At 69.0% G+C, this 44,926-nt stretch carries 42 protein-coding genes and 1 tRNA gene (1 of these 43 cut by a window edge); 41 read left to right on the top strand and 2 right to left on the bottom strand.

Features of this window, described 5'->3' with window-relative positions:
- Window positions 1–316: 316 nt before the first annotated feature.
- The 17 genes from B5F73_RS02310 (at window position 317) to B5F73_RS02230 (ending at window position 15,514) form a co-directional block, all read left to right on the top strand.
- Window positions 317–391 (top strand) — tRNA-Asn (locus B5F73_RS02310).
- A gap of 131 nt (window positions 392–522) precedes the next feature.
- Window positions 523–1,347, top strand: coding sequence for an ABC transporter permease (locus B5F73_RS02305; protein WP_239379763.1), 825 nt, complete (start codon window positions 523–525; stop codon window positions 1,345–1,347).
- A 12-nt stretch (window positions 1,348–1,359) separates the two neighbouring features.
- A complete protein-coding gene (locus B5F73_RS02300; RefSeq protein ID WP_087225766.1) occupies window positions 1,360–2,112 on the top strand; it encodes an ABC transporter ATP-binding protein in 753 nt (250 codons plus the stop codon).
- 183 nt (window positions 2,113–2,295) lie between these two features.
- Window positions 2,296–2,847 carry a bifunctional pyr operon transcriptional regulator/uracil phosphoribosyltransferase PyrR gene (gene pyrR, locus B5F73_RS02295; protein WP_087225764.1) on the top strand — a complete coding sequence of 184 codons (552 nt, stop codon included), beginning with the start codon at window positions 2,296–2,298 and terminating at the stop codon, window positions 2,845–2,847.
- A gap of 19 nt (window positions 2,848–2,866) precedes the next feature.
- Window positions 2,867–3,802: an aspartate carbamoyltransferase catalytic subunit gene (locus B5F73_RS02290; protein ID WP_087225761.1), complete on the top strand. Its 936-nt coding sequence runs from the start codon at window positions 2,867–2,869 to the stop codon at window positions 3,800–3,802.
- Window positions 3,786–5,099, top strand: coding sequence for a dihydroorotase (locus B5F73_RS02285; protein WP_087225758.1), 1,314 nt, complete (start codon window positions 3,786–3,788; stop codon window positions 5,097–5,099). Before B5F73_RS02290 ends, B5F73_RS02285 begins: the two co-directional genes overlap by 17 nt.
- Window positions 5,096–5,887 (top strand): dihydroorotate dehydrogenase electron transfer subunit, encoded by a 792-nt coding sequence (locus tag B5F73_RS02280; protein WP_087225755.1) that lies wholly within the window; start codon window positions 5,096–5,098, stop codon window positions 5,885–5,887. Before B5F73_RS02285 ends, B5F73_RS02280 begins: the two co-directional genes overlap by 4 nt.
- Window positions 5,887–6,816, top strand: coding sequence for a dihydroorotate dehydrogenase (locus tag B5F73_RS02275; protein WP_087225752.1), 930 nt, complete (start codon window positions 5,887–5,889; stop codon window positions 6,814–6,816). Before B5F73_RS02280 ends, B5F73_RS02275 begins: the two co-directional genes overlap by 1 nt.
- Window positions 6,810–7,532 (top strand): orotidine-5'-phosphate decarboxylase, encoded by a 723-nt coding sequence (gene pyrF, locus B5F73_RS02270; protein ID WP_204206239.1) that lies wholly within the window; start codon window positions 6,810–6,812, stop codon window positions 7,530–7,532. The genes B5F73_RS02275 and pyrF overlap by 7 nt, the downstream gene beginning before the upstream one ends.
- A gap of 161 nt (window positions 7,533–7,693) precedes the next feature.
- Window positions 7,694–8,002 carry an integration host factor, actinobacterial type gene (gene mihF, locus B5F73_RS02265; RefSeq protein WP_075576522.1) on the top strand — a complete coding sequence of 103 codons (309 nt, stop codon included), beginning with the start codon at window positions 7,694–7,696 and terminating at the stop codon, window positions 8,000–8,002.
- A gap of 2 nt (window positions 8,003–8,004) precedes the next feature.
- Window positions 8,005–8,610, top strand: coding sequence for a guanylate kinase (gene gmk, locus B5F73_RS02260; RefSeq protein WP_087225749.1), 606 nt, complete (start codon window positions 8,005–8,007; stop codon window positions 8,608–8,610).
- Window positions 8,585–8,869, top strand: coding sequence for a DNA-directed RNA polymerase subunit omega (locus B5F73_RS02255; RefSeq protein WP_087225746.1), 285 nt, complete (start codon window positions 8,585–8,587; stop codon window positions 8,867–8,869). Before gmk ends, B5F73_RS02255 begins: the two co-directional genes overlap by 26 nt.
- Window positions 8,870–8,877: 8 nt before the next feature.
- Complete coding sequence (gene thiI, locus B5F73_RS02250) at window positions 8,878–10,125, top strand: tRNA uracil 4-sulfurtransferase ThiI (protein ID WP_087225743.1); 1,248 nt, start codon at window positions 8,878–8,880, stop codon at window positions 10,123–10,125.
- 182 nt (window positions 10,126–10,307) lie between these two features.
- Window positions 10,308–10,946, top strand: a complete 639-nt coding sequence (locus B5F73_RS02245) for a ComEA family DNA-binding protein (RefSeq protein WP_087225740.1) — start codon at window positions 10,308–10,310, stop codon at window positions 10,944–10,946.
- A complete protein-coding gene (locus B5F73_RS02240; RefSeq protein ID WP_087225737.1) occupies window positions 10,939–13,272 on the top strand; it encodes a ComEC/Rec2 family competence protein in 2,334 nt (777 codons plus the stop codon). The genes B5F73_RS02245 and B5F73_RS02240 overlap by 8 nt, the downstream gene beginning before the upstream one ends.
- A 28-nt stretch (window positions 13,273–13,300) precedes the next feature.
- On the top strand, window positions 13,301–14,263 hold the full coding sequence (holA, locus tag B5F73_RS02235; RefSeq protein WP_087225734.1) for a DNA polymerase III subunit delta: 963 nt from the start codon (window positions 13,301–13,303) through the stop codon (window positions 14,261–14,263).
- Window positions 14,264–14,578: 315 nt separating this feature from the next.
- A complete protein-coding gene (locus B5F73_RS02230) occupies window positions 14,579–15,514 on the top strand; it encodes a hypothetical protein (RefSeq protein ID WP_143803107.1) in 936 nt (311 codons plus the stop codon).
- A 158-nt stretch (window positions 15,515–15,672) separates the two neighbouring features.
- Here the strand turns inward: B5F73_RS02230 and rpsT are convergent, their stop codons facing one another.
- Window positions 15,673–15,936, bottom strand: coding sequence for a 30S ribosomal protein S20 (rpsT, locus tag B5F73_RS02225; protein ID WP_087225727.1), 264 nt, complete (start codon window positions 15,934–15,936; stop codon window positions 15,673–15,675).
- 107 nt (window positions 15,937–16,043) lie between these two features.
- On the opposite strand from rpsT, the gene lepA reads away from it, so the two are divergent.
- The 14 genes from lepA to B5F73_RS02155 all read left to right on the top strand — a co-directional run bounded on the left by lepA (window position 16,044) and on the right by B5F73_RS02155 (window position 31,094).
- On the top strand, window positions 16,044–17,855 hold the full coding sequence (gene lepA, locus B5F73_RS02220) for a translation elongation factor 4 (RefSeq protein WP_087225724.1): 1,812 nt from the start codon (window positions 16,044–16,046) through the stop codon (window positions 17,853–17,855).
- Window positions 17,852–18,841 carry a tRNA-dihydrouridine synthase gene (locus B5F73_RS02215; RefSeq protein WP_239379762.1) on the top strand — a complete coding sequence of 330 codons (990 nt, stop codon included), beginning with the start codon at window positions 17,852–17,854 and terminating at the stop codon, window positions 18,839–18,841. The genes lepA and B5F73_RS02215 overlap by 4 nt, the downstream gene beginning before the upstream one ends.
- A gap of 137 nt (window positions 18,842–18,978) precedes the next feature.
- Window positions 18,979–20,199, top strand: coding sequence for a radical SAM family heme chaperone HemW (gene hemW / locus B5F73_RS02210; protein ID WP_087225722.1), 1,221 nt, complete (start codon window positions 18,979–18,981; stop codon window positions 20,197–20,199).
- Between the two features lie 86 nt (window positions 20,200–20,285).
- On the top strand, window positions 20,286–20,756 hold the full coding sequence (locus B5F73_RS02205) for a dCMP deaminase family protein (protein ID WP_087225719.1): 471 nt from the start codon (window positions 20,286–20,288) through the stop codon (window positions 20,754–20,756).
- Between the two features lie 63 nt (window positions 20,757–20,819).
- Window positions 20,820–21,920 (top strand): DnaJ domain-containing protein, encoded by a 1,101-nt coding sequence (locus tag B5F73_RS02200; protein ID WP_087225715.1) that lies wholly within the window; start codon window positions 20,820–20,822, stop codon window positions 21,918–21,920.
- Between the two features lie 84 nt (window positions 21,921–22,004).
- Window positions 22,005–23,219, top strand: coding sequence for a molecular chaperone DnaJ (dnaJ, locus tag B5F73_RS02195; protein WP_087225712.1), 1,215 nt, complete (start codon window positions 22,005–22,007; stop codon window positions 23,217–23,219).
- Window positions 23,216–24,484: a MiaB/RimO family radical SAM methylthiotransferase gene (locus B5F73_RS02190; protein ID WP_087225709.1), complete on the top strand. Its 1,269-nt coding sequence runs from the start codon at window positions 23,216–23,218 to the stop codon at window positions 24,482–24,484. The genes dnaJ and B5F73_RS02190 overlap by 4 nt, the downstream gene beginning before the upstream one ends.
- A 279-nt stretch (window positions 24,485–24,763) precedes the next feature.
- On the top strand, window positions 24,764–25,723 hold the full coding sequence (locus B5F73_RS02185; protein ID WP_087225706.1) for a PhoH family protein: 960 nt from the start codon (window positions 24,764–24,766) through the stop codon (window positions 25,721–25,723).
- Window positions 25,720–26,232: an rRNA maturation RNase YbeY gene (gene ybeY, locus B5F73_RS02180; RefSeq protein ID WP_087225703.1), complete on the top strand. Its 513-nt coding sequence runs from the start codon at window positions 25,720–25,722 to the stop codon at window positions 26,230–26,232. The genes B5F73_RS02185 and ybeY overlap by 4 nt, the downstream gene beginning before the upstream one ends.
- Window positions 26,229–26,609, top strand: coding sequence for a diacylglycerol kinase family protein (locus tag B5F73_RS02175; protein WP_087225700.1), 381 nt, complete (start codon window positions 26,229–26,231; stop codon window positions 26,607–26,609). Before ybeY ends, B5F73_RS02175 begins: the two co-directional genes overlap by 4 nt.
- Window positions 26,610–26,627: 18 nt before the next feature.
- On the top strand, window positions 26,628–27,539 hold the full coding sequence (era, locus tag B5F73_RS02170) for a GTPase Era (RefSeq protein WP_087225697.1): 912 nt from the start codon (window positions 26,628–26,630) through the stop codon (window positions 27,537–27,539).
- A gap of 3 nt (window positions 27,540–27,542) precedes the next feature.
- Entirely contained in the window at window positions 27,543–28,292 is a 750-nt protein-coding gene (recO, locus tag B5F73_RS02165; RefSeq protein WP_087225695.1) for a DNA repair protein RecO, read from the top strand.
- Between the two features lie 159 nt (window positions 28,293–28,451).
- Entirely contained in the window at window positions 28,452–28,730 is a 279-nt protein-coding gene (gene rpsO / locus B5F73_RS02160) for a 30S ribosomal protein S15 (protein ID WP_087225692.1), read from the top strand.
- A gap of 129 nt (window positions 28,731–28,859) precedes the next feature.
- Window positions 28,860–31,094: a polyribonucleotide nucleotidyltransferase gene (locus tag B5F73_RS02155; RefSeq protein ID WP_087225689.1), complete on the top strand. Its 2,235-nt coding sequence runs from the start codon at window positions 28,860–28,862 to the stop codon at window positions 31,092–31,094.
- A gap of 246 nt (window positions 31,095–31,340) precedes the next feature.
- On the opposite strand, the gene B5F73_RS02150 is transcribed toward B5F73_RS02155, so the two are convergent.
- The gene (locus tag B5F73_RS02150) at window positions 31,341–32,486 is read right to left on the bottom strand and encodes a hypothetical protein (protein WP_087225686.1); all 1,146 of its coding nucleotides are present in this window, start codon (window positions 32,484–32,486) and stop codon (window positions 31,341–31,343) included.
- A gap of 314 nt (window positions 32,487–32,800) precedes the next feature.
- Between B5F73_RS02150 and B5F73_RS02145 the strand changes: the two genes are divergently transcribed.
- The 10 genes from B5F73_RS02145 to rny form a co-directional block, all read left to right on the top strand.
- Entirely contained in the window at window positions 32,801–34,468 is a 1,668-nt protein-coding gene (locus B5F73_RS02145; RefSeq protein WP_087225683.1) for a ribonuclease J, read from the top strand.
- A 3-nt stretch (window positions 34,469–34,471) separates the two neighbouring features.
- Window positions 34,472–36,955, top strand: a complete 2,484-nt coding sequence (locus B5F73_RS02140) for a DNA translocase FtsK (protein WP_087225680.1) — start codon at window positions 34,472–34,474, stop codon at window positions 36,953–36,955.
- A 2-nt stretch (window positions 36,956–36,957) separates the two neighbouring features.
- Window positions 36,958–38,523, top strand: coding sequence for a helix-turn-helix transcriptional regulator (locus tag B5F73_RS02135; RefSeq protein ID WP_143803106.1), 1,566 nt, complete (start codon window positions 36,958–36,960; stop codon window positions 38,521–38,523).
- Window positions 38,524–38,560: 37 nt separating this feature from the next.
- Window positions 38,561–39,058: a YajQ family cyclic di-GMP-binding protein gene (locus B5F73_RS02130; RefSeq protein WP_087225674.1), complete on the top strand. Its 498-nt coding sequence runs from the start codon at window positions 38,561–38,563 to the stop codon at window positions 39,056–39,058.
- Between the two features lie 69 nt (window positions 39,059–39,127).
- A complete protein-coding gene (rimO, locus tag B5F73_RS02125; protein ID WP_239379771.1) occupies window positions 39,128–40,393 on the top strand; it encodes a 30S ribosomal protein S12 methylthiotransferase RimO in 1,266 nt (421 codons plus the stop codon).
- Between the two features lies 1 nt (window position 40,394).
- Window positions 40,395–40,985, top strand: a complete 591-nt coding sequence (pgsA, locus tag B5F73_RS02120; RefSeq protein ID WP_087225667.1) for a CDP-diacylglycerol--glycerol-3-phosphate 3-phosphatidyltransferase — start codon at window positions 40,395–40,397, stop codon at window positions 40,983–40,985.
- 2 nt (window positions 40,986–40,987) lie between these two features.
- Window positions 40,988–41,509 (top strand): CinA family protein, encoded by a 522-nt coding sequence (locus tag B5F73_RS02115; protein WP_087225664.1) that lies wholly within the window; start codon window positions 40,988–40,990, stop codon window positions 41,507–41,509.
- A 215-nt stretch (window positions 41,510–41,724) separates the two neighbouring features.
- Window positions 41,725–42,825, top strand: coding sequence for a recombinase RecA (recA, locus tag B5F73_RS02110; RefSeq protein WP_087225661.1), 1,101 nt, complete (start codon window positions 41,725–41,727; stop codon window positions 42,823–42,825).
- On the top strand, window positions 42,822–43,490 hold the full coding sequence (locus B5F73_RS02105) for a regulatory protein RecX (RefSeq protein WP_087225658.1): 669 nt from the start codon (window positions 42,822–42,824) through the stop codon (window positions 43,488–43,490). Before recA ends, B5F73_RS02105 begins: the two co-directional genes overlap by 4 nt.
- 273 nt (window positions 43,491–43,763) lie before the next feature.
- Window positions 43,764–44,926, top strand: partial view of a ribonuclease Y gene (rny, locus tag B5F73_RS02100; RefSeq protein WP_204206238.1) — the 5' portion only. 400 nt of this gene lie beyond the right edge of the window; 1,163 of the gene's 1,563 nt are visible here — the first part of the coding sequence; it begins with the start codon at window positions 43,764–43,766; its stop codon lies off the right edge, out of view.

Here is a 44,926-nt window from a genome sequence, read left to right as displayed (position 1 = left end):
CCGTGACTGTGGCAAGCCGGACGATGACGCGACCGAGCCTAACCCACGACGCCCAGGGGGCCAACTTCACGCGAGGGGTCTCAGCCGCTTCCCCTCATATCGTCTAGACGCCGTCATGACAAGGCCAGCGTTTTCTAGAAGCGGGCGGTACAACGTCGCCGATTCCTAGAATCGCTCCGGACAACCGGCCGGATTCCTAGAAGCACCCGGTACAACGTCGGCGATTTCTAGATCCGCACGCGTCCTCGCGGCATTCGAAAAAAGAGGGTTGCGCATCTCCGTCACTTCTGTATACTTTCTCCTTGCGCGAGCACATTCCCCGGTGGCGCAGTGGTAGCGCAGCTGACTGTTAATCAGCGTGTCGTAGGTTCGAATCCTACCCGGGGAGCCAGGAACTCTCGAGGCCGGAGGATTACCTCCGGCCTCTTTTCGTCTCGCGCCGCACTTGGCGATTCTATGGCCTCCGAGCCGCTGTGATAGGATTTCAGCGACGGATGAGCCAACTACCGGAGGAAGACGATCTTGAGTCACGCCGCATCCACAGCCGAGAAGATCGTGCACGTCTCGAGCGCCTACGCCAAGGACCGCTTCATCCTCCAGCAGCTCGTGAACAAGGACTTCAAGCTCCGCTACCGCCGCTCGGTGCTCGGCGTGGTCTGGAGCGTGCTCAACCCGCTTCTCATGATGATCATCATGAGCTTCGTCTTCTCGTACTTCCTGCGTGGCTCCAGCGTCGAGAACTACCCGCTCTACCTCATCGTGGGCAACATCACGTTCTCCCTCATGAACGAGTCGACCAGCTCCGGCCTCCGCTCGATCATCGACGCGGCGCCGCTGCTCAAGAAGGTCAAGGTGGACCGCTGGGTCTTCCCCGTGCAGAAGGTCTTCTCGGCCGCCTTCAACTTCTCCTTCTCGCTCATCGCCGTGGCCGTGGTCATGCTGTTCTTCCGCGTGGTCCCCACGTGGCACATCCTCTGGATGTTCCCCGCGCTCGCGCTGCTCATGGTCTTCTGCATGGGCATCAGCCTGCTCATCGGTTCCCTCGCCGTCTTCTTCCGCGACATGATCCACCTCTGGAGCGTCGTCATCACCGCGTGGACCTACCTCACGCCCATCTTCTGGGACCTGTCGCTGCTCACCAACTCGAGCGCCCCGTGGTTCGTCATCGCCGTGGTGAAGCTCAACCCCATGTACAACTACCTCGAGATGATGCGCTGCGCCATCGTCTACCAGACGAGCCCGTCCGCGACGGTCATCCTGCTGTGCGCGGCGTGGGCGCTCGCCCTGCTCGCCCTCGGCTACCTCGTGTTCCGCAAGACCGAGCACAAGTTCATCCTCTACATCTAGGCGGTTCATACCATGGCACCCTCCAACGACGACTACGCCATCGAGGTCGACGACGTCACGATGATCTTCAACATCGCGAGCGAGCAGCTCAACAACCTCAAGGAGTACTTCATCAAGCTCATGAGGCACGAGCTGTTCTTCAAGGAGTTCCGCGCGCTCGACCACGTGAGCTTCAAGGTCCGCCGCGGCGAGGTCGTGGGCCTCGTCGGCACCAACGGCTCGGGCAAGTCGACGATGCTCAAGTGCATCGCCGGCGTGCTGGAGCCCTCGGAGGGCAGCGTCACCGTGCGCGGCAACATCGCGCCGCTCATCGAGCTGGGCGCCGGCTTTGACCCGGAGCTCACGGCCCGCGAGAACATCTACCTCAACGGCGCGCTGCTCGGCTACACCCGCCAGTTCATCGACGAGCACCTCCAGGAGATCATCGACTTCGCCGAGCTCCAGAACTTCATGGACATGCCGCTCAAGAACTACTCCTCGGGCATGGTCGCGCGCATCGCCTTCGCGATCGCCACGGTCACCGAGCCCGACGTCCTCATCGTCGACGAGACGCTCTCGGTGGGCGACGTCTTCTTCCAGCAGAAGTGCGAGGAGCGCATCCAGCACTTCATCAAGTCGGGGAACGTCACGGTGCTCTTCGTCTCGCACTCCATGGAGCAGGTCGAGCGCATCTGCCAGCGGGCCGTGTGGATCGAGAAGGGCGTCCAGCGCATGGACGGCCCCGTCGAGGAGGTCTGCGCCGCCTACCGCGCGCAGTTCGCCTAGGCGAGAAGGACGCTCGTCCGCCGCGTGACCCTTGCGAACGGGCGCACTCTGACGTACAGTGAGGGGGATTCTTTAAGCCGGTGCGAGACGCCAGCAAGGTCAGGTCCCTCGGGACGCTCCCATACACCCTTCTTGACGCTCGCGCCGCACGGCAGGGCGTCTTTTTCTTGCGAAGGGAGTCCCATGGAGCAGCCACAGCTCAAAGCCCAGATCATGGATGGGCAGGCCATGACTCGCGCGCTCACCCGCATCGCGCACGAGATCATCGAGAAGAACGAGGGGGCCGAGGGCGTCGCGCTCGTCGGCATCGTTCGCCGCGGCGCCGCGCTCGCGCCGCTGCTGGCCGACGAGATCGCCAAGATCGAGGACACGCGCCCGCCCGTGGGCTCCCTCGACGTCAGCTTCTACCGCGACGACGTCCGCCGCAAGATCGCGCCGGTTGAGTTTGGGACCGACATCCCCTTCGACGTCGACGACCGCGACATCGTCCTCGTCGACGACGTCCTCTACACCGGGCGCACGATCCGCGCCGCGCTCGACGCCCTCATCGACCTCGGTCGCCCCAACACCGTGCAGCTCGCGGTCATGGTCGACCGCGGCCACCGCGAGCTCCCCATCCGCGCCGACTACGTGGGCAAGAACGTCCCCTCGTCGCGCGAGGAGGACGTCCGCGTGACCATCGCGCCCTACGACGAGACCAACGCGGTCGAGATCTGGACCAAGCCCACCGAGTAGAACCAGGAGGTGCCAACCCATGCTGTCCGTCAAACACCTGATCGACACGACGAGCCTGACCGCTGACGACATCACGCAGATCCTCGACACGGCCCGCTCGTTCTCCGAGGTCAACAAGCGCGCGATCAAGAAGGTCCCGGCGCTGAGGGGCCGCACGATCGTCAATCTCTTCCTCGAGCCGTCGACGCGCACCAAGAGCTCCTTCGAGCTCGCCGAGAAGCGCCTCTCGGCCGACTCCCTCTCGATGGGCGGAGCCACGAGCTCGGTCGTCAAGGGCGAGAGCCTCGCCGACACCATCGAGACGATCGACGCCATGAACGTCGACATGTTCATCTGCCGCGCCAAGCTCGCCGGCACGCCGCAGAAGATCACCGAGCACACCGACGCCATCGTCATCAACGCCGGCGACGGCAAGCACCAGCACCCCACGCAGGCGATGCTGGACCTCTACACCATCCGCGAGAACTTCGGCCACCTCGACGGACTCAAGGTCGCCATCGTGGGCGACCTCAGCCACAGCCGCGTCTGCGGCAGCCTGGTGCCCGCGCTCAAGACCATGGGCGCCGACGTCACCCTCGTGGGCCCGCCCACGTTCCAGGTCGACGACCCCGACTACTACGGCGTGCCCCAGACCGCCGACCTCGACGCCGTGATCCCCGAGATGGACGTCGTCTACATGCTCCGCGTCCAGCTCGAGCGCATGGAGGGCGCGGCCATCCCGTCCCGTCGCGAGTACAACCGCCTCTGGGGCCTGGACATGGAGCGCGTGGGCAAGATGAAGCCCGAGGCCATCATCTGCCACCCCGGCCCCATGAACCGCGGCATGGAGATCAACGCCGACGTGGCCGACTGCGCGCGCTCGCGCATCCTCGACCAGGTCAACGCCGGCGTCCTCACGCGTATGGCCGAGATGTACCTGCTTCTGGGAGGAGAGAACAATGGCGTATCTGCTTAAGGGTGCCCACGTCGTCGACCCCCAGGTGGGCCTCGACGACGTCCGTGACGTTCTTATCGACGGCGAGAAGATCGCGGCGGTGGGGGAGGACCTCGCCGCCCCCGACGGGGCCGTGGTCATCGACGCCGCCGGCAAGTACCTCGTGCCCGGCCTCGTGGACATGCACGTGCACTTCCGCGATCCCGGCTTCGAGTACAAGGAGACCATCGAGTCCGGCGCGCGCGCCGCGACCCACGGCGGCTTCACCGACGTCGCCACGATGCCCAACACCGACCCCGTGACCGACACCGGCGCCGAGGTCCGCTACCAGATCGACCGCGCCCGCCACGCCGGCTTCTGCCACGTGCGTCCCATCGGCGCGCTCACGGCGGGCGAGAAGGGCCAGACGCTCGCCGAGATCGGTGACATGGTCATGGAGGGCGCCGTCGCGTTCTCCGACGACGGCCACGGCGTCCAGAGCGCCGGCATGATGCGCACCTGCATGGAGTACGTGAGCCAGTTCGACAAGGTCGTCTCCGCGCACTGCGAGATCGAGTCGCTCACCACGCACGGCGTCATCAACGAGGGCTGCGCCTCCACGCGCCTCGGCATGTTCGGCTGGCCGGCGCTGGGCGAGGAGCTGGAGATCTACCGCGACATCGAGCTCTGCCGCATGACCGGCTGCAGCCTCCACATCGCCCACATCTCCACCGAGAAGGGCCTCGAGCTCGTGCGCGCCGCCAAGGCCGAGGGCCTGCCGGTCACCTGCGAGGTCACGCCGCACCACCTGTTCCTCTGCGAGGACGACATCACCGACGCCTACGACACCAACCTCAAGATGAACCCGCCGCTGCGCACCGCCTCCGATGCGGCGGCACTCCGCGAGGGCATCCTCGACGGCTCGATCGACTGCGTCGTCACCGACCACGCGCCGCACGCCCCGCACGAGAAGGACTGCGAGTGGGAGATCGCCTTCTTCGGCATCGTGGGCCTCGAGACGTCGCTGCCGCTCATGCTCACCAACCTCGTGCTGCCGGGCAAGATGAGCTGGTCGCGCCTCGTCGAGGTCATGGCCGTGAACCCGCGCCGCTGCCTGCGCCTCCCGGAGATCCGCGTCGAGGAGGGCAGCACCGCCGACCTCACGCTGATCGACCCCTCCGCCGAGGTCACGGTCACCGAGGACTGGCTCCAGAGCCGCTCCAAGAACTCCGCGTGGCTGGGCCAGACCCTCACTGGGTGCGCCTCCGACGTCTTCGTCGCCGGCCGTCGCACCCTCACCGACGGCGAGCTCACCCCGGTCAGGAGGGGCTTCCGATGAGCGCGTCCGGCCTGGGCGTCCACGAGTTCGAGGTCGTCTCGAACGAGCCGGCCGCCGACGGTCTCATGCGCATCGTCCTCTCCGCGCCCGAGCTCGCTTCCGCGATCAAGCCCGGCCAGTTCGTGAACGTCTCCGTCCCCGGCGACGCGAGCCAGATCCTGCGCGTCCCGCTGTCCTTCAGCTGCGCCGACGCCGCGGCCGGCACCGTCGAGATCGTGTACGCGGTCGTCGGTGACGGCACGCGCCGCCTCGCCGCCATGGCGGCGAGGGAGACCTCGACCGCCGTTGGCCCCTGCGGCAACCCCTGGCCCCTCGTCGACGGTGCCCGCCGCGCCTGCGTCGTGGCCGGCGGCGTGGGCATCACCCCCATCGTCGCGTGCGCCCGCATGCTGGCGGGCGCGGGCGTGGCCTTCGACGCCGTCGTGGGCGCGCAGACCGCCGGCAGGCTCTGGGGCACGGACGTGCTCGAGGGCCTCGGCGCCGGCGTCGTGTCCGTGACCACCGACGACGGGACCGCCGGGCGTGCCGGCTTCACCACCGACGCCCTCGCCGACCTTCTCGCCGCCAACAACTACGACGTCGTCTACACCTGCGGCCCCGAGGTCATGATGGCCGGCGTCGCCCGCCTCTGCCACGAGGTCGGCGTCGCCTGCATGGTCTCCATGGAGCGCATGATGTGCTGCGGCTTTGGCGCGTGCGGCACCTGCAACGTGGCCATGGTCGACGGCACCTACAAGTCCTGCTGCAAGGACGGCCCCGTCTTCGACGCGGAGGAGGTGGCCTGGTGATGGGCGAGAAGAACGTGAGCATGGCCGTCGACCTCGGCGGCGTGAGAATGCAGAACCCCGTCAACACCGCTTCGGGCACCTTCGCCTTTGGCTCGGTCTTCGAGGACTTCTTCGACGTCTCGCGCCTGGGTGCGATCACGCTCAAGGGATGTTCGGCCGAGCCCTGGGACGGCAACCCCGCGCCGCGCATGTGCGAGGTGCCGAGCGGCATGATGAACACCGTGGGTCTGGCCAACCCGGGCGTGCGCGGGATGGTCGAGAGCTACGGTGAGTACCTTGCCGGGCTCGAGGGGCGCGGCTGCCGCGTGATCGTGCAGGCGGCCGGGCACTCCGTCGAGGAGTACGTGGCCGCCGTCGAGCTCATCGAGGAGCTCTGCCCGTGGGCCAGCGGCGTCGAGATGAACATCTCCTGCCCCAACATCGCCCGCGGCGGCGCGCTGGTGGGCGGCACGCCCGAGAGCGCCTCCGAGGTCGTCCGCGCGGTGCGCCCGCGCGTCCACCGTCCGCTCCTCGTGAAGATGGCCCCCGTCCGCGTGCCCGAGATCGCGCGCGCCTGCGAGGCCGAGGGGGCCGACGCCCTCTCGCTCATCAACACGATCAACGGCATGTCCATCGACGTGCGCACTCGCAAAAGCCGCCTCTCCAAGCCTACGGGCGGCGTGTCCGGCCCCGCCATCCACGCCATCGCCGTGCGCATGGTCTGGGAGGCGGCCCAGGCCGTCAAGATCCCCATCAACGGCATGGGCGGCATCGCGAGCTGGCGCGACGCCGCCGAGATGATCCTCGCCGGCGCCACCTCGGTCACGGTGGGGACCGCGAGCTTCTATGACCCGACCTGCGCGTCTGACATCGTGGACGGCCTCGCCTCCTGGGCGGCCGAGCAGGGCGTCGCAGACATCAACGAGCTGATTGGAGCCTTCGAATGCTGACGTACGAAGAGGCAAGCGACAAGATCATCATCGCGCTGGACTGCTCCAGGGAGCGAGCCTTCGAGCTGGCGGACATGCTCGCCGGCAAGGCCACGTGGGTGAAGGTGGGCATGACCCTCTTCTACGCCGAGGGCCCCGCCATCGTCGACGCCATGCGCGAGCGCGGCCTGCGCGTCTTTCTCGACCTCAAGGTCCACGACATCCCGTTCCAGGTGCAGGGTGCCGTCCGCGCGGCGTCGCTCACCGGCGCCGACATCCTCTCCATCCACGGACTGGGCTCCTCGGCGATGATCGCCGCGGCGCGCAAGGGCGCCGAGGAGGCCGCCGAGCAGCGCGGCGGCGACCGCACGCGCCTCGTGGCCATCTCGGTCCTCACGAGCATGGACCAGGCCGCCCTCGCCGAGATCGGTGTGGAGTCGCCGGTCGCCGAGGAGGTCGCCCGACTCGCGAGCCTCGCGTACGGCTCCGGCGCCGACGGCATCGTCTGCTCGCCGCAGGAGGCCGCCGAGATGCGCGCCCTTCTCGGCCCTGACGCCCTGATCGTCACCCCGGGCGTGCGCCCCGCGGGCGCCGAGGTGGGCGACCAGAAGCGCATCGCCACGCCCGCCGCCGCCATCGCCGCCGGCGCTTCCAAGCTGGTCGTCGGCCGTCCCATCACGGGCGCGGACGACCCTCTCGCCGCATTCGACGCCATCTGTGGCGAGCTCATGGCGTAGACTTTCTTATGTCTACCTGCGCGTTTTGTATGCGGGTCGCCTCCGACCTGCACCTTTGGTGAAGAGGTATTGCAAAACCGCCGCTCAACGCGCAAACTAGGTTAGCGAGCCGACGGGGAAGCCCCCCGGCTCATGGGATTTAACGATGTTTGGAGGATCACATGGCTCTACCTCAGCTTACCGACGAGCAGCGCAAGGCCGCCCTCGAGAAGGCCGCCAAGGCCCGTCACGAGCGCGCCGAGCTGCGCGAGAAGATCAAGAGCGGCAAGGTCTCCCTCGAGTCCGTCCTCGAGTCCGACGACCCCATCGCCAGCCGCATGAAGGTCTCCACCCTCATCGAGTCCCTTCCCGGCTATGGCAAGGCCAAGGCCGCCAAGATCATGGACGAGCTGGGCATCTCCGCATCCCGTCGCGTCAAGGGCCTGGGCGCCCGTCAGCGCGAGCAGCTCGTCGAGGCCCTCACCAAGTAGAGTTGGCCAGAAGAGCTCGAGTCTTCGTAGTCTCCGGACCGTCAGGCGTAGGCAAGGGCACGCTCGTCTCGCTTCTGCGCGAGCGGGTGTCCTGCCTGGGGCTGACGGTCTCTGCGACGACGAGGGAGCCTCGCGAAGGTGAGAAGGACGGCGTCTCCTACCACTTCATGGACGACGCCGAGTTCGACCGTCGCCTCGCGGCGGGGGAGTTCCTGGAGTGGGCGTGGGTCCACGCCCATCGCTACGGGACCCTTCGCAGCGAGGTCGAGCGCGTCCTCGCGGGCGGGGAGTCCGTCGTCCTGGAGATCGACGTCCAGGGCGGCCTCGCCGTCCGCTCCGTCATGCCCGACGCGGTCCTCGTGTTCGTCGAGCCCCCCAGCATGGCCGAGCTCGAGCGGAGGCTGCGCGGCCGCGGCACCGAGAGCGAGGAGCAGGTGAGCCTGCGCCTCGAGAACGCCCGGTCCGAGATGGAGCGCGCCGCGGAGTACGACGTGCGCATCGTCAACGACGACCTCGAGCGCGCCTGCTCCGAGCTGCAAGAAGTGATACACACGTACGAGATGGACGGAGGTCCCTCACAAGATGTCCGTGATCAAGCCCGAGATTGACAACCTGCTCGACAAGACCGAGAACAACCCGTTCCTGCTCTGCTCGATCGCCTCGAAGCGCGCCTGCGACATCAACAACATGGTTCGCGGCCAGCACCTGCGCGTGACCGCCATCCAGGACTTTGACGACATCACCACCGTCGTCTCCGGCAAGGACCCGGTCTCGGTTGCCATGCAGGAGATCGAGGAGGGCACCCTCGGCTTCGTCAAGGAGGACTTCGACGAGGACATCAAGGGCGCCAACGTCATCTCCCTGTAGGTCGCTGCATGACCGAGAGACTCTGCCTCGTCCACTACCACGAGATCGGCCTCAAGGGGAAGAATCGCTCGACCTTTGAGAACCAGCTCGTCACCAACCTGCATCGCGCCCTCCGGGACTTCCCGGTCTCGGCCATCTCCCGCATCTCCGGCTACATCGTCGTGGAGACCGAGGACAGGCTCGCGAGCGACGAGCTCGCCGCTGCGATCAGGCGCGTGCCCGGCGTGGCGCGCGTCTCGCTCGCCTACAAGTGCGGGCTCGACGAGGGCGAGTACTGCTCCGCCGCCGTGCGCGCGCTCGGCGAGGCGGGCGACTTCGCGAGCTTCAAGGTGCACGCCCGTCGCTCGTCGACCACCTACGCCGTCCACACGCTGGACATGAACAGGATCGTCGGGTCGGTGCTCTGCGAGTCCTTCCCCGACAAGAAGGTCGACGTCCACCACCCTGACGTCACCGTCGTCGTCCACGTGGTGCAGGGGTCCACCTACGTCTACGCCTCCTCGGCCCCGGGCGTGGGCGGCCTGCCCGTCGGCACGGCCGGCAAGGTCGTCACGCTGCTCTCGAGCGGCTTCGACTCGCCGGTCTCCACCTGGATGGTGGGACGTCGCGGCGCCATCTGCGTCCCGGTGCACTTCTCGGGACGCCCCATGACCGCCGACACCAGCGAGTGGCTCTGCCAGGACATCGTCGGGGCGCTCGCCCCCTCGGGCACGATCGGCCGCCTCTACGTCGTCCCGTTCGGGGAGCGGCAGCGCGAGATCTCCCTCGCCGTGCCCCAGAGCCTGCGCATCATCATGTACCGCCGCATCATGCTCCAGGTCTCCGAGCGGATCGCCCGGCTCGAGGGCGCCAAGGCGCTCGTGACCGGCGAGTCCCTCGGCCAGGTTGCCTCCCAGACACTCGAGAACATCGCCGCGGTCAACGAGGCCGTGACGATGCCCGTCCTGCGCCCGCTCATCGGCTCGGACAAGCAGGAGATCATCGCGCGCGCCCACGAGATCGGGACCTATGACATCTCGTGCCAGACGGCGCCCGACTGCTGCACCCTCTTCATGCCCCGCAGGCCCGAGACGCACGCCCGCATGGACGACGTGCTCGCCGCCTGGGAGAGCTTCGACCACGCCGGCATGGTCGACGACCTCGTCGAGCACGTCGAGTGGAGGGACTTCCCGCAGTGCCCCTCCTACCACGCGCCGCGCGGCGCCCTCAGGGACCACCACCGCGAGCTCGCCCCGGCGAGCGTCGGCGAGCGGTAGGTGCCGCGACCGCCCGCGGGCGGCACGAACAACCTCAGAGCGACGATGGCGCCCTCGGAATCGAGGGCGCTTCTCGTCTCGCGACAGCCTCGTGACAGCCAGCGTCAGTCTCGTGCGCGACTTTTTCGCGGCGGGGGACGCGGAGCCGTCGCGCAGAGCGATGCTTGTGCGGGGGTGGTCTCATGGCACAGGCTCGATTTGGGCCCGGCGGGCAGGCGAGAAGGACGGCACGGAGGTTCGGGCTGCTCGGATGGGGCGTCGCGGCGACCGTCGTCGTGGGCGTCGCGGTGCTCGCGGCCCTTCTCGGCCCCGCGCTGACGGGCGGCGGCGTGAGCGTGGAGCGCGCCGACCCCGCGGCGCGGCAGGAGGAGCCGGCCGGGGAGGAGACCCCTGTCGCGAAGACGCTCGTCGTCCATGTTGACGGGGCGGTGACGAGCCCGGGCGTCTACGGGCTCCCGGAGGGTGCCCGCGTCGGCGACGCCGTCGACGCCGCGGGCGGGCTGGCCGAGGGTGCGGACACGACCGCCCTCAACCTCGCGGCGCCGCTCTCCGACGGGCAGAAGGTCCTCGTCCCCATCGAGGGCGAGGCCGGCGGCGCCGGGGCGCAGGAGGGGTCGGGGACGGGGGCTGGCCTCGTCAACCTGAACACCGCGGGCGTCGAGGATCTCGACGAGCTGCCGGGCGTCGGCGAGGCGACGGCCCGTGCCATCGTCGAGGACCGCGAGCTGAACGGGCCCTTCTCCGCCCCCGAGGACCTCATGAGGGTGTCGGGGATCGGGGAGAAGAAGTTCGCGCGCCTCGAGGGGATGGTCTGTGTCTAGGGCGCCCGAGCGGCCCGAGCGCCCGCTGCTGCCGCCCTCCCTCTGGGCGCTCGTCGCCGTCGTCGCGGCGTCGCGCGCCCTTCTCGGCGCCGGAGTCGGCCCCGAGGGGCGCGCGACTCTACTTGCAGCCTCGCCTCTCGTCACCCTCGCGGCCTGCGCGCTGCTGGCGGGGGTGGGGGCGAGGGGCGCCGTCGCCACGGTCGCGGCCGTCGGCCTCTCGCTCTCCTGTGCGGTCGCGTCCTGCGGCCTCGAGCTCGGCCGCCAGGAGTCGCTTGCGGACCTGCTCTCGAGCAGCCCGGTGTCCGGCTGGGAGATGGTCGTCGAGGGGGACATGAGCGAGGGCGCGTCCGGCTGGCGCGGCCGTGCGCGACTGGCGGCGGGCGGGGGCTCGTTCTGGCTGCTCTGTGACGAGCCCCTGTCGATGGGCGACTCCGTGACCTGCGTCGGGCGCTTCTCGCCCAACGAGGAGGACGAGTGGGGCGCGAGCTCGCGGGCCCAGGGCCTCGCCGGGACGGTCCGCGTGGTGAGGGTGCTGGAGCGCCATGGGGCGACGGGCGCATGGGGCATGGTGCTCGGGCTGCGGGAGCGTGTGCTCGCGAGCCTCGACGCCGGCTCGTCCGACGCGCGCGCCCTCGTCGCGGGGACCGTGTGCGGGCACGTCGGCGCGATGGGGGAGCGGGGGCTCGACGAGCTCTTCGCTCGCTGCGGGATCTCGCACCTCGTCGCGGTGTCGGGCGGTCATCTCGTCCTCGTCACGGGGATGGTTGGGGTCGCCCTCGGACGCACGCGCCTTCGTCCCCTCCCGCGCCTGTCGATGACGCTGTTCCTGACTGGCCTTTTCGTCGCGTTCTGCGGCGCCCCGGCGTCCGCCGTGAGGTCCTGGGCGATGACGCTGGTGGCCGCGGCGTCGCATCTCGCCGGTCGCCGGGCGCACCCGCTCTCCTCCGCGAGCCTCGTCGCACTCGTCATGGCGCTCGCGGACCCCGGAGTGACCGGGCAGCTGGGCTACCTGCTCTCGGTCATGTGCGTGTGCGGAATCTGCGCCCTGGGCCCGTACGTCGGCTACGTCGCCGGCGTCGTCCTCGCACGACGGGGCTCGCGCGCGGCGCGGGGGAGGGTGGGCGCCGCCCTGCGCGCGGCGGGGTCGGACGCGCGCCAGGCACTCGCGATGACCCTCGTCTCGCAGGTCGTGACCGCTCCGCTCACGTGCGTCACGTTCGGGACGCTCTCGCTCGTGGCGCCGCTCGCCAACGTCCTTCTCGCCCCGCTGTTCTCCGTTCTGCTCGCGCTCGGCCTCGCCTCCGCCCTGCTCGCCTGGCTGCCCCCGGCGCAGGAGCTCGCCCTGCTCGGCTGCGAGGTCGTGGGGGCGCCGCTCATGGGGGTCGCGCGTGCGCTGGCGTCTGCGCCCGGCGCCTGCGTCGCCGTGAGCGTCGACGAGGGGACAGCCCTCGTCGCCCTGGCCCTCGCCCTGGCCGCCATGCTCCTTGCGTGGCCGCGCGTCTCGAGGCGCGCGGTTCTCGCCGCGGTCGCGCTGATCGCGGTCGCCGGGCTTTCCTGGCATCTCAGGTGGCGCCTCTTCGCGCCCGCCTGCGTCAGGGTGCTCGACGTCGGCCAGGGTGACGCGATCCTCGTGACCGACGGCGCCTCCTCAGCCCTCGTGGACACGGGGCCGGGCGAGGCGGTGGTGGGCGCCCTGGCGCGAAGCAACGTCGCCCATCTCGACGCCGTTGTCCTCACGCACCTCCACGCCGACCACGCGGGCGGCCTCGACGACCTTCTCGCCGTCATCGGCGTCGACGTGCTCGTCGTGCCGGAGGGAACGGACGCCACGGGCCTCGCCGAGGGAGTCGAGGTGTGCGAGGTGGGATACGGCGACGTCCTGCGCGTGGGAGGGTTTAGCATGCGGGCCGTCTCGCCCGTCGAGCCGGCGGCGGGGGAGGGCAACGAGGGATCGCTCGAGCTGCTGGTCAGCTATGCGGAGGATGGCCGGTCGCTCACCGCCCTTCTCGCCGCCGACGCCGAGCGCGAGGAGACGGGTGCGGCGGTCGAGCGCGGTGACGTCGGCGACGTGGACCTCCTCAAGGTCGGGCACCACGGCTCCGAGGCCTCGCTCACGCCAGAGATCGCTGCTGCGCTCTCCCCGGAGGTGAGCGTCGCGAGTGCGGGCGAGGGCAACGGCTACGGGCATCCCGACCCAGCTTGCGTTGACATCCTCGAGGAGGCGGGCTCGGTCTTCCTGTGCACCATGGACGTGGGCGACGTGTGCGTGGAGCCCGGCGCGGAGGGCCCCGTCGTGAGCTGCCAGAGGGATTGGGTGCTACCCTAGGGGGACCAACCACAGGGAGGAGGGCCCCATGGCCGAGAAGGGCGAGCTGCTGCCGGCGTATCTGATCGTGGGGCCGGACGAGCTCAAGCGAAACCAGGCGGTCGCGCGGCTGCGCGCCCGCGTCGACGGACCCTTCGCTATGTTCAACCTGGAGGAGGTCGTCGCCTCCGCCGACCTCGAGCCCGTCGAGCTCCTCTCGTCGCTCAACACGCTGCCCATGGGCGGCGAGCGGCGCGTGGTCGTCGTCGAGGCCGCCGAGAAGCTCCCCAAGGCCACCTCGGAGGCCGTCATCGACTACCTCGAGAGTCCCAACGAGAGCTGCACGCTCGCGCTCGTCGCCACGACCCTGGCCAAGTCGACGCGCCTCTACAAGGCAGTCGCCAAGGTCGGAGCGCGATCCGTCATCGAGTGCGCCGCCAAGAAGGGCCGGGACCTCCCGCCCTACGTGCAGAAGCTCGCCGCCTCGCACGGGGTCACGATCGGCGTCGACGCCGCGCGCGAGCTCGTCGCGCGCGTGGGGGACTCCACCACGATGCTCGACAGGCAGATCCGCTCGCTCGCCGCGCTCCTCGGCGGCTCGGGTGCCATCACGACCGACTTCGTCGAGGCCAACGTCGCGCGTGTCGCCGAGGTCAAGCCCTGGGAGTTCCTCGACCGTCTCGCCGCGCGCGACGCGCACCGCGCGCTCGCCCTCTACCGGTTGCTCGACGGCTCCGCCCTGGGGCTGCTCTCGCTCGTCGTGACACGGCTCAGGGAGCTCGTCTGCGCCCGCTCGCTCGACGCCCGAGGTTCCGCCTCGGCGCTGGCCTCCGAGCTCGGAAAGCAGGACTGGCAGGTCAAGAACTACGTCAGGTGGTCCCGCGCCTTCGGCGACGGTGAGCTCGAGTCCCTGCTCGACGCCTGCGCCGGCGCGGAGCGCGCCCTCAAGAGCGGCGCCGACGAGCAGGCCGAGATGGTCCGTCTCATCACCCGCGTCTGCGGCGTGCGCTGAGCCCCTTCTCCCTCTCTCAGGCGAATAACGCACAAAATCGTACATGTGCGTTAAATTCACCTGCGAATATAAAAAGTGGTGCTTGATTTTGTGCGTTGTTGCGGGAGGTGCGCCATGCCCCTTACGTTCGATCGACTCACGGCGCTTCGTGCGCTTCGCGTGTACCGTGCTTCCGGGCGGCCCCTGCCCAGCGTCCGCTGCGATCTGGCCTTGCCTGATCCGAGCCCGCGTCGGCGCTGGACGTCAGGCCTGATTCCGCTCGAGCCCCTTGCGCTCGAACATCCGCCGAGCTCCTCGGAGCCGATCGAGGTGGTCGTGCCCCGACAGGAGGATCGCCTGCGGGGGAGCTTCGTCTCCTGCCGCATGCGCGCGAGCAGCCTGCCTGAGGAATCGTTCGTCGACCTCGGCGACGGCATTTCCATTCCCTGTCCGGAACTGCTCTTCCTTGAGCTCGTGGAGGTCATGGAGCCAGCCGTGCACGCGCTTCTCGGCTATGAGCTGTGCGGGACGTACGTGCGCTCGGCATCCGACCCGCGCCTCGGTGCTGTGACCTATGACGTTGCTCCTGTGACCTCCGTGGAGCGCATCGGTGAGTATCTCGACAGGGTGGGCCGTAGGAAGAGCGTTCTTCTCGCCCGGCGAAACCTCACGTATGTTGCAGACAACGCCTGGTCACCCATGGAGGCGGTGGTTGCCCTCATGGCTCGTCTGCCCCCGGAGGAGCTGGGCTATGGCTTTGGGGAGATCGACCTCAACGTACGACATGGCGCGACTCCCGAGCTGGTCGCGCTGGGATGCAGGGACTCGCGTGTCCCTGACATCGAGCTCAGGGGTCTGCGCGTGGGCTTCAACTACGATAGTCACGATCATCTTGACCTCGACTCGATTGCCGGGGCGCAGACGGAGGAGGACTCCGTGCGTGCAGCGGCCAAGGTTCGCGAGAAGTACGTCGACGACCTCAGGAGAAATCGCGAGCTTGTAGCGTCTGGCTGGGTGATACTCCCCGTCACCTCGGAGGACCTGTTTGCTCCCAGGGGTCTTGACGCCGTCATGCTCCAGGCGGCGATGGCGGCGCAGGAGCTGGTTGGGGGAACCGTGTTGCAGGACGTTCGCGCAGTCGTGTCTGCGGGGTCTCAGAGCGAGCGGCGCCAGGAGCTCGTCTGGTCGCTCCTGCCGTGGAGGCCCGGGTCGTGGCATGCTCGTAAGTTTGCTGCCTGGAGGCCGTGGGGGCATCTTGTCACCGGGCAATAACGCACAAAGTCGTACATGTGAGTTAAATTGACCTGCGGATATAAAATGCGGTGCTTGATTTTGTGCGTAAATCCTTAGGTCGCAGGTGGGAGCGCAACAAAAAAGGGACCCGGGCAGCACCCCGGGTCCCTTTCACAAGACGTGCGAGAAGAACGAAGCTACTTGATGGTGTTGACGAGCTTCTGGACACCGCTCTTGCGCTGAGCGGCCTGGTTCTTGTGGATGATGCCCTTGGAAGCGGCCTTGTCGAGCAGACGGCCGGCCTTGTTGGCGGCAGCCTGGGCGGCCTCGACGTCCTTGGCCTCGACGGCGGAGCGGACGGCCTTGACGGCGGTCTTGAGCTCGGAGCGGACAGCGCGGTTGCGCTGGCGGGCCTTCTCGGCGGTGATGATGCGCTTCTTCTGAGACTTGATGTTAGCCACGTGCGGTTCCTTTCGAATACTTCTGTTCTGAGGCCTCTGCTTGAGACACGGTGAGGTCAGCTTGCTGAGTATAGCATGCGCGCGACCACTTCGCTATCATTCACCTCATGTCTATGACCGATACCTCACATATCCGCAACTTCTCGATCGTTGCGCACATCGACCACGGCAAGTCGACCATCTCGGACCGCATCCTCGAGCTCACCCACACGGTGGAGGAGCGCGACATGGAGGCCCAGCTGCTCGACACGATGGACATCGAGCGGGAGCGCGGCATCACCATCAAGTCCAACGCCGTCCGCGTGACCTATGATGCCGACGACGGCGAGACCTACCAGTTCAACCTCATCGACACGCCGGGCCACGTCGACTTCACCTACGAGGTCAGCCGCAGCCTCGCGGCCTGCGAGGGCGCCGTCCTGGTGGTTGACGCCACACAGGGCGTGGAGGCGCAGACCGTCTCCAACGCCAACCTGGCCATGAACGCCAACCTCGACATCGTGCCGGCGATCAACAAGATCGACCTCCCGAGCGCGCATCCCGACGAGGTCAAGGAGGAGATCGAGGAGGACCTCGCCATCCCGGCGGACGACGCCGTGTGCGTCTCCGGCAAGACCGGCGAGGGCATCCACGACCTGCTCGAGGCCATCGTCCTTCTCGTCTCCCCGCCAAAGGGGGACTACGACGCGCCGCTCAAGGCCCTCATCCTGGACTCCTACTTCGACGAGTACCGCGGCGTCGTGGCCACGGTGCGCGTCTTTGACGGCCACATCGCCAAGGGCGACCAGCTCACTATGATGCAGGCGGGGGTGGGCTTCCTCGTGGACGGCGTGGGCGTCAAGCGCCCGGCCGAGCAGCTCGTGGACGAGCTGGGCGTCGGCGAGGTGGGCTTTGTCGTCACGGGCCTCAAGAACCCCGAGGCCGTGCGCGTGGGCGACACGCTCACGTCGGCGTCCCGCCCCTGCGCCGAGGCACTGCCTGGCTACCGCGAGGCCAAGCCGATGGTCTACACCGGCATCTTCCCGGTGGACAACAAGGACTACGAGAACCTGCGCGACGCCCTCGAGAAGCTGCGCGTGAACGACCCCTCGCTCACGTGGAGCCCCGAGACGAGCGTGGCGCTGGGCTTTGGCTTCCGCGTGGGATTTCTGGGGCTCCTCCACATGGAGGTCGTGAAGGAGCGCCTGGAGCGCGAGTTCGCGCTGTCCCTGATTGCCACGAGCCCGTCGGTCGACTACCACGTCTACAAGACCGACGGCACGATGCTCGAGGTCCGCAGCCCGCAGGACCTGCCCGACGTCACCCGCATCGAGCGCATCGAGGAGCCGTTCCTCAAGGCCAAGGTCATCGTGCCGCCCGAGTACACGGGGGCCGTCATGCAGCTCGCCATCGAGCACCGCGGCATCACGCAGGACATGATCTACCTCACCGAGAAGTCCGTGGAGATGCACTTCGACATCCCGCTGGCCGAGCTGATCCTCGACTTCTTCGACCAGCTCAAGAGCCGTACCAAGGGCTACGCGAGCCTCGACTACGAGTTCTCGGACTACCGCCCGAGCGACCTCGTGAAGCTCGACATCCTGCTCTCCGGCGACGAGGTGGATGCCCTCAGCTTCATCGTGCACCGCGACAAGGCGTACGCCCTCGCGCGCGGCCTGTGCGACAAGCTCAAGGAGATCATCCCGCGCCAGCAGTTCGAGGTGCCCATCCAGGGCGCGATTGGCAACAAGATCATCGCGAGAAGCACCGTCAAGGCCGTGCGCAAGGACGTCTTGGCCAAGTGCTACGGCGGCGACATCTCGCGTAAGCGCAAGCTCCTCGAGAAGCAGAAGGAGGGCAAGAAGCGCATGAAGCAGATCGGCTCCGTGGAGGTGCCGCAGGAGGCGTTTCTCGCCGTCCTCAAGGTGGACGACCAGTGACGGCCGCCGAGGTCCTGGCCGCCCACGCTCCCGCCGCCAACCTTGCCCCCGAGCTGTCTGCCTGGGACGGCGAGCTCGCCGGCAAGCTGCTCATGGCTCCGATGGCGGGCGTCTCCGACGCGGCGTACCGCCTCATGGCGCGCGCCGGCGGCGCGGCGCTGGCCTACTCCGAGATGGTCTCGTGCGCGGGGCTCCACTACGGCGAGAAGAGCTGGGAGCTCGTTGACCCCGACCCGGCGGAGCCCGACATCGCGGTGCAGCTCTTTGGCTCCAAGCCGGAGCTCTTCCGCGAGTCCGCGGAGCGCGTCGCTGCGCGCCTGGGCGAGAAGCTCGCGCTCATCGACATCAACATGGCTTGCCCCGTGCCTAAGGTGACCAAGAAGGGCGAGGGGTCGGCGCTGCTGGAGAAACCCGCGCTCGCCGCGAATATCGTGCGCGCGTGCCGCGAGGGGGCGCCCGGTGTGCCCGTGACGGTGAAGATCCGCCGCGGCCGCTACATGGGGCAGGAGGTCGCCCCGGAGTTCGCGCGCGCGATGGAGGACGCCGGCGCCGCCGCGGTGGCCGTGCACGGCCGCTTTGCCACGCAGATGTACCACGGCGAGGCCGACTGGGGCGCCGTGAGCCGCGTCGCGGACGCCGTCAGCGTCCCCGTCATCGCCTCCGGCGACGTCCTCTCCCACGACGCCGCGCTCCGCGCGCTCTCCGAGACCGGTGCGTCGGCCGTCATGGTGGCGCGCGGCACCTACGGCAACCCGTGGGTCTTCTCAGGCCACGAGCCGAGCGCCGCCGAGAAGGTCGCCGCGTTCGAGTGCCACGTGCGCCTGCTCGAGGCCACGGGCGCCCACCTCAAGCGCGCCCGCAGCCTTGCGGGCTGGTACTTCAAGGGCATGCCCGACGCGGCACGCTGGCGAAACGCCGCCATGAGCTGCGTCACCGCGGAGGAGTTCCTCTCCGTTGCCGCCGAGGTCCGCGCCCACGTGCTGTAGAGTGTGTGCCAGCGGCTCGCGTGACTTTTGCGGCCGCAAAACTGGGCTAAGTTTTTTGCTCAACTGGGAAAACGTGATTTCTCACGCGACTTTTGCGGCCGCAAAAGTCGCGGTTTGACGCCGGTGAGGAAAGGCACATGGTCGGAGCCCTCTACCTTCACATACCGTTCTGCGCGCGGAAGTGTGCGTACTGCGACTTTGCGTCGTGGGCCACGCCTGCGGGCGACGCGCTCATGGGCGCTTACGCGTGCGCGCTCGGGGAGCAGCTCGAGGAGGCCGCGTCGCTTGGTCTGCTCGAGGGCTGCGAGACGGCCTACGTGGGCGGCGGAACGCCCACGCTCCTGGGCGAGAAGGACCTCGGACGGCTTGTCGAGAAGATCGTGGCCGTGGCCGCCCCCTCCGAGCTCACCTGCGAGGCCAATCCAGACTCGCTTTCCGACGAGGTGCTTCTCGCCGTACGCGAGGCGGGGGCGACGCGGCTCTCCATCGGCGTCCAGAGCCTGGACGACGGGGAGCTCCGCGAGCTCGAGCGCCTGCACGACGCGGCGTGCGCCCGCGAGCGCGTCGAGGCGGCCGTGGCGACGGGGCTCGAAGTCTCGGTCGACCTCATGTGCGCGACGCCGGGGCAGACGCCGGCAAGCTGGGACCGGTCGCTCAAGGGGGCGGTTGCCCTCGGTGTGGGTCATGTGAGCGTCTACCCGCTCCAGATCGAGGAGGGGACGCCCCTTGACTGTCGCTTCGCCGACGACCCCTGCGCCTGGAACGACCCGGAGGTCCAGGCCGAGAGAATGACGGAGGCTCAGGTGGCGCTCGAGGCTCGCGGCTACCACCGCTACGAGGTCGCAAGCTATGCGCGCGCAGGTAAGGAGTGTCGTCACAACAAAGCCTACTGGACGGGTTCACCCTACCTGGGACTTGGCACGGGCGCCTCGAGCATGCTCGACCTCGAGGGCTACCTGAGGCTTCGGCTCCGTTGTCCGCGGCTTCCGCGGCCGCCTGAGGACGCCGTGCGCGCGCGTCTCACGGTGGAGACGGGTCGCCGGGAGCTTGCCGCCGATCCGCGCCTCTCCGCGCTGTCCCTCTCGCTCGAGTTCCTGAACGAGGACCAGGCCGTCGCCGAGGACCTTATGCTCGGGGCCCGTCTCGTGGAGGGCCTGCGCCCCGAGCTCGTGGTACGTGCCCGTGAGCTCTTCGGCGCGCGGCTCGACGATACTGTCGATGCCCTTCTCGCCCGTGGCCTCCTGGCCGAGAGGGACGGTCGGCTCGTACCCACCGAGCAGGGCTGGCTCCTCGGCAACGAGCTCTACGGCGCCCTCTGGGGCCTCGCCCCCGGCGAGGTCGCCTCCGCCCGCTGCTAGCCGCGCGGCTGCCCTTCTCGCCGACTCTTGCGCCGCACCCGCAAATGCGGCATGCTAGCAGCACAAACGTCGAGGAGGGGAGTGCTATGCCGGGAAAGCGCACCGACGTCATCAGCTGGGACGAGTTCTTCATGCGGGTCGCCATAGCTGCCCAGCTGCGCAGCAAGGACCCCAACACGCAGGTCGGCGCCTGCATCGCCGATACCAACCACCGCATCCTCTCGGTGGGCTACAACGGCACGCCCTCCGCGCTCAACGACGACGAGTTCCCCTGGGGCACCGACGAGGACCCGCTCCACGACAAGCACAACTACGTCATCCACGCCGAGGCCAACGCCATCCTCAACTACCGCGGCTCGCTCAAGGACATGACCGACGCCACGGTCTACGTCACGCTCTTCCCCTGCCACGAGTGCGCCAAGACGCTCGTGCAGGCCGGCATCGGCGAGGTCGTCTACCTCGACGACAAGTACGACGGCACCGAGGACAACCTGATCTCCAAGAACATCCTTCAGCGATGTGGGATCGCGTACCGCCAGATTGCGCTTTCTGAATAGAGGCTGTCGGGCGCGGTTATACTGATAGGGTTCTGAGCACCGCGCATACGGGAGACCCGCCACATGGCTTCTATGAACGACAAGGACTACTACGCCATCCTGGGCGTCGAGAAGGACGCCTCGACCGACGAGATCCGCAAGGCCTTCCAGCAGAAGGCGCGCAAGCTCCACCCCGACGTCAACAAGGCCCCCGACGCTGAGGAGCGCTTCAAGGAGGTGTCGGAGGCCTACGCCGTGCTCTCCGACCCCGACAAGCGCAAGCGCTACGACGCCATGCGCTCCGGATCCCCGTTCGCCGGCTACGGCGGCGGCGCGTCGCCCCAGGGCGGCGGCTACTCCGACCCGTTCGGCTTTGGCGGGCCCTTCGGCTGGGGGCCGTTCGGCGGAGGCACGACCTCGCGCCGCCGCTCGCGCGCGTACCGCCCCCGGGCCGGCGCGGACGTAGTCTACGAGCTCACCGTCGACGCGGAGACCGCGTCCAAGGGGACCCGTCGCGGCGTCACCTACCAGCGCTACGCCGCCTGCGGCGTCTGCCACGGGTCGGGGTCGGTGCAGTCCGACCACCCCGAGACCTGCCCGACCTGCGGGGGCCGCGGCCACATCACCGTTGACACCGGGCTCTTTGGCGTCATGGCGATGACCTGCCCCGAGTGCGAGGGCACCGGGCGCGTGGTCGCCGACCCGTGCTCCGCCTGCGGCGGCTCCGGCCGCACCCTCACGGCGAGCGAGGTCGTCGTCGACGTCCCGGCCGGCAGCCATGACGGAGACGAGGTCCGAGTGGCCGGCATGGGCAACGCCGGCACCAACGGCTCCGAGGCCGGCGACTTCGTCTGCCGCGTCTGCGTGCCCGAGGAGCGCCTGACGCAGCGTCAGGCCAACGGCTGCAACCTCATCGGCTTTGCGCTGCCGTTCCTCGTCCTCGGGCTCGTCACGGGGGTGCTCTCCTCCTTCGCCCTCTTCGTCACGCTCATGATCGTCTTCGGGGTCTACCTCGTCGCCCGCGACGGCTTCCGACGCGCCCCCCGCTGGTGGAGGAGCGCGGGCCTCGCGGTGCTGAACGGCGTCTCCAACGGCTTCTTCATCGCGCTCTTCCTCGCGATGATGTTCTCGTGCAGCGCAGGCCTCGGCACGAGGGGCTACATGGGGGGCATGTACGTCATCTAGCACAAGCTCACGGTCATTCTCGGCGGTGCCCCGCGTGGGAACCGCCTCGCACACTGTCACGCACGTCTGGGGAGATAAGGGAACGTGGAACCAAAGAGGGACTACTACGAGGTGCTCGAGGTGCCTCGCGATGCCGACGCAAAGACCATCAAGCGCGCCTTTCTCAAGAAGGCGCGAACGCTGCACCCGGACGTGAACGACGCCCCCGACGCCGAGGAGCGCTTCAAGGAGGTCAACGAAGCCTACACCGTGCTCTCCGACGACCAGAAGCGCGCCAACTACGACCGCTACGGCGACCCCAACGGCCCGGCGGGCTTTGGCTCCGACTACGTCGACGTCTCCGACATCTTCGGGGGCGGTGGCTTTGGCTTCGGCGACATCTTCGACTCGTTCTTCGGCGGCATGGGCGGCCGGGGCTCGGGCGGCCAGGCGCAGCGCACGCGCGGGCGTGACATGGGCATCCGCCTCACGGTCACGCTCGAGGAGGCGGCCGCCGGGTGCACCAAGACCGTCGCCTACACGCGCCTCGCCCCGTGCGAGGACTGCGGCGGCTCGGGCGCGGCCGAGGGCGGGCAGCTCCGCACCTGCGAGCGCTGTCACGGCACGGGCCGCGTCGTGGAGGTCCAGCGCACCATCTTCGGCCAGATGCAGACCCAGGGGCCCTGCCCCGCCTGCAACGGCCAGGGCCAGGTCATCGACCATCCCTGCGAGACCTGCGGCGGGCAGGGGCGCACGCCCTCGCGCGAGAAGGTCGAGGTCGAGGTGCCCGCGGGCGTCCACTCCGGCCAGACCCTCACCATCGAGGGCAAGGGCGAGGCGGGCCTGCGCGGCGACGCCTGCGGCAGCCTCGTCGTGAGCGTTGAGGTTGCCGAGAGCGAGCGCTTCGAGCGCCAGGGTGACGACCTCTACTGCACCGTGACCGTTGACGCGCTGCAGGCCATCGTCGGCACCACGGTGACCGTCGACGGCATCCTCGAGGGCGAGCGCGTCACCGTCCGCGTGCCCGCCGGGTGCCAGTTCGGCCAGCGTGTCGTCGTGGAGGGCTGCGGCATGCCCCGCATGGGCATGGTCGCGCGCGGCAGCCTCGTCGCGGTGGTCCAGATCGAGACCCCGCGGGACCTCACCGCCTCCCAGCTCGACGCCGTCTCCGCCATCGTTTCCGCGCGAGGAGGGGAGGGCACGGCCGAGAAGGACCTCGAGCCCGAGGGCTTCTCCGCCGCGGCCGAGAACGCCGCGGAGCACTTCGCCCACGAGCGCTGGCACGCCCCCAAGAACCCCTTCAAGGGGGACCGGAGGTGAGCGAGTCCCACGGCGTGGCGCTCATCAATCTCGGGTGCCGCGTCAACCGCGTCGAGCTCGACCACATGGCGCTCGACCTGGAGCGCGCGGGTGCCGTCCTCACGCCGGAGCGCGAGGCGCGCGTCGTGATCGTCAACACGTGCGCCGTGACCGGCGAGGCGGAGGCCAAGACGAGGAAGGCCGTCCGCCGCGCGGCGTCGCTGCCGTCGACGCCGCTCGTGATCGCGACCGGCTGCGTGGCCAACCTCTTCGCCGACGAGCTCGCCGCGCTCGCTCCCAACGTGCGGGTCGAGAAGGACAAGGCCGCCGTCGCCGCCATCGCGGCCGAGGCGCTCGGGCTCGCCGGGGACGCGCGCGAGCCAAGCCCCTCCTGCGACGCCCCCACGCCGACGGGTCGCACCAGGCCCGGCATCAAGATCCAGGACGGCTGCGACAACCGCTGCACCTACTGCATCGTGTGGCGCGCCCGCGGCGCCGCCCGCTCGATGGCGCCCGAGGACGTCCTCGACGCCGTGCGCGCGGCCCGGGCGAGAGGCGCCCGCGAGGTCGTGCTCACGGGTATCAACCTGGGAAGCTATCGCGCCGAGGACCGCGCGGGCCGCGAGCTCGCCCTGCCCGCCCTTCTCGACCTCGTCCTCGGGGAGACCGACGTGGAGCGCGTCCGGCTCTCCTCGATCGAGCCGCCCGACGTCACCGACGAGCTCTGCCGCACGATGGCGCTCGCTGACGGGCGCATCGCGCCGTTTCTGCACGTCTGCCTCCAGGCGGGCTGCGACGAGACGCTCAGGCGCATGGCGCGCGTCTACCGCACGGACGACTTCAGGCGCGTGGTGGAGACCGCCCGCGAGCACCTCCCGGGCGTCGCGCTCGGCACCGACCTCATCGTAGGCTTCCCCGGCGAGACCGACGACGACTTCGAGCGCTCCCTCGAGTTCTGCCGCGAGATGCGCTTCGCCAAGATGCACGTGTTCCGCTACTCGCGGCGTCCCGGCACGCCCGCCGCGACGATGGAGGGCCAGGTCGATCCCCACGTCATGGCCCGGCGCGGCGAGCGGTCCCGCGAGCTCGCCGACGAGATGCGCCTCGCCGAGGCGCGGCGGCTGGTGGGCGCCCGGGACCTCGCCGTGGTGCAGTACCCGGGCCGCGGCGTCACGGGAGGGCTCTTCGATGTCCTTCTCGACCCCTCGATTCCCGTTGACAGCCTCGTCCCGGTGCGTCTGACCGATGTCCGCGACGACGCGACCCTCCTCGCCGAGCCGCTGTAGCGCCCGCTCCACGCACCCGCTGGCACCCGTCCCGTCGCCCGATACCTCTCCTCCTTGGGATAACACGCAGAATCGACTTTTTTCTCAAAACCCATCTGCGGATATAGAAAGCTGTGCTTGATTCTGCGTGTTATCGGATTTGAGCGACGGGGCGAGAAGCGCGACGGGGCGAGAAGCGCGACGGGGCGAGAAGCGCGAGCGCCCGCGCCGCCGAGGGCCACGGGCGAGACGGGGCCGCGGTTGGTCTATCATCAGAGCCGTAGCCGTCCCAGGAGGAACATGGAGCCAACGCAGGTTCGTCTCACCATCCCAGACTCAGTCGACCCGACCGCGCTCATGGGCCCGGCCGACTCCCTGCTCCGACGGGTCGAGGCGGGCTTCGACGCCATGGTCTCCGTCCGCGGCAACATCGTGAGCGTCTCTGGGCCCGCCGACGTCGTCGACCAGGTGACCTCGGTCTTCTCGCGCCTGATCCGGCTCGTCGAGATGGGGGAGAGCCCCACCCCCGGCGAGGTGGACGTCATCATCGAGCAGGTCCGCCACGGAGCCGAGCGCGCCGTCACCGCCGGCGACGACATCCTGCTCACCTTCCGCGGCCGCGCCATCAGGCCAAAGACGGCCGGCCAGAAGCGCTACGTCGACGCCATCCGCAGGAGCACGGTCACCTTTGGCCTGGGCCCCGCGGGCACCGGCAAGACCTACCTCGCCATGGCGATGGCGGTCGCGGCCCTCAAGCGCCGCGAGGTCGGGCGCATCGTGCTCGCGCGCCCCGTCGTGGAGGCCGGCGAGTCGCTCGGCTTCCTCCCGGGAACGCTCGCCGAGAAGCTCGACCCCTACGTGCGCCCCCTCTACGACGCGCTCTTCGACATGACCGACATCGAGAAGGGCAACGTCCTCATCGAGCAGGGCATCATAGAGATCGCGCCGCTCGCCTACATGCGCGGGCGCACCTTCAACAACGCCTTCGTGATCCTCGACGAGGCGCAGAACACCACGCCGGAGCAGATGAAGATGTTCCTCACGCGCCTGGGCTTCTCGTCCACCTTCGTGGTGACCGGCGACGCCTCGCAGCGCGATCTGCCGGGGGAGGGCGGCCTGGACTCGGCCCGCCGCGTCCTCGAGGGCATGGAGGGCGTCTCCTTCGTCGACCTCGACCGCAACGACATCGTCCGCCACGCGCTGGTCGCGCGCATCGTGGACGCCTATGAGCGCGACGCGCAGGAGAGGGGGCAGCGATGAGCGCGAACGAGTACGACGTCACCTGCGACGAGGGCGTCGTCTTCGCCCTCGGCGAGGAGGAGGTCGCCGCCGTCTGCGACCGCGTGCTCGCGGAGGAGGGCGTGACGAGGCCGTGCATGGTCTCCGTCTCGCTCGTCGCCGACGAGCGCATCCGCCAGATCAACGCAGAGTGGCGCGGCGTCGACGCGGCGACCGACGTCGTCTCGCTCGAGTGCGAGCGCCCCGACGACCCCGCGCTCGCCCCCGGCGAGCCCTGCGAGCTCGGCGACATCGTGCTCGCTCCCGCCTACGTCGCCCGCCAGGCCGCCGCCTTCGGCACGACCGAGGCCGACGAGAGCCGCCTTCTGCTCGTGCACGGGCTGCTCCACCTGCTCGGCCACGACCATCTCGACGAGGCGAGCGCCGAGGCGATGGAGGCGCGCGAGGACGCGCTGCTCGCCCTCGTGCACACCGACGGCACGCTCGACCGCGTCGTCATCACGCGACACCGTGAGGAGGAGGGCGCATGATCCCCGGCTCCAAGAGCGACCATCCCGGATTCCGCAAGAGCTTCCTCTTTGCCATCCAGGGCTTTCGCACCGCCATCGCCACCGAGCGCAACATCAAGGTCATGCTCGCCGTGGGCGCCTGCGCGGTCGTGGCCGGTCTCGCGCTGCAGCTCGACCTCCTGAGCTGGGCCATCGTCCTGCTCTGCTGCGGCGTCGTCATCATGGCCGAGCTGCTCAACACCGCCGTGGAGACGGTCGTCGACCTGGTCTCGCCCGAGTTCCACCCGCTCGCCGGCCGCGCCAAGGACATCGCCGCGGCGGCCGTCTGGGTGCTCTCGTGCATTGTCGCCGTCGTGGGCGTGCTCGTCTTCGCCAACGCGATCATCGCGCGCCTCTAGCCTTACCAAGGAGTCTTCATGACCGAGAAGAACGTGCCATTCACCAGCGGGTTCGTCGCGCTGGTGGGTCGTCCCAACGCCGGCAAGTCAACGCTTCTCAACGCCATCATGGGCGAGAAGCTCGCCATCACGAGCCCCGTCGCGCAGACTACGCGCCGCCGCATGCGCGCCGTGGTGAACACCGACTACTCCCAGCTCGTGATCATCGACACGCCGGGTCTGCACAAGCCCAAGGACGCCCTGGGCTCCGAGCTCAACAAGAGCGCCCTCGGCGAGCTCGCGGACGCCGACGTCGTGGCGTTTCTCGTCGACGCGACCAAGCCCGTGGGCCGCGGCGACGAGTGGGTGGCCAACCACGTCGCCCGCGCGGACGCGGACTACAAGCTGCTCGTGCTCACGAAGGCCGACGTTGCCAAGCCCGACCAGGTGGCCGCCCAGCTCGAGGCCGCCCGAGCGCTCGCCGACTTCGACGACGAGCTTGTGGTCTCGGCGACCGAGGGCTTCAACGTGGACGCGTTCGTCGAGCTCGTCTCGGCACACCTTCCCGAGGGCCCGCGGTGGTTTCCCGAGGACATGGACGTGGACGCCTCGCCCGAGGAGCTCGTCGCCGAGTTCGTGCGCGAGAAGCTCTTCCTGCACCTTCGCCAGGAGCTCCCGCACTCCGTGGGCGTCCTCTGCGACGACATCGACTTCACCGACGACGACCACGCCACCATCACGGCGACGATCCTCGTCGAGCGCGAGGGGCAGAAGGGCATCGTCGTCGGCCGTGGGGGCCAGATGATCAGGCAGGTGGGGACCGAGGCGCGCCGTGACATCGAGCGCCTGCTCAACTGCAAGGTCTTTCTCGACCTCACGGTCCGCGTCTCGCCGGCGTGGCGCCGCGACGAGCGGCAGATCCGCCGCCTCGGCTACTCCGTGGAGGAGTAGGCGGTGGCCGGTCGCCGCACCTATCGCACCCGTGCCATCGTGCTCGACCGCACCAAGCTGGCCGAGCAGGACCTCATCCTGACGCTGCTCGCCGCCGACGGCAGCCAGCTGCGTGCCGTCGCCAAGGGGGCGCGCAAGCCGGGCGGGCGCCTCGCGGCCCGCGCGGAGCTCTTCTGCGAGTCAGACTTCCTGCTGGCGGCGGGGCGCTCCCTCGACGTCGTGAGCGAGGCGCAGACCGTCGAGCCGCACGCCGGGCTCCGCGGCGACTACGAGCGCGTCGCGGCGGCGAGCGCCGTCGCCGAGGTCGCCCGCCTCACCTGCTACGAGGACGCTCCGGACCGCTTCCTCCACCCGGTCTGCTCCCGCGCGCTCGCGGCGTGCGAGGAGGCCGCCGACCGCGCCCACCTCGACCTCGTGGTGGCGGCCTACGTCTGGAAGGTGCTCGCGCACGGGGGCTGGCGGCCCGAGCTGGAGACGTGCTGCGCCTGCGGCGACGCCGACGTGACGTACTTCTCGGCCGCGGCCGGCGGCGTCCTCTGCGAGAGCTGCGCCCGCGAGGTCGCCGGCGCGCAGGAGGTCTCTGCCGCGCAGCTCTCCTGGCTGCGAGCGCTCCTGACCAGCACCTTCGATGACCTTCTCGCCGCGCCAATCGACGCCGCGACGTCACTCTTCCTGCTCGGGTCCGCCCATCTGTGGGCCGCCACGCACCTCGACGCGCGCCTCCGCGCCATGGAGTTCTGCCTCAGCGCGTGAAACGGCCGGCGCGCCCGCTTCGTGGATTTTCTGCCGAGAGGGACGCGCGTCCGCCGCTGTGGTACACTACCGCAGGTCAGTACCCCGTACCTGGTGGCCCGCCAACTGCCTGACGGCCATCCCAGTTCGGGGCGAATCTATGTGAAAGGTGGTTTTGACATGGCAGTTTCCAAGGAGCGCAAGGCCGAGCTCGTCGCCCAGTACGGCGCCAACGACAAGGACTCCGGTTCCGCCGAGGTGCAGGTTGCCCTGCTCACCGAGCGCATCAAGGGCCTCACCGAGCACATGAAGGTCCACCCGAAGGACTTCCACACCCGCCGCGGCCTGCTGATGCTCGTCGGCAAGCGTCGCCGCCTGCTGTCCTACATCAAGGCTCGCAACATCGAGGAGTACCGTACCCTCATCAAGAGCCTCGGCATCCGCGACAACATCCAGTAAAGCGGTTCTTCGGAGGGGCGCCCGCGGGCGCCCCTTCTTTGGTTTGTCCGCGAGAAGCGCGGACGGGCGGCGGAATCGCCGCCAAGACGGCCCGCCTGCAACGGGGCAGGCGGAGATAAGGGAAAAGAAATGGCTAAGGTTACACACGAGTTCGACCTCTACGGCAAGCACTACGTCCTGGAGACCGGCGAGCTGGCCAAGCAGGCCACCGGCGCCTGCCTCGTCAAGTGCGGCGACTCCACGGTCCTTCTCACCGCGGTGGTCTCCAAGGAGCGCAAGGACTACGACTTCTTCCCGCTGACGGTCGACTTCATCGAGAAGATGTACGCCGTGGGCCGCATCCCCGGCGGCTACCTCAAGCGTGAGGCGCGCCCGTCCGAGAAGGCCACCCTCACGGCCCGCATGATCGACCGCCCGCTGCGCCCGTCCTTCCCGGCCGGCTTCCGCAACGAGGTCCAGGTCGTCGCCACCACGCTCGTGGCCGATCAGATCAACCCGGTCGACACCATCTGCATCATGGCGGCCTCCGCGGCCCTCACCGTGGGCGGCGTGCCCTTCGAGGGCCCGCTCGCCTGCGTGCGCATCGGCCGCGACCGCGACACCCACGAGTTCATCGTGAACCCCACCTACGAGGAGCGCGACAACTCCGACCTCGACCTCGAGCTCGGCGGCGCCGAGGGCTTCATCTCCATGCTCGAGGCCGGCGCCGAGGAGATCTCCGAGGAGGACATGCTCGCTGCCATGGCCTTTGGCCAGGAGGCCATCGCCGCCTTCTGCGCCGAGCAGAAGAAGTTCTTCGACAAGGTCCGCGAGGTCAACGGCGAGTTCCCCGTCCGCGAGTACATCCTCGACGAGCCCATCCCCGAGGTCCACGACCGCGTCTTCGCCCACTACGACGAGATGGAGGCCGCCCTCAAGGACGCCGACAAGCTCTCCCGCATCGGCAAGGTCGAGGCCCTCAAGGCCGCCATCAAGGCCGAGTTCACTGAGGAGGAGCAGGCCCAGTGGAGCCGCGCCATCCCCGTGGAGCTCAAGTCCCTCGAGAAGCACGCGATGCGCCTCATGGTCGTGGAGACCGGCGAGCGCGTCGACGGCCGCACGCCCACCGAGGTGCGCCCGCTCATGGTCAAGGGCGACTACCTCCCGCGCGTCCACGGCTCGGGCCTCTTCCAGCGCGGCCAGACCCAGGTGCTCTCCATCTGCACCCTCGGCATGCTCAACGAGTGGCAGCGCCTCGACACCATCGAGCCGGTCGACGGCAAGCGCTACATGCACCACTACAACTTCCCGCCGTTCTGCACCGGCGAGACAGGCCGCATGGGCAGCCCCAAGCGCCGCGAGATCGGCCACGGCAACCTCGCCGAGCGCGCCCTGCTCCCCGTGATCCCGTCCGAGGACGAGTTCCCCTACACGATCCGCGTGGTCTCCGAGGTCATGGAGTCCAACGGCTCCTCCTCGATGGGCTCCACCTGCGGCTCCACGCTCGCCCTCATGGACGCCGGCGTGCCCATCAAGCGCCCCGTCTCCGGCGTTGCCATGGGCCTCATCCAGGAGGAGGGCAAGACCGTCGTCCTCACCGACATCCAGGGCCTCGAGGACTTCCTCGGCGACATGGACTTCAAGGTGACCGGCACCACCAAGGGCATCACCGCCATGCAGATGGACAACAAGGCCACCGGCCTCACGCCCGAGATCCTGCGCTCCGCCCTCATGCAGGCGCACGAGGGCCGCATGTTCATCCTCGACGCCATGCTCGACGCGGTGCCCTCCGTGCGCGAGAAGACCAAGGAGTCCGCGCCGCAGATCATCAGCCTCCAGATCCCCACGGACAAGATCCGCGACGTCATCGGCTCCGGCGGCAAGGTCATCCGCGGCATCCAGGAGGACACCGGCGCCACCGTGGACATCCAGGAGGACGGCACCGTCTTCATCGCGGGCGTCGGCGGCGCCGGCGACGCGGCTGCCGAGCGCATCAAGGCCATCGTCAAGGTCCCCGAGGTGGGGGAGGAGTACACCGGCCGCGTCGTGGGCATCCAGCCCTTCGGCGCCTTCGTCGAGCTTCTGCCCGGCAAGGACGGCCTGCTCCACATCTCCCGCGTCGCTCAGGGCCGCGTGGACAAGGTCGAGGACGTCCTCAACATCGGCGACGAGGTCAAGGTCCGCGTCCTCGAGGTCGACGAGAAGGGCAAGATCAGCCTCGACCGCATCGACAAGCCCGAGGCTCCGGCCGGCTCCGGCCACGGCCGCTCCCACGAGGGCGGCGAGAAGGACCGCGGCCACCGCGAGCACCGTGGTCCGCGCCGTCGTCCCGGCGACAACGGCGGCGACGAGCGTCCGCGTCCGCGCCGTCACCACGGAGCGTAGCGACTCTCACGTCCTCTGACGCATAAGGGCGGCCCGGGTGTTCCTAGGGGGCACCCGGGCCGTCTCGTCGCTCGACCGGGTCTGATGGGACCCTGTTCTTCTCGCCAGCCGTCTGGGCAGAAATATCACGCAGAATCACCTTTGACTTTATATATTCCCAGGAGCTGTTTGAGAAATAAGTCGATTCTGCGTGTAATTTGCCAGGGGCCGCTTCCAACGGGGTCGTGTCTGGCGACGGGACGCGCTCTACCACCGCAGCGAGTAGCGTACGCCCGGCTTCCGCCAGGGCATGGCCTCGAGGACCCTGCGCGCGTGGGACACTCCCGGCCGCCAGGGGAGCAGCGACCATATGAGTTGCTGACGCGGCTCGGCGTACGATTTCGTCTCGACGAGATTTCGGACGTCAGCGGCGCTTATGCCGTCGACTTCCTCCCGGGCAAGCGCCGCCTCGAGCATGACGGCGTCGAGGCCGCCCGGGGCGAAGAGGTCGGCGGACGTGACCGGGAGAATCAGACGTCCCATTGCCATAAGCTCGCGGTTTCTCAAGATGTCGTCGCGGCTCTTCTCGCGCACTTCTCGCATGATCTTCTCGGCGTCCTTACCGGTGCGAGCGGACTCGAGAATTGCCTCGAGATTCAGATGCTGACTGCCGTCATAGTTGAACCCAACGTGCGTTCCCACGATCTCGATGTCCGGCACGCGTGACGCACGCGCCCCCAACAAGACCAGGTCCTCCGAGGTCTCGTGTCTCACGTTGAGGGAGATCTGCCCGAGGCCGTACCCCTGCTCGCTCGGGGGAAGCAGCGCAAAGAGGGCGATGAGGGCCTCCATGGGCGACCAGGCGTTGTCGCGCGCGCTGGCGAGGTTGTGAGCGCAGAGGGCCGTCCCGTTCCTCCTGCCGTAGCGCGCGAGGTAGGACCTGATGCGCTCGACGCTCGTGACGGGCGGGACGCCAAAGACGGACGTCCCGAGGCGTGGGTCCTCGGGGTCGCGCGCGTACGTGCCCGCGAGCTCGTATGCCAGCAGCGCGTGTGCCTCGGGCGACAGGTGGGAGGCCATGCGCAGATAGAGGAGCTCCGGGCACGGTATGACCAGGCCGTTATCGAGGTCGACGAACGACCCCTCGGGCAGCTTTCCGAGGACGTGCGCCCTGACAAACGACGCCTGGGGCCTGCCGATGGCGGTGGGGGACAGAACGTGCAGGGGGTGCTCCTCCGAAGGTGCGCACGGCAGGGCGAGAAGATCAAGCGGTACGAGCCTCTCCGTCCATCTGCGCTGAGGCGAGGGGTCCGGCACGGGAAGGTCGATGCGCGCCTGGGGGAGGGCCTGGCCCGTGCGGCGATAAACCCGCAGTGCACGTAGCGCGCTCGGTCCGTCAAGGGGGAGAATCACCGTGCCTCCTTTGCCTGTACGGGTGAGTCTGAGGGTCGGGGTGGTGATGCCGTGCCTCCGACATCCTTTCCTCACGATATCACGCAGAATCAACTTAACTTATACATAAACCGAAATAACTTTGAAGATAAAGTTGGATTCTGCGTGTTATGTGCGAGAAGAACCCGCGGGGACCGCGGCGACGCTTCGCGTGAAGCCCTCGTGGAACCTCTCGGAAGTGCGCCCTTCTCGACTACAATTGACCCGTATGCGAACTGGCACGGCCTCGGGCCGTCTCACATAGGAAAAGACCATCCGAAAGGAACCACCCAGGAATGCCCAAGAAAGACATCGCGCTCAAGATCATCCCGCTGGGGGGCTTGGACGGCATCGGCAAGAACATGACCGCCTTCGAGTACGGGGACGACATGATCCTGGTCGACGCCGGCCTGATGTTCCCCGACGAGGGACAGCCCGGCATCGACCTCATCCTGCCCGACTACACCTACGTCCTGGAGAACGAGGAGAAGCTCCGCGGCATCATCATCACCCACGGGCACGAGGACCACACCGGCGCCCTTCCGTATCTGCTGCAGGACCTCACGCGCAAGGTCCCCGTCTACTCCAGCAAGCTCACGCTCGGCATCATCCAGGGCAAGTTCGACGAGCATGGCATCAAGAACCCCAAGACCCGCGAGGTCAGCGACGGCTCCACGATCACCCTCGGCGCCTTCACCGTCACGTTCTTCTCGATGACGCACTCGATCCCGGCCGCGTTCGGCGTCTTCATCCAGACGCCGGCGGGCACGGTCATGCACACCGGCGACTTCAAGTTCGACCAGACGCCGATCGACGGGCGCCGTCCCAACTTCCACGCCATCAACAAGTTTGGCGCGGCCGGCGTCGACCTCCTGCTCTCCGACTCGACCAACGCCACGCGCCCGGGCTTCACACCCTCCGAGGCCGCCGTGGGCCGCGACATCCGCCACGTCATCAAGAACGCCCGCGGTCGCGTCTTCGTGGCGGCGTTCTCGAGCCACATCCACCGCCTGCAGCAGATCTGCGACGCCAGCGTGGCGGTGGGCCGCAAGGTCGTGGTCACGGGCCGTTCCATGCTCACCAACACCCGCGTGGCGCGCGAGCTCGGCTACCTCAAGATCGACGAGGAGAACATCATCGACGCCTATGACGTCGACCGCATCCCCGACGAGAAGGTCGTCGTGCTGTGCACCGGCAGCCAGGGCGAGCCGCTCTCCGCGCTCGCGCGCATGGCGACGGGCGAGCACAAGTCGCTCTCCATCCACGAGTCCGACACCGTGATCATCTCGGCCACGCCCATCCCCGGCAACGAGAAGAGCGTCCAGTCGATCATCAACGCGCTCTCCAAGATCGGCTGCGAGATCTACGACAAGTCCAAGGGCACGGTCCACGTCTCCGGCCACGCGAGCCAGGAGGAGCTCAAGCTCATGCTCGCCATGGCCAAGCCCCGCGCCTTCATGCCCGTCCACGGCGAGGCCCAGCACCTCCGCGCCCACGCCGAGCTCGGCGTCCAGATGGGCGTGCCGCGCTCCAACGTCTTCGTGCTCGACAACGGCGACTCGCTCGAGATGGTCAAGCACAAGGTCCGCCGCGGCCGCGCCGTCGAGTCCGGCGTCGTCTACGTCGACGGCGGCACCGTCACCGAGGCTAACCCCGTGGTCCTGCGCGACCGCCAGAAGCTCGGCGCCGACGGCGTCATCACCGCCAGCGTCGTCATCTCCAAGCGGGGCCGCTCCGTCTGTGCCGTCGAGGTCTACGGCCGAGGGCTCTCCTCCTCGGCCGACGAGCTGCTGCAGGGCGAGGCGCGCGACGTCGTCGACGCGCAGGTCTCCAAGCTCCTCGGCTCCGGTGACGGGGCGAGCGTCGACGCGCTCAGGCGCGGCGTCAGAAACGCCCTGTCCAACCTGCTCTGGAACAGGACTCACACGCGGCCGATGGTCATCCCGGTCGTCATGGAGGTCTAGTACATGCCCGCCAAACGTACCCCAAACGCAGCAAAGAGGAGCGGCTCCCGCACCCCGCGGCGCAGCGCGCCCCCGGCGCGCTCGACCATCGTCGGGACCGCCCGGGGCGACATCGTCGGCGTCGTGCTCGTCGTGCTCGCCGTGGCCCTTCTCGCGACCATCCTCGTCCCCTCGAACGCCGTGGTGACGAGCGCGGTCCGCGACTTCCTCGCCCTCTCCTTCGGCGTGGCCGCGCCCCTCGTGCCGACGGCGCTCTTCGCCTTCGCCGTCACGTTCTTCCTCGACGGCGAGGAGGGCGTGCCCACCCGCGTGGCGATCGGCCTGGCGCTCGTCGTCCTCGCGGTCCTCGCCATGGTGTCCCTCAACATGACCGACCCCTCCGCCGACCCCGACGCGATCTTCGCCCCCGAGGCGGCCCGCGCCGCCGGCGGGTACGTGGGCGGCGCGATTGCCTACTGCCTGCTCGAGCTCGTCGGCGGGGTCGTTGGCAACATCGTGCTCGTCGGCCTTGCCGTGGCCGGCGTCGTCGTCTGCGGGTTCTCGATCTCTGCCGCCGTCACGCAGGCGCGCGAGCGCCTCGCCGAAGCCGCCCAGATGCACGAGGAGCGCGTGCGCACGCGCCGCGAGCGCGAGATCATCGACGCCGCCGCCGACCAGGACGTGCTTCTTGCCGCGGAGGCTCCCGCCAACCAGTCGCTCTTTGACGAGGGCGCGGCGCCGGAGCCGGCGACCACCTTCATCGGGGCCCGCAAGACGAGCGTCCTCAAGCGTGGCGGCCGTCGCCGCGAGGAGCCGCGTGCCGTCCTGCTCGACGACGAGCAGCCCGTCACGACCGTCCTCGAGCGGGCGCCCGAGAAGGACGAGCAGCCCGCCGCCGTCCCCGCGTTCCTCGACAAGGCCGCCAAGAAGGCCCCCAAGAAGGCCAAGGCCGACAAGACCAAGAAGGCCGACAAGAACGACGGGGCCGACAAGGGCGCCCAGCCTCCCGCGACGCTCAGCCGTCCCGGCGACGCGGACGAGTCCTACCAGCTCCCGCCGCTCTCCATCCTGCGCGACAACCCGGATGCCGGCGGCGCCTACGCCGGGGAGTCCGAGCTGGCCGCGACGGCCGAGCGCCTCCAGGGCACCCTCGAGGAGTTTGGCCTCACGTCCCGCGTGGCGGGCTGGATCGCCGGCCCCTCGGTCACCACCTTCAAGATCTCCATGGGCGAGGGCGAGCGCGTGAGCAAGATCGTCAACCTCGAGGACGACATCGCCCTCTCGCTCGCCGCCAAGTCGGTGCGCATCTTCGCCCCGATCCCCGGCACCTCGCTCGTGGGCATAGAGATCCCCAACGAGAAGCCCCAGCCGGTGTTCCTCTCCGACGTGCTGCCCTACGCCACGGGCGGCCCGCTCGACTGCGCGTTCGGGCGCGACTCTGAGGGGCGCCCCATCGTGGTCGACCTCGCGGGACTTCCGCACCTGCTCGTCGCCGGTACCACGGGCTCGGGCAAGTCGGTCCTGCTCAACGCCATCATCATGTCGATGCTCATGCGCGCGACGCCCGAGCAGGTGCGCCTGATCATGGTCGACCCCAAGCGCGTCGAGTTCACCGGCTACGCGGGGCTGCCGCACCTCTACGTCCCCGTCGTCACCGAGCCGCGCCAGGCCGCGAGCGCCCTGCAGTGGGGCGTGACCGAGATGGAGCGCCGTCTCAAGGTGTTCGAGCACTACAAGGTCCGCGACATCAAGACCTTCAACAAGAACGTCGACGGCGGCAAGTACGCGGAGATGGAGAACCCCCCGAAGCACATGCCGTACTTCGTCATCGTCATCGACGAGCTCGCCGACCTCATGATGGTCGCCGGCAAGGACGTCGAGTCCTCCATCGTGCGCATCGCGCAGCTCGGCCGCGCCGCGGGCATCCACCTGATCGTCGCCACCCAGCGACCCTCCGCCGACGTCGTCACCGGCCTCATCCGAGCCAACATTGACAACCGTGTGGCGCTCTCGGTCGACAACTCCATCAACTCGCGCATCATCCTCGACCAGAAGGGCGCCGAGCAGCTGCTCGGTCGCGGCGACATGCTCGTCAAGCTCCGCGGCAAGAAGCCGAGGCGCGCCCAGGGCTGCTGGGTTTCCGACGAGGAGATCGAGAAGACCGTCGAGTTCATCCGCGGCCAGGTCGCGGCCGACTACCACGAGGACATCCTGACCGCCGTCGTCCCGAGCACCCCCGGCGGGGGAGAGGCGGGCGGCGCCAAGGACGACGACCCGCTCGTGTGGGAGGCGGCGCGCATCGTCGTCGACTCGCGCCTGGGCTCCACCTCCGGCCTGCAGAGGGCGCTCTCGGTCGGCTACGCCCGTGCGGGTCGGATCATGGACATGCTCGAGGCGAAGGGCGTCGTCGGCCCCGCGAACGGCTCCAAGCCGCGCGAGGTCCTGCTCGACAAGGACCGCCTCGAGGAGCTGCGCTCCGCCGAGGCGGCGTACAAGGGGGTTGAGTGACGATGGCGCTTCCACGCTTCAGCGAGGCCCTCGCTCGTCGAAGGCGCGACCTCGGCCTCTCGCTGTCACAGGCCTCCCGCACGCTCAAGCTGCGCGAGGACGTCCTCCTGGCCTTCGAGGAGGGTGACTTCGAGCACATGCCTCAGAGCGGCTACGCCCAGGGCATGCTCTCGAGCTACGCGCGATATCTCGGCCTCAACGCCCGTGAGATCGTTGACCTCTTCACCGAGGAGCTCTACCAGTACCAGCACGGGACCTCGTCCCACGAGCTGCGGCGTCGCGCGCGCCAGACGCAGTCCGGCCGCGGCATCTCCGGCTACGACATGCCCAACGAGGTGGGCTCCCGTCCCAAGGCGTACGTGCAGTACCGCCCGCTGCTCCCCTCGGGCGGCGGCCCTGCCGGTGACCTCGGCGAGTTTGCGACGACGGCGCCCGCGCGCCCGAGGGGGTCGGTCCCCCTCGCCGGCACCGGCAGCCCGGCCCCGGGCACGCGCGGATCGCGCGGCTACGAGCGGCCGAACAACGCCCCCTCCTCGCGCGAGCGCGGCTCGTCGGGAACCGCCCGACGCCGACCGCCCGCCTCGAGGCGCAGGGACGACCAGGCCGGACGCCTGATCAGCGAGCGCCAGCAGCGCCCCTCGTATCGGCGCGACGGCTCGTCGGACCGCACCGACAGGCTCTACCTGCGCGACGACGTCAGCACGCGTCGCGTGCGCGCGGGGGAGTACACCGACGACCTCCGGCTCGACGGCGCGCCGCGCCCCTACTCCTCGGCCGCGACGACCTCGGGGCGCCGCTCGTCGCGCAACATCGCCAACGTCGAGCGCCCCAACGTGAGGCGCCGCGCCTCCCGCGGGAGCGGGGGAGGCTCGTCGAGGCCGCCCGCGCGTGGCGGCATCGTCGGCCAGTTCCTCTCCGACCCGCGCCGCGCGCTCTTCGCCCTCATCGTCCTCCTCGCCATCGTGCTCACGGCGATCCTGACCTTCTCGGTCAGCTCGTGCGTGGGCGGGCACAGCCAGGATACCCGGCCCAACCAGGTGGTCCCGGTGGAGGGCGCCGACACCACGGACGACTCGGCCGACGACGCCGACGAGCCCGCCGACGACGCGACCGACCAGACGACCGATGACGACGCGGACGCCGACGACGCCACGACGAGCTCCGACGACGCGGCGACCGATGGCGAGGACGACGAGCCCGCCGACGACGCGACCGCCGACGCCGAGCCCGAGGAGACCGTCGTCGAGGTCCGCGTGAACGACGGCTCGGTCTCCTGGGTGGAGATCACCTGCGACGGCGTGAGCGAGGTCGCCGACAGCGTCACCGGCCCGTGGAGCCAGACCTACACGGTCTACGACTCGATCACCATCCAGGTCGCCAACCCCGACGTGGTGACCGTCACCAAGAACGGCGAGCGCGTCGAGCTCTCGCCGCGCGCCGGCGGGCTCGGCTCGGTCACGATCGAGGGCACGCCGCGACCTGACGCCGCCGACGACGCCACGGGTGACGCCGCCGACGATGCCGGCGCCGACGCCGCGTCGACGGACTCGGGCGCGACCCAGCAGTAGAGACCCATTCGGGCAGCCGCCCGGGAAAGGAACCACCATGGCCAAGGAATCCAGCTTCGACGTCGTCTCGACCGTCGACATGCAGGAGGTCGACAACGCCTGCCAGCAGGCCGCGCGCGAGCTCACGCAGCGCTACGACCTGAAGGGGACCGGCGCGACCCTCGAGCTCTCCAAGAAGGAGGGCGTCTTCAAGATCGCCGCCCCGTCGGAGTTCGTCGCCTCCCAGGTGCGCGACATCCTCGGCTCCAAGCTCGTGAAGCGCGGCGTCGACCTGACCGCCGTGCGCTGGGCCGACCCCGTCGCGGCGTCGGGCATGAGCGTCCGCCAGACGGGCACCGTCATCCAGGGCATCGACCAGGACACGGCCAAGAAGATCGCGAAGGACATCCGCGACCTCAAGCTCAAGGCGAAGGCCACCGTCGAGGGCGACAAGCTCCGCGTGAGCTCCGCCTCCAAGGACGTGCTGCAGAACGTGATCTCCGAGCTTCGGCAGCGCGACTACGGCCAGCCGCTCCAGTTCGTCAACTACCGCTAGCGAGGGGGACCCGTGCGCTTTCTCATCGTCACGCTCGGCTGCGCCAAGAACGAGGTCGACTCCGACCGCATGAGGGCCCTTTTGCTCGCGGACGGCTTCGAGGAGACGACCGACGCCGCGGAGGCCGACGTCGCCATCGTCAACACCTGCTCCTTCCTTGCCTCGGCGACCGAGGAGTCGGTCGAGGCGACCCTCGAGCTCGCCGAGGAGCGCTCCGAGGGCGTGCGCGCCTGCCCCATCGTGATGTGCGGCTGCGTCCCCTCCCGCTACGGGGACGCCCTGGCCGCCGAGCTCCCCGAGGTCGCCGCCTTCGTCCGCGCCGAGGACGAGGACGGCATCGTCGCCGTCGTCCGTGACGTCCTCGGCCTCGCGGGCGAGAAGGACGAGCGCCTGCCGCAGACGCTCCGCACGGTGGAGGGCACGAGCGCGTTCGTGAAGATCTCCGAGGGGTGCGACCGCTTCTGCACTTTCTGCGCCATCCCCTACATCCGCGGGCGCTACCACTCGCGCCCGGCCGACGAGATCGTCTCCGAGGTCACCGCTCTCATGGAGGGCGGTGTCCGCGAGGTCGTCCTCATCGGCCAGGACACCGGCGTGTGGGGCTGCGACCTCGGCGAGGGCGAAACGCTCGCCTCGCTGCTTCGCCTCGTCGCCGACGCCGTGCGTCCCTTCGACGGGTGGGTCCGCGTGCTCTACCTGCAGCCCGAGGGCATGACCGACGAGCTCATCGCCACCATCCGCGACGTCGACGAGGTCCTTCCCTACATCGACATCCCCATCCAGCACTGCTCCGCCCGCGTGCTCAGGGCCATGGGCCGCTCGGGCTCGCCCGAGGAGCTGCGCGCCCTCTTTGCCCGGCTGCGCGACGAGATCCCGGGCATGGTGCTTCGCACCACCGGCATGGCCGGCTTTCCCGGCGAGACGGACGAGGAGGCGGAGGAGCTCTACGACTTCATCGCCGAGGAGGCGTTCGACTACTGCTCGGTCTTTGCCTACTCCCAGGAGGAGGGGACCGCGGCCGCCCGCATGGACGACCAGGTCGACGAGGGCGTCAAGCTCGAGCGCACCCAGCGCCTCATCGACCTCACCGAGCAGCTCGGCTTCGCCGCGACGGCGGCTCACGTGGGCGAGCGCGTCCGGGTGATCGTGGACGGCATCGAGGAGGGCGACGAGGGCCCCGAGCTCATCGGTCACGCCTGGTTCCAGGCCCCGGACTCCGACGGCGCGGTGCACATCCCGTACGGGGAGGCGACGGTCGGCGACATCGTGACCGTGGACCTCGTGGACTCGTTCTGCTACGAGCTCGTGGGCGAGCTCGTGGGGGAGGGTGAGTGACATGTCTGCCGAGAAGGGCATCTGGACTCCCGCGAACATCGTGACCTGCGTGAGGATCGCCTTCATCCCCGTCTTCATGGTCGTGGCCGGCCTCGCCGACGGACCGTCTGAGCCCGTCCTCGCCGTCGCGGCGTTTGTCGTCTACGTCACGCTCTCGCTCACCGACAAGGTCGACGGCTACCTCGCGCGCTCGCGCGGGGAGGTCACCGACTTCGGCAAGTTCCTCGACCCCATCGCCGACAAGCTGCTGGTCTTCTCGGCGCTCCTCATGCTGCTCGACCGCGGCGAGGTCGGCGTCTGGGTCGTGTTCGTCATCCTCCTGCGCGAGTTCCTCGTGAGCGCGCTGCGCATGGTCGCGAGCGCCAACGGCGAGGTGATCGCCGCCGACAAGCTTGGCAAGGCGAAGACGGCCGTCACGATGGTCTCCCTCTGCGGCTACTACCTCGCCTATGCGCTCCTGTCGCTCGGCCTCGACCTCGGCTACACCATCGGCCTGGTATCCTGGGCCCTCATGATCGCCGCGGTCGTCCTCACCGTGGTCTCCGGAGCGCAGTACTTCTGGGGCGCCCGTCACGTGGTCTTCGGGAGGTAGCGATGGGGGAGCGCTCCGTCTTCGAGGACGACCCCGAGCTCTACGACGAGTGCGAGGAGCTCCTCTCGCTCGCTCGCGAGCGCGGCCTCACGCTCGGCACGGCCGAGTCGTGCACGGGCGGTCTCGTCAGCGCATGCCTCACGGCCGTGCCCGGCTCCTCCGACGTCGTGCGGGGCGCCGTCGTGAGCTATGCCGTCGCCGTCAAGCGCGCCGTCCTGGGGGTCTCCGACGAGGTGCTCGACGACCCCGCGCGCGGCGCCGTCTCATCCGAGTGCGCCGCCCAGATGGCCTCGGGTGCGCGCCGTGCGCTCGGCTGCGACGTCGCGGTCTCCATTACGGGGATAGCCGGTCCCGGCGGCGCGGAACCCGGCAAGCCAGTCGGCACCGTCTGGATGGGCGCCTGCGGCCCCCAGGGCGCCGCGACGCGCCTGCACGAGTTCCCGGGCGACCGGGCGCACGTCCGTCACCAGGCCGTTCGCTGTGCGATTCGCCTGCTGCGCGAGACCGTCGTGGAGATGTCGTGAACCGCCGTCCGGGCCCCTCTGGCATGGCTCGCTGACCCCGGACGCGCCACCTCCCGATTTCCCGGGCGCGGAAGCCTCGTGACAGCCCCGCGAAACCTCCCTGTCGGCCTGCGTCATTTTGGTGTCAGTGACGAGCGCTAAGCTTTTCCCACGCCTGTTGACGCAGAACGGGTGTTCGTATACCATCGTTGCGGAAAGCGAGCAAGGGAGTGAGCATGGCCAAGAGCAAGGGCACCATCAAGGAGGTCCGACCGCGCACCACCGGCGAGGAGCGCGAGCAGGTCCTCAAGTCCACCACCGATGAGATCGAGAAGAAGTTCGGCAAGGGCGCCATCATGCGCTTTGGCGACGAGGGGCCGAGCCTCGAGGTCGAGGCCATCCCGACGGGCTCCATCGCGCTCGACGCCGCCCTCGGCATCGGCGGCGTCCCGCGTGGTCGCATCGTGGAGATCTACGGACCCGAGTCCTCGGGCAAGACCACGCTCTCCCTTGAGATTCTCGCCGAGGCCCAGGCGATGGGCGGCGTCGTCGCCTTCATCGACGCCGAGCACGCGCTCGACCCCGGCTACGCCGCCCGCATCGGCGTCGACATCGACGAGGTGCTCATCTCCCAGCCCGACACCGGCGAGCAGGCGCTCGAGATCTGCGACATGCTCGTCCGCTCCGGCGCCATCGACGTCGTCGTCGTCGACTCCGTCGCCGCGCTCACCCCGCGCGCAGAGATCGAGGGAGAGATCGGCGACTCCACCGTCGGCCTCCAGGCCCGCCTCATGAGCCAGGCGCTGCGCAAGCTCGCGGGCTCTCTCTCCAAGTCAAACACCACCTGCATCTTCATCAACCAGCTCAGGGAGAAGATCGGCGTGATGTTCGGCAACCCCGAGACCACGCCCGGCGGCCGCGCGCTCAAGTTCTTCTCGTCCGTGCGCATGGACATCCGCCGCATCGACTCCATCAAGAACAAGGACGAGGTCATCGGCAACCGCGTCCGCGTGAAGGTCGTCAAGAACAAGGTCGCCCCTCCCTTCAAGCAGGCTGAGTTCGACATCATGTACGGCCAGGGCATCTCCAAGGAGGGCTCGATCCTCGACATGGCCGTCGACTACGAGATCGTCAGCAAGTCCGGCGCCTGGTACACCTACGGCGGAGAGCGGCTCGGTCAGGGTCGCGAGGCGGCGAAGGAGTTCCTCGCCTCCAACCCCGACCTCATGGATGAGATCGACCACAAGGTCCGTGTTGCCTGCGGCCTCGAGCTCGACGACGAGCGCGTGGTTGAGGTCGTCGAGGACGTCGACCTCTCCGCAGACCCCCTGTCGTGAGCGCGACGCCCCTGTCGTGGTCCGTCGAGCTGCCCGAGCGGCACTCGACGGCCCTGCGCCCGAGGGCACGGCTCCGCCTCTGCTCGGAGTCCCATGGGGAGGAGCTCATCAGCGTCCCCGTGCGCGTGGGGAGGGGGCTGAGGGCGCTGTCCGACGAGGGGTTTGCCCCCTCCGGCCGCTCGGAGCTCCTCCATCGTCTCGGCGAGCTCACGCGCTCCTGCGCGCACGCCCGCATGGAGGACCTCGTCGGCCGCCGCGACTACTCGCGCCGCGAGCTCGAGGAGCGCCTTCTCGCGGACGGCTACTCCCGCAGCGTCACCGACGAGGTGGTCTCGCGCGCCTGCGAGGTCGGCATCATCGACGACCTGCGCTACGGTGCTGCGTTCGCTCGTTCCAAGGTTGCCTCCGGATGGGGGAGGGTGAAGATCGAGCGCGAGCTCTCGCGCCGCGGGGTGGACGCCTCGCTCGTCCCCGGCTGGCCCGATGAGTTCCTCTCCGCTGACGACGAGCGCGAGCGTGCCCTCGCGCTCGCCTCCAGGAGGCGCCTCACAGGCAGGAACGACTACCAGAAGCTCGTGCGCTTCCTCTGCGGCAGGGGATTTCCCCTGGGGCTCTCCTCCTCCGTCGCACGGGAGGTCCTCTCCGCTGCTGCCGATGGTGAGTGAGCGCTCCTGCCCCAAGGCATGAACCTTCCCGCTCGGTGGCCTCTCACCTGCGGCGCATTTGACAGAAGCCTTACATCGGGGATAGGATAGAGACGCTCGTGGAGCGCATTCTCTCGCTGGTCTGCCAGCTTTCGATTATGTTTCTGTACGTCACGTGAGCTGCCATAGCCGCCCTGCGGCAAGCGTCTTGACTGCACCTCCACGGCGGGTTCCGTCGCGCGCTCGCGCACGGTCTCCTGAACCCACATGACGAATGAACCTTGAGGAGCAGACATGACAGATCCCATAACCATCGTGGTGGGGGCGGTGTGCCTGGTCATCGGCGCAGCCCTCGTGTACTTCCTTCTGGCCGGCAAGAGCGGCTCCAAGCTCCGTGACGCCGAGGCGCAGCTCGCCTCCGCCCGCAGCGAGGCCGACCGCATCACCCAGGAGGCCGCCCGCCAGGCCGAGAACGCCAAGAAGGAGGCCGTCCTCGAGGCCAAGGAGGAGATCCTCCAGCTCAAGCAGAACTCCGAGGCCGAGGAGAAGAAGCGCAAGGGCGAGCTCCAGTCGCTCGAGAACCGCATCATGCAGCGCGAGGAGTCCCTCGACCACAGAAACGACGCCCTCGACCGTCGCGAGCACCAGCTCTCCAGCCTCCAGGGTCAGCTCGACCGCCGCAAGGCCGACCTCGACGAGCTCGTCGAGCGCCAGGGCGCAGAGCTCGAGCGCATCGCCGGGCTGTCCTCCGACGAGGCGCACGAGGAGCTCCTCGCCCGCGTCCGCGCCGAGTCGGTCCGCGAGGAGGCCCAGATCCTGAGGGAGTCCGAGCAGCGCGTCCGCGCCCAGGCCGACAAGACCGCCCGAGAGATCGTCTCCACCGCCATCCAGCGCTGCGCGGCAGACCAGGCCGGCGAGATCACCGTCACCTCGGTGCACATCCCCTCCGACGACCTCAAGGGCCGCATCATCGGCCGCGAGGGCCGCAACATCCGCACCTTCGAGCAGGTCTCCGGCGTCTCCCTCGTGATCGACGACACGCCCGAGACCGTCGTCCTCTCCAGCTTTGACCCCGTCCGCCGCGAGACCGCCCGCGTCGCCCTGGAGAACCTCATCGCCGACGGTCGCATCCACCCGGCGCGCATCGAGGAGCTCTACAAGAAGGCCGAGGCGCTCGTCGCCGAGCGCGTCCGCGAGGCCGGCGAGCAGGCCGCCTTCGACGCCGGCATCCATGACCTGCACCCCGAGCTCGTGAAGACCCTGGGTGCCCTTCGCTACCGCACCTCCTTCGGCCAGAACGTGCTCTCGCACTCCGTCCAGGTCTCCGCCCTCTGCGGCATCATGGCCTCCGAGCTCGGCCTCGACGAGGCGGCCGCCAAGCGCGCCGGCCTCCTGCACGACCTCGGCAAGGCCATCGACCACGAGGTCGAGGGCCCGCACGCGGTCATCGGAGCCGA

This window comes from Olsenella sp. An270 (assembly GCF_002159735.1).
Classification (GTDB): Bacteria; Actinomycetota; Coriobacteriia; order Coriobacteriales; family Atopobiaceae; genus Thermophilibacter.
This window is presented reverse-complemented; position numbering and strand designations above follow the sequence as displayed.

Excerpts from the sequence above, each read along its gene's own strand:
- recA (WP_087225661.1), top strand. The coding sequence starts at position 41,725 with ATGGCCAAGAGCAAGGGCACCATCAAGGAGGTCCGACCGCGCACCACC.
- B5F73_RS02275 (WP_087225752.1), top strand. The coding sequence starts at position 5,887 with ATGGGCGAGAAGAACGTGAGCATGGCCGTCGACCTCGGCGGCGTGAGA.
- B5F73_RS02285 (WP_087225758.1), top strand. The coding sequence starts at position 3,786 with ATGGCGTATCTGCTTAAGGGTGCCCACGTCGTCGACCCCCAGGTGGGC.
- B5F73_RS02155 (WP_087225689.1), top strand. The coding sequence starts at position 28,860 with ATGGCTAAGGTTACACACGAGTTCGACCTCTACGGCAAGCACTACGTC.
- rpsO (WP_087225692.1), top strand. The coding sequence starts at position 28,452 with ATGGCAGTTTCCAAGGAGCGCAAGGCCGAGCTCGTCGCCCAGTACGGC.
- hemW (WP_087225722.1), top strand. The coding sequence starts at position 18,979 with ATGGTCGGAGCCCTCTACCTTCACATACCGTTCTGCGCGCGGAAGTGT.
- era (WP_087225697.1), top strand. The coding sequence starts at position 26,628 with ATGACCGAGAAGAACGTGCCATTCACCAGCGGGTTCGTCGCGCTGGTG.
- B5F73_RS02290 (WP_087225761.1), top strand. The coding sequence starts at position 2,867 with ATGCTGTCCGTCAAACACCTGATCGACACGACGAGCCTGACCGCTGAC.
- B5F73_RS02115 (WP_087225664.1), top strand. The coding sequence starts at position 40,988 with ATGGGGGAGCGCTCCGTCTTCGAGGACGACCCCGAGCTCTACGACGAG.
- B5F73_RS02245 (WP_087225740.1), top strand. The coding sequence starts at position 10,308 with ATGGCACAGGCTCGATTTGGGCCCGGCGGGCAGGCGAGAAGGACGGCA.
- holA (WP_087225734.1), top strand. The coding sequence starts at position 13,301 with ATGGCCGAGAAGGGCGAGCTGCTGCCGGCGTATCTGATCGTGGGGCCG.
- pyrF (WP_204206239.1), top strand. The coding sequence starts at position 6,810 with ATGCTGACGTACGAAGAGGCAAGCGACAAGATCATCATCGCGCTGGAC.
- B5F73_RS02135 (WP_143803106.1), top strand. The coding sequence starts at position 36,958 with ATGGCGCTTCCACGCTTCAGCGAGGCCCTCGCTCGTCGAAGGCGCGAC.
- B5F73_RS02200 (WP_087225715.1), top strand. The coding sequence starts at position 20,820 with ATGGCTTCTATGAACGACAAGGACTACTACGCCATCCTGGGCGTCGAG.
- pyrR (WP_087225764.1), top strand. The coding sequence starts at position 2,296 with ATGGAGCAGCCACAGCTCAAAGCCCAGATCATGGATGGGCAGGCCATG.
- ybeY (WP_087225703.1), top strand. The coding sequence starts at position 25,720 with ATGAGCGCGAACGAGTACGACGTCACCTGCGACGAGGGCGTCGTCTTC.
- B5F73_RS02130 (WP_087225674.1), top strand. The coding sequence starts at position 38,561 with ATGGCCAAGGAATCCAGCTTCGACGTCGTCTCGACCGTCGACATGCAG.
- pgsA (WP_087225667.1), top strand. The coding sequence starts at position 40,395 with ATGTCTGCCGAGAAGGGCATCTGGACTCCCGCGAACATCGTGACCTGC.
- B5F73_RS02255 (WP_087225746.1), top strand. The coding sequence starts at position 8,585 with ATGTCCGTGATCAAGCCCGAGATTGACAACCTGCTCGACAAGACCGAG.
- mihF (WP_075576522.1), top strand. The coding sequence starts at position 7,694 with ATGGCTCTACCTCAGCTTACCGACGAGCAGCGCAAGGCCGCCCTCGAG.
- B5F73_RS02145 (WP_087225683.1), top strand. The coding sequence starts at position 32,801 with ATGCCCAAGAAAGACATCGCGCTCAAGATCATCCCGCTGGGGGGCTTG.
- B5F73_RS02300 (WP_087225766.1), top strand. The coding sequence starts at position 1,360 with ATGGCACCCTCCAACGACGACTACGCCATCGAGGTCGACGACGTCACG.
- B5F73_RS02140 (WP_087225680.1), top strand. The coding sequence starts at position 34,472 with ATGCCCGCCAAACGTACCCCAAACGCAGCAAAGAGGAGCGGCTCCCGC.
- B5F73_RS02185 (WP_087225706.1), top strand. The coding sequence starts at position 24,764 with ATGGAGCCAACGCAGGTTCGTCTCACCATCCCAGACTCAGTCGACCCG.
- B5F73_RS02280 (WP_087225755.1), top strand. The coding sequence starts at position 5,096 with ATGAGCGCGTCCGGCCTGGGCGTCCACGAGTTCGAGGTCGTCTCGAAC.
- lepA (WP_087225724.1), top strand. The coding sequence starts at position 16,044 with ATGTCTATGACCGATACCTCACATATCCGCAACTTCTCGATCGTTGCG.
- B5F73_RS02205 (WP_087225719.1), top strand. The coding sequence starts at position 20,286 with ATGCCGGGAAAGCGCACCGACGTCATCAGCTGGGACGAGTTCTTCATG.
- thiI (WP_087225743.1), top strand. The coding sequence starts at position 8,878 with ATGACCGAGAGACTCTGCCTCGTCCACTACCACGAGATCGGCCTCAAG.
- B5F73_RS02175 (WP_087225700.1), top strand. The coding sequence starts at position 26,229 with ATGATCCCCGGCTCCAAGAGCGACCATCCCGGATTCCGCAAGAGCTTC.
- rimO (WP_239379771.1), top strand. The coding sequence starts at position 39,128 with ATGAGGGCCCTTTTGCTCGCGGACGGCTTCGAGGAGACGACCGACGCC.